The organism is Vibrio ostreae, from assembly GCF_019226825.1.
Taxonomy (GTDB): Bacteria; Pseudomonadota; Gammaproteobacteria; order Enterobacterales; family Vibrionaceae; genus Vibrio; species Vibrio ostreae.
Window position 1 is genome coordinate 2420764 of the sequence record NZ_CP076643.1, and the last position, 57671, is coordinate 2478434.

51 protein-coding genes, 10 tRNA genes and 3 pseudogenes (2 of these 64 only partly in view) are annotated in these 57671 nt (G+C 50.3%); 13 read left to right on the top strand and 51 right to left on the bottom strand.

What is annotated here, in order from left to right:
* Positions 1-264, top strand: partial view of a chemotaxis protein CheX gene (locus KNV97_RS17180; protein ID WP_136487930.1) — the 3' portion only. It extends 198 nt beyond the left edge of the window; the window shows 264 of its 462 coding nt (coding positions 199-462); the start codon falls outside the window, past its left edge; the stop codon is at positions 262-264.
* A gap of 127 nt (positions 265-391) precedes the next feature.
* Here KNV97_RS17180 and pgi read toward each other — a convergent pair whose 3' ends face one another.
* Positions 392-2044 (bottom strand): glucose-6-phosphate isomerase, encoded by a 1653-nt coding sequence (gene pgi, locus KNV97_RS17185; protein ID WP_218562427.1) that lies wholly within the window; start codon positions 2042-2044, stop codon positions 392-394.
* 319 nt (positions 2045-2363) lie between these two features.
* Between pgi and KNV97_RS17190 the strand changes: the two genes are divergently transcribed.
* On the top strand, positions 2364-2783 hold the full coding sequence (locus KNV97_RS17190; RefSeq protein WP_218562428.1) for a secondary thiamine-phosphate synthase enzyme YjbQ: 420 nt from the start codon (positions 2364-2366) through the stop codon (positions 2781-2783).
* Between the two features lie 71 nt (positions 2784-2854).
* Here the strand turns inward: KNV97_RS17190 and alr are convergent, their stop codons facing one another.
* Positions 2855-3949, bottom strand: coding sequence for an alanine racemase (gene alr / locus KNV97_RS17195; protein WP_218562429.1), 1095 nt, complete (start codon positions 3947-3949; stop codon positions 2855-2857).
* 4 nt (positions 3950-3953) lie between these two features.
* Entirely contained in the window at positions 3954-5363 is a 1410-nt protein-coding gene (locus KNV97_RS17200; protein WP_136487926.1) for a replicative DNA helicase, read from the bottom strand.
* A gap of 162 nt (positions 5364-5525) precedes the next feature.
* Here KNV97_RS17200 and KNV97_RS17205 point away from each other — a divergent pair, with 162 nt between their 5' ends.
* Positions 5526-6290 carry a DUF481 domain-containing protein gene (locus KNV97_RS17205; protein ID WP_136487925.1) on the top strand — a complete coding sequence of 255 codons (765 nt, stop codon included), beginning with the start codon at positions 5526-5528 and terminating at the stop codon, positions 6288-6290.
* 83 nt (positions 6291-6373) lie between these two features.
* Here the strand turns inward: KNV97_RS17205 and rplI are convergent, their stop codons facing one another.
* The 15 genes from rplI to fkpA form a co-directional block, all read right to left on the bottom strand.
* Complete coding sequence (gene rplI / locus KNV97_RS17210) at positions 6374-6823, bottom strand: 50S ribosomal protein L9 (RefSeq protein ID WP_136487924.1); 450 nt, start codon at positions 6821-6823, stop codon at positions 6374-6376.
* 33 nt (positions 6824-6856) lie between these two features.
* A complete protein-coding gene (rpsR, locus tag KNV97_RS17215) occupies positions 6857-7084 on the bottom strand; it encodes a 30S ribosomal protein S18 (protein WP_000090471.1) in 228 nt (75 codons plus the stop codon).
* 15 nt (positions 7085-7099) lie between these two features.
* On the bottom strand, positions 7100-7402 hold the full coding sequence (gene priB / locus KNV97_RS17220) for a primosomal replication protein N (RefSeq protein ID WP_136487923.1): 303 nt from the start codon (positions 7400-7402) through the stop codon (positions 7100-7102).
* Positions 7403-7410: 8 nt separating this feature from the next.
* Positions 7411-7788 carry a 30S ribosomal protein S6 gene (gene rpsF, locus KNV97_RS17225; protein ID WP_136487922.1) on the bottom strand — a complete coding sequence of 126 codons (378 nt, stop codon included), beginning with the start codon at positions 7786-7788 and terminating at the stop codon, positions 7411-7413.
* 214 nt (positions 7789-8002) lie between these two features.
* Positions 8003-8479, bottom strand: coding sequence for a bacterioferritin (gene bfr, locus KNV97_RS17230; protein WP_218562430.1), 477 nt, complete (start codon positions 8477-8479; stop codon positions 8003-8005).
* Between the two features lie 86 nt (positions 8480-8565).
* Positions 8566-8754, bottom strand: a complete 189-nt coding sequence (locus tag KNV97_RS17235; RefSeq protein ID WP_136487920.1) for a (2Fe-2S)-binding protein — start codon at positions 8752-8754, stop codon at positions 8566-8568.
* Positions 8755-9070: 316 nt separating this feature from the next.
* Positions 9071-10255: an elongation factor Tu gene (tuf, locus tag KNV97_RS17240; RefSeq protein WP_218562431.1), complete on the bottom strand. Its 1185-nt coding sequence runs from the start codon at positions 10253-10255 to the stop codon at positions 9071-9073.
* A gap of 122 nt (positions 10256-10377) precedes the next feature.
* Positions 10378-12474, bottom strand: a complete 2097-nt coding sequence (fusA, locus tag KNV97_RS17245) for an elongation factor G (RefSeq protein ID WP_136487918.1) — start codon at positions 12472-12474, stop codon at positions 10378-10380.
* Between the two features lie 75 nt (positions 12475-12549).
* On the bottom strand, positions 12550-13020 hold the full coding sequence (rpsG, locus tag KNV97_RS17250) for a 30S ribosomal protein S7 (protein WP_136487917.1): 471 nt from the start codon (positions 13018-13020) through the stop codon (positions 12550-12552).
* A 118-nt stretch (positions 13021-13138) separates the two neighbouring features.
* Complete coding sequence (gene rpsL, locus KNV97_RS17255; RefSeq protein WP_136487916.1) at positions 13139-13513, bottom strand: 30S ribosomal protein S12; 375 nt, start codon at positions 13511-13513, stop codon at positions 13139-13141.
* Positions 13514-13696: 183 nt separating this feature from the next.
* Positions 13697-13972, bottom strand: a complete 276-nt coding sequence (gene tusB, locus KNV97_RS17260; RefSeq protein WP_218562432.1) for a sulfurtransferase complex subunit TusB — start codon at positions 13970-13972, stop codon at positions 13697-13699.
* 8 nt (positions 13973-13980) lie between these two features.
* Complete coding sequence (gene tusC / locus KNV97_RS17265; RefSeq protein WP_136487914.1) at positions 13981-14337, bottom strand: sulfurtransferase complex subunit TusC; 357 nt, start codon at positions 14335-14337, stop codon at positions 13981-13983.
* The gene (gene tusD, locus KNV97_RS17270) at positions 14334-14741 is read right to left on the bottom strand and encodes a sulfurtransferase complex subunit TusD (protein ID WP_240798232.1); all 408 of its coding nucleotides are present in this window, start codon (positions 14739-14741) and stop codon (positions 14334-14336) included. The genes tusC and tusD overlap by 4 nt, the downstream gene beginning before the upstream one ends.
* Entirely contained in the window at positions 14738-15460 is a 723-nt protein-coding gene (locus tag KNV97_RS17275) for a helix-turn-helix transcriptional regulator (RefSeq protein WP_136487913.1), read from the bottom strand. Before KNV97_RS17275 ends, tusD begins: the two co-directional genes overlap by 4 nt.
* Positions 15461-15631: 171 nt before the next feature.
* Positions 15632-16429 (bottom strand): FKBP-type peptidyl-prolyl cis-trans isomerase, encoded by a 798-nt coding sequence (gene fkpA, locus KNV97_RS17280; protein ID WP_136487912.1) that lies wholly within the window; start codon positions 16427-16429, stop codon positions 15632-15634.
* Between the two features lie 139 nt (positions 16430-16568).
* Here fkpA and KNV97_RS17285 point away from each other — a divergent pair, with 139 nt between their 5' ends.
* Together KNV97_RS17285 and KNV97_RS17290 are read left to right on the top strand one after the other, a co-directional pair.
* Positions 16569-17546 (top strand): WD40 repeat domain-containing protein, encoded by a 978-nt coding sequence (locus tag KNV97_RS17285; RefSeq protein WP_218562433.1) that lies wholly within the window; start codon positions 16569-16571, stop codon positions 17544-17546.
* A 2-nt stretch (positions 17547-17548) separates the two neighbouring features.
* Positions 17549-17776 (top strand): SlyX family protein, encoded by a 228-nt coding sequence (locus KNV97_RS17290; RefSeq protein ID WP_136487910.1) that lies wholly within the window; start codon positions 17549-17551, stop codon positions 17774-17776.
* A gap of 145 nt (positions 17777-17921) precedes the next feature.
* Here the strand turns inward: KNV97_RS17290 and KNV97_RS17295 are convergent, their stop codons facing one another.
* The 9 genes and pseudogenes from KNV97_RS17295 to tsaE form a co-directional block, all read right to left on the bottom strand.
* The gene (locus KNV97_RS17295) at positions 17922-18110 is read right to left on the bottom strand and encodes a DUF2065 domain-containing protein (RefSeq protein ID WP_218562434.1); all 189 of its coding nucleotides are present in this window, start codon (positions 18108-18110) and stop codon (positions 17922-17924) included.
* Between the two features lie 119 nt (positions 18111-18229).
* Complete coding sequence (gene hflC, locus KNV97_RS17300; RefSeq protein ID WP_136487908.1) at positions 18230-19213, bottom strand: protease modulator HflC; 984 nt, start codon at positions 19211-19213, stop codon at positions 18230-18232.
* Between the two features lie 2 nt (positions 19214-19215).
* On the bottom strand, positions 19216-20406 hold the full coding sequence (gene hflK / locus KNV97_RS17305) for an FtsH protease activity modulator HflK (RefSeq protein WP_136487907.1): 1191 nt from the start codon (positions 20404-20406) through the stop codon (positions 19216-19218).
* Between the two features lie 45 nt (positions 20407-20451).
* The gene (gene hflX / locus KNV97_RS17310; RefSeq protein WP_136487906.1) at positions 20452-21741 is read right to left on the bottom strand and encodes a ribosome rescue GTPase HflX; all 1290 of its coding nucleotides are present in this window, start codon (positions 21739-21741) and stop codon (positions 20452-20454) included.
* Between the two features lie 42 nt (positions 21742-21783).
* The gene (hfq, locus tag KNV97_RS17315) at positions 21784-22047 is read right to left on the bottom strand and encodes an RNA chaperone Hfq (RefSeq protein ID WP_136487905.1); all 264 of its coding nucleotides are present in this window, start codon (positions 22045-22047) and stop codon (positions 21784-21786) included.
* Between the two features lie 197 nt (positions 22048-22244).
* Entirely contained in the window at positions 22245-23177 is a 933-nt protein-coding gene (gene miaA / locus KNV97_RS17320) for a tRNA (adenosine(37)-N6)-dimethylallyltransferase MiaA (protein ID WP_136487904.1), read from the bottom strand.
* Positions 23174-25249 (bottom strand): DNA mismatch repair endonuclease MutL, encoded by a 2076-nt coding sequence (gene mutL / locus KNV97_RS17325; RefSeq protein ID WP_218562435.1) that lies wholly within the window; start codon positions 25247-25249, stop codon positions 23174-23176. The genes miaA and mutL overlap by 4 nt, the downstream gene beginning before the upstream one ends.
* 12 nt (positions 25250-25261) lie before the next feature.
* Positions 25262-26973, bottom strand: a pseudogene (locus KNV97_RS17330) (N-acetylmuramoyl-L-alanine amidase).
* Positions 26973-27437, bottom strand: coding sequence for a tRNA (adenosine(37)-N6)-threonylcarbamoyltransferase complex ATPase subunit type 1 TsaE (gene tsaE / locus KNV97_RS17335; RefSeq protein ID WP_218562436.1), 465 nt, complete (start codon positions 27435-27437; stop codon positions 26973-26975). Before tsaE ends, KNV97_RS17330 begins: the two are co-directional and overlap by 1 nt.
* 206 nt (positions 27438-27643) lie before the next feature.
* Between tsaE and queG the strand changes: the two genes are divergently transcribed.
* Entirely contained in the window at positions 27644-28756 is a 1113-nt protein-coding gene (gene queG, locus KNV97_RS17340) for a tRNA epoxyqueuosine(34) reductase QueG (protein WP_136487900.1), read from the top strand.
* Between the two features lie 774 nt (positions 28757-29530).
* On the opposite strand, the gene KNV97_RS17345 is transcribed toward queG, so the two are convergent.
* The 11 genes from KNV97_RS17345 to orn form a co-directional block, all read right to left on the bottom strand.
* Positions 29531-29607: transfer RNA gene (locus KNV97_RS17345), tRNA-Met, on the bottom strand.
* A gap of 60 nt (positions 29608-29667) precedes the next feature.
* Positions 29668-29743, bottom strand: a tRNA-Gly gene (locus tag KNV97_RS17350).
* A gap of 34 nt (positions 29744-29777) precedes the next feature.
* A tRNA-Met gene (locus KNV97_RS17355) sits at positions 29778-29854 on the bottom strand.
* 199 nt (positions 29855-30053) lie between these two features.
* Positions 30054-30129: transfer RNA gene (locus KNV97_RS17360), tRNA-Gly, on the bottom strand.
* A gap of 122 nt (positions 30130-30251) precedes the next feature.
* Positions 30252-30328 (bottom strand) — tRNA-Met (locus KNV97_RS17365).
* 59 nt (positions 30329-30387) lie between these two features.
* A tRNA-Gly gene (locus KNV97_RS17370) sits at positions 30388-30463 on the bottom strand.
* Between the two features lie 34 nt (positions 30464-30497).
* A tRNA-Met gene (locus KNV97_RS17375) sits at positions 30498-30574 on the bottom strand.
* 183 nt (positions 30575-30757) lie between these two features.
* Positions 30758-30833 (bottom strand) — tRNA-Gly (locus KNV97_RS17380).
* Between the two features lie 50 nt (positions 30834-30883).
* Positions 30884-30959 (bottom strand) — tRNA-Gly (locus tag KNV97_RS17385).
* Between the two features lie 51 nt (positions 30960-31010).
* Positions 31011-31086 (bottom strand) — tRNA-Gly (locus KNV97_RS17390).
* Positions 31087-31299: 213 nt separating this feature from the next.
* Positions 31300-31845: an oligoribonuclease gene (orn, locus tag KNV97_RS17395; RefSeq protein WP_218562437.1), complete on the bottom strand. Its 546-nt coding sequence runs from the start codon at positions 31843-31845 to the stop codon at positions 31300-31302.
* 100 nt (positions 31846-31945) lie between these two features.
* Here orn and rsgA point away from each other — a divergent pair, with 100 nt between their 5' ends.
* The 6 genes and pseudogenes from rsgA (at position 31946) to KNV97_RS17425 (ending at position 39827) form a co-directional block, all read left to right on the top strand.
* Positions 31946-33076: a small ribosomal subunit biogenesis GTPase RsgA gene (gene rsgA, locus KNV97_RS17400; RefSeq protein WP_218562438.1), complete on the top strand. Its 1131-nt coding sequence runs from the start codon at positions 31946-31948 to the stop codon at positions 33074-33076.
* A 147-nt stretch (positions 33077-33223) separates the two neighbouring features.
* Positions 33224-34081, top strand: coding sequence for an archaetidylserine decarboxylase (asd, locus tag KNV97_RS17405; protein ID WP_136487883.1), 858 nt, complete (start codon positions 33224-33226; stop codon positions 34079-34081).
* A gap of 165 nt (positions 34082-34246) precedes the next feature.
* Complete coding sequence (locus tag KNV97_RS17410; RefSeq protein ID WP_218562439.1) at positions 34247-35662, top strand: SLC13 family permease; 1416 nt, start codon at positions 34247-34249, stop codon at positions 35660-35662.
* Positions 35663-35905: 243 nt separating this feature from the next.
* A pseudogene (locus tag KNV97_RS17415) lies at positions 35906-36789 on the top strand (DMT family transporter).
* Positions 36790-37008: 219 nt separating this feature from the next.
* Positions 37009-38541: a 2,3-bisphosphoglycerate-independent phosphoglycerate mutase gene (gpmM, locus tag KNV97_RS17420; protein ID WP_136487886.1), complete on the top strand. Its 1533-nt coding sequence runs from the start codon at positions 37009-37011 to the stop codon at positions 38539-38541.
* A 150-nt stretch (positions 38542-38691) separates the two neighbouring features.
* Positions 38692-39827 (top strand): annotated as a pseudogene (locus KNV97_RS17425) (murein hydrolase activator EnvC family protein).
* 104 nt (positions 39828-39931) lie between these two features.
* Here KNV97_RS17425 and KNV97_RS17430 read toward each other — a convergent pair.
* From KNV97_RS17430 to nudC, 4 genes are all read right to left on the bottom strand, one after another.
* Positions 39932-40888 carry a DHH family phosphoesterase gene (locus KNV97_RS17430; RefSeq protein ID WP_218562440.1) on the bottom strand — a complete coding sequence of 319 codons (957 nt, stop codon included), beginning with the start codon at positions 40886-40888 and terminating at the stop codon, positions 39932-39934.
* Between the two features lie 93 nt (positions 40889-40981).
* On the bottom strand, positions 40982-41617 hold the full coding sequence (locus tag KNV97_RS17435) for a TetR/AcrR family transcriptional regulator (protein WP_136487889.1): 636 nt from the start codon (positions 41615-41617) through the stop codon (positions 40982-40984).
* A 138-nt stretch (positions 41618-41755) separates the two neighbouring features.
* Complete coding sequence (gene hemE / locus KNV97_RS17440; protein ID WP_136487890.1) at positions 41756-42823, bottom strand: uroporphyrinogen decarboxylase; 1068 nt, start codon at positions 42821-42823, stop codon at positions 41756-41758.
* Between the two features lie 294 nt (positions 42824-43117).
* Positions 43118-43903, bottom strand: coding sequence for an NAD(+) diphosphatase (gene nudC / locus KNV97_RS17445; RefSeq protein WP_218562441.1), 786 nt, complete (start codon positions 43901-43903; stop codon positions 43118-43120).
* A 175-nt stretch (positions 43904-44078) separates the two neighbouring features.
* Here nudC and rsd point away from each other — a divergent pair, with 175 nt between their 5' ends.
* Positions 44079-44573 carry a sigma D regulator gene (gene rsd, locus KNV97_RS17450; RefSeq protein WP_136487892.1) on the top strand — a complete coding sequence of 165 codons (495 nt, stop codon included), beginning with the start codon at positions 44079-44081 and terminating at the stop codon, positions 44571-44573.
* 124 nt (positions 44574-44697) lie between these two features.
* Here the strand turns inward: rsd and rpoC are convergent, their stop codons facing one another.
* The 9 genes from rpoC to tuf (KNV97_RS17495) all read right to left on the bottom strand — a co-directional run.
* Complete coding sequence (gene rpoC / locus KNV97_RS17455) at positions 44698-48900, bottom strand: DNA-directed RNA polymerase subunit beta' (protein WP_218562442.1); 4203 nt, start codon at positions 48898-48900, stop codon at positions 44698-44700.
* 101 nt (positions 48901-49001) lie between these two features.
* The gene (rpoB, locus tag KNV97_RS17460; protein WP_218562443.1) at positions 49002-53030 is read right to left on the bottom strand and encodes a DNA-directed RNA polymerase subunit beta; all 4029 of its coding nucleotides are present in this window, start codon (positions 53028-53030) and stop codon (positions 49002-49004) included.
* A gap of 230 nt (positions 53031-53260) precedes the next feature.
* Positions 53261-53629, bottom strand: a complete 369-nt coding sequence (gene rplL / locus KNV97_RS17465) for a 50S ribosomal protein L7/L12 (protein ID WP_136487895.1) — start codon at positions 53627-53629, stop codon at positions 53261-53263.
* 59 nt (positions 53630-53688) lie between these two features.
* Positions 53689-54183 carry a 50S ribosomal protein L10 gene (gene rplJ, locus KNV97_RS17470; RefSeq protein WP_136487896.1) on the bottom strand — a complete coding sequence of 165 codons (495 nt, stop codon included), beginning with the start codon at positions 54181-54183 and terminating at the stop codon, positions 53689-53691.
* Between the two features lie 290 nt (positions 54184-54473).
* Positions 54474-55175: a 50S ribosomal protein L1 gene (rplA, locus tag KNV97_RS17475; protein WP_136487897.1), complete on the bottom strand. Its 702-nt coding sequence runs from the start codon at positions 55173-55175 to the stop codon at positions 54474-54476.
* Between the two features lie 4 nt (positions 55176-55179).
* Complete coding sequence (gene rplK / locus KNV97_RS17480) at positions 55180-55608, bottom strand: 50S ribosomal protein L11 (protein ID WP_136487898.1); 429 nt, start codon at positions 55606-55608, stop codon at positions 55180-55182.
* A 157-nt stretch (positions 55609-55765) separates the two neighbouring features.
* Entirely contained in the window at positions 55766-56314 is a 549-nt protein-coding gene (nusG, locus tag KNV97_RS17485; protein ID WP_004728254.1) for a transcription termination/antitermination protein NusG, read from the bottom strand.
* Positions 56315-56326: 12 nt separating this feature from the next.
* Positions 56327-56707, bottom strand: coding sequence for a preprotein translocase subunit SecE (secE, locus tag KNV97_RS17490; RefSeq protein WP_136487899.1), 381 nt, complete (start codon positions 56705-56707; stop codon positions 56327-56329).
* Between the two features lie 243 nt (positions 56708-56950).
* On the bottom strand, positions 56951-57671 hold the 3' portion of the coding sequence (gene tuf, locus KNV97_RS17495; protein ID WP_218562431.1) for an elongation factor Tu. It continues 464 nt past the right edge of the window; only the last 721 of its 1185 coding nucleotides appear in the window; its start codon lies beyond the right edge, outside the window — the gene reads right to left on this strand; it ends in the stop codon at positions 56951-56953.

Consider the following 57671-nt stretch of genomic DNA (forward strand, 5'->3'; position numbering starts at 1 on the left):
CTGGAGATCATGCAGAACATGCTGGGCGAAAGGCCAAACGGGTTGAACGAAGAAGTGACCGATATGGTGGGTGAAATCACCAACATGGTTACCGGTGGTGCAAAACGCATTCTGGCAGAAAGCGGCTTTGATTTTGATATGGCCACGCCTGTGGTGGTATCCGGCCGTGGTCACACCATTCGCCACAAGTGCGAAGGCTCCATCATCATCATGCCGTTTGCTTCCCAGTGGGGTAACGCTTTTATCGAGATCTGTTTCGAATAATCCCTGGCGGTATTCATACATAGAAAAAGCGGATGCACCGGCATCCGCTTTTTTGTGTCTGTGACTTCAGAACCTGAGTCGTTTCTGAATCGGCATGCTTCGGGCACTTGGCCCGAAGCATTAATGGTTAAGCGCGAAACGCTTTAAACGCATTGATCAGACCGTTGGTTGAACTGTCGTGTGAGCTGATTGCCGCATCGTCTGCCAGTTCCGGCAGGATTTGGTTAGCCAGTTGTTTACCCAGTTCTACCCCCCATTGGTCAAAGGTGAAGATATTCCAGATCACGCCTTGTACGAAGATTTTGTGCTCGTACATCGCAATCAGGTTACCCAGCGTACGCGGGTTGATCTGTTTGACCAGAATCGAGTTGGTCGGACGGTTACCTTCAAACACTTTGAATGGAACCAGCTCTGCCGCTTCCTGCTCTGTTTTGCCCGCTTTTAGCAGCTCAGCTTTCACTGTCTCAGCTGACTTACCAAATGCCAATGCTTCAGTCTGAGCGAAGAAATTCGACATCAGTTTTTGATGATGGTCGCTAACGGCATTGTGAGTCTGCGCTGGCGCGATAAAGTCACAAGGAATCAGTTTGGTACCCTGGTGAATCAACTGGTAGAACGCGTGCTGGCCGTTAGTACCTGGTTCACCCCAGATAATAGGCCCCGTCTGGTAAGTCACCGGGTTGCCGTTACGGTCAACGTACTTACCGTTTGATTCCATGTTACCTTGCTGGAAGTAAGCCGCGAAACGGTGCATGTACTGATCGTATGGCAGAATTGCTTCTGATTCCGCGCCGTGGAAATTGTTGTACCACAGGCCAATCAGCGCCAGGATAACCGGAATATTGCTTTCAAACGGAGTCTCAACAAAGTGTTGGTCCATTTCATGCGCACCGCTCAGCAGCTCAACAAAGTTGTCGTAGCCGATAGACAGGATGATCGACAGACCAATCGCTGACCATAGTGAGTAACGACCGCCCACCCAGTCCCAGAATTCAAACATGTTGTCAGTATCGATACCAAACTCTGCCACAGCCTGAGCGTTGGTTGACAGTGCCGCAAAGTGTTTTGCAACATGCGCTTCATCACCGGCAGACGCCAGGAACCAGTCACGGGCTGAATGCGCGTTAGTCATGGTTTCCTGAGTGGTGAAGGTTTTCGATGCCACCAGGAACAGCGTAGTTTCCGGGTTCACTTTCTTCAGTGTTTCTGCGATGTGAGTACCATCAACGTTCGACACAAAATGCATAGTCAGATGATTTTTGTATGGCGTCAGCGCTTCTGTCACCATATAAGGCCCCAGATCCGAACCACCGATACCGATGTTCACGACGTCAGTGATGGCTTTGCCAGTGAAGCCTTTCCACTCACCACCGATGATGCGCTCAGAGAAACCTTTCATTTTCTCCAGCACAGCGTTGACTGCAGGCATGACATCCTGACCGCCAGACATCACCGGGTTATTGCTGCGGTTACGCAGTGCCGTGTGCAGCACTGAACGACCTTCAGTCTGGTTGAGCGCTTCACCGCTGAACATGGCTTCAATCGCGCCTTTAACGTCTGTCTCTTCTGCCAGAGCCAGCAAGTGCTTCATAGTCTCTTGGTTGACCAGGTTCTTAGAGTAGTCAACCAGAATGTCAGCGCCAAAACGTGTAGAGTAGTTGGCGAAACGCTCACTGTCCTGTGCGAACAATGATTTGAGGTCCATATCCTGTGCAGATTCAAAGTGTGCAGTCAGTGCTTTCCAAGCTTGTGTTTGCGTTGGATTGATATTTTTCAACATGGTATCTATCCCGATGTTACTTTGGTTTTATTCCACTAATCTTAGCCACTGGCGCCAAGAATGCAGAATCCCCGATTGAGCAAAAAGAAAATGATAAAATTGGGTGCGGATTGCCGCTTAAAAATGTAATAAATTTTCAATGCACAATTATGACTCAGCTGTGCGCTACCCGCATTGAGTTAAGTCACGTAAACACCTAGTGTTTAACTATTACCTAGTGTTTAACTATTGCCTGATATTTAAATATTGTATTGCAATCAAGTGGCGCCACCATAGCGTTTCTAGCACCGTTTGCCAAATAGATTATGGAGAGACCCTTATGTGGGCACAACAGAAAATTCAACTACGCGCATACCCGCGCGGCTTTCATCTGATCACTGATGAAATTGAACAACAATTGCCGCAGTTGCGTGAGTTATCTGTCGGTTTACTACATCTGTTTATCCAGCATACCTCAGCCAGCCTGACCATCAATGAAAACGCCGATCCGACCGTACGCTCCGATATGGAACAGCACTTTAACCACTTTGTTCCGGAGCAGGCTGCCTACTACGTGCATACCTATGAAGGGGATGACGACATGCCGGCTCACATCAAAGCATCCCTGCTCGGATCCAGTATCACGCTGCCAATCAGCAACGGCCGGTTAGCTTTAGGAACATGGCAAGGCATTTACCTCGGGGAGCACAGGGATCATGGTGGGCCGCGCCGTCTGATTGCGACGCTGCAGGGCGAATAAGGGAGAGCCAGGGTGTGCAGAGAAAAATGTCATCGCGCCTTCAGCTATTGAGCGCCAATAAAAAAACAGGCCTAAAGGCCTGCTTCGCTATAAGACATCACCACCCGGGCGGTCAGCTTAGTGACCAGCTCATAGCCGAGAGTTCCGACATGGCGCGCGACATGCTCGACCGGCAGGCCGTCGCCCCATAAAATGGCTTCATCGCCGACTTTCTCGCTGCCATGCGGGCCTAAGTCAACACACAGCATATCCATGGACACCCGCCCCGCCAACGGCACGATACGGCCATTGACCAGCACCGGCGTACCGTTTGGTGCCATGCGCGGATAACCATCGCCATACCCCATAGCGATCACACCAATCCGGGTATCGCGCAGCGCGGTCCAGTGTCCGCCATAACCGACACTTTCACCCTCTTTGACGTCACGCACCGCGATCAGCCGCGATTTCATCGTCATCACCGGCTGGTAACCCAGCTCTGATCCGGTCTGGTCGGCAAACGGCGACACACCATACATAATGATACCCGGACGAACCCAGTCCATCTGGCTGCGTGGCCAGGCGAGTAATCCGGCCGAAGCCGCCATCGAGCGCTCACCCGGCAGACCGAGAGTGACGGCCTGAAACTGTTTGATTTGTTCGTGAGTAACCGGGCTGTCCAGTTCATCGGCACAGCCAAAATGGCTCATAAAGCGCACCGGTTGCGCCACATTGGCACAGCGTTGCAGACGCTCAATAAATCCCGCGCACTGTTCAGGGCGCACGCCAAGGCGGTGCATGCCGCTGTCGATTTTGAGCCACACCACGACCGGTTTATCCAGAGTGGCAGTTTCCAGCGCTTGTAACTGCTCTTCGCAGTGCAGCGCAGTCTGAATATTGTGTGCGGCCAGTAATGGCAAATCGGCGGGCAGATAAAACCCTTCCAGCAGCAAAATAGGTTTGGTGGCACCACTGGCGCGCAGCTGCAGCGCTTCTTCCATCCGGGCGACGCCAAACGCATCGGCTCCTTGTGCATGCTCAGCAACCGGGCATAAACCATGACCGTAGCCATTGGCTTTCACCACTGCAATTAAGCGGCTGTGCGGCGCCTGCTGCTGGATACGCTGCAAGTTATGGCGCAGCGCAGCCAGATTAATATGGGCGGTGGCCGCCTGGGTATAGCTCATACCCTTACTCATCATCGTCAAAGGCCGGCCCCGCGTAGTTGTCAAAGCGCGAATACTGGCCCTGGAAGGTGAGACGTACCGAACCGATAGGGCCGTTACGCTGCTTACCGATGATGATTTCAGCGGTGCCTTTCAGCGCGCTGTCCGGGTGATACACTTCATCGCGATAGATGAACATGATCAAGTCGGCATCCTGCTCGATTGAGCCGGATTCACGCAAGTCCGAGTTAACCGGACGTTTATCGGCCCGTTGCTCGAGCGAGCGGTTCAGCTGTGACAGTGCGACCACAGGTACATTAAGCTCTTTGGCCAGCGCTTTCAGCGAGCGTGAAATCTCAGCAATTTCCAGTGTCCGGTTATCAGACAGCGCCGGTACACGCATCAGCTGCAGGTAGTCGACCATGATAAGCGACAAGCCGCCGTGTTCACGTGCAATACGGCGTGCACGGGAACGCACTTCGGTTGGTGTCAGACCCGAGCTGTCATCGATGTACATGTTTTTCTTCTCCATTAGGATCCCCATGGTAGAAGAAATACGTGCCCAATCCTCATCATCAAGCTGACCGGTACGAATCTTGGTTTGATCAACCCTTGATAATGAAGCCAGCATACGCATCATGATCTGTTCGGCTGGCATCTCCAGCGAGAAGATCAATACTGGCTTTTCCTGCTCCATGGCCGCGTTTTCACACAAGTTCATCGCGAAGGTGGTTTTACCCATCGACGGACGTGCCGCCACAATGATGAGATCCGAGCCCTGCAGACCGGCGGTTTTCTTGTTGAGGTCGGTAAAACCGGTATCGACCCCGGTCACACCATCCTGTGGCGTTTTGTACAACAGCTCAATCCGCTCCAGGGTCTTTTCCAGAATGTTGTCAACATTCTGTGGCCCTTCGTTCTCACTGGTACGCGCTTCAGCGATAGCAAACACTTTACTCTCTGCCAGGTCGAGCAGATCTTCCGAGCTGCGCCCCTGCGGATCATAACCGGCATCAGCAATTTCATTCGCCACACCAATAAGGTTGCGAACCAGCGCGCGTTCAGCGACAATTTCGGCGTAAGCATTAATGTTGGCCGCACTCGGCGTATTCTTGGCCAGGTCAGCCAAATAGGCAAAGCCACCGACATCTTCCAGCTGCTCACGCTGTTCAAGAAATTCGGACAGCGTGATCAGATCGAGAGGTTTGCTCGCTTCCAGAATAGATTTCACGCCATCGAAAATCAGGCGATGGGGCCGGCTGTAAAAGTCGTGAGTAACAACCCGCTCTGAGACCGTGTCCCAACGTTCGTTATCCAGCAATAAGCCGCCGATCACGGACTGCTCGGCTTCTAAGGAATGCGGCGGTGCTTTGATCGCTTCCACCTGGGCATCGGAAGATTTGCGGTTTCGATTATCTGTTCGGGGATCAGCCATGACTTCACTCGGTAACTCTTTAATGACCGACCATTATACACAATTTATAATCACCCAAGAGAAAGTTTATGGGCTGCGAAAACAGAATTAACGGTCACATGACCCACGCCCGACGAGACAAACTTATTATGCAATTTATCCACCCGTTTTTTGAGGTACTGCGTGTCCAGAATTTGGCTTCTTAGTCTTGGCCTGATGACCAGTTACTGTGTATTCGCACAGGAAGAACCTGAGAGTGAAAGCGAGATTCAGGTGCCTTCCCACTGGACCAGCCAGGTAGAATTTGGCTACCAGTCCCATACCGGCAATACCGATTCGGAGTCGCTCAATACCCGCATCAAAGGTGAATATATCGAAGGGCGTCACCGGACCAACGGTGAGTGGCGTTTTTACCGGCTGAATAAAAATGGTAAAGAGGACAAACGCCAGTCCAACTATGCGCTGCAGACCGACTACAAGTTAGGCCCGAAATCCTATCTGTACGGCAGCTTTAAAGGGATTGATTCACGCTACAGTGCCTACTTTACCGATTACACCTGGTCGGCCGGTATGGGTTATCAGCTGACCAATACCGAAGATCTGCTGATTGAGCTCGAAGCCGGCCCCGGTTACCGCTATCAAAAACCGAACCTGGATGAAATCGACAGTGACGATGTGGTGTTCCCGAATAAAGTGAAGGAGCCTATCTTCCGCAGCAACATCAAGGCGGAATGGCAGGTATTCAAATCACTTAAGCTGGCGGCAGACCTGAACCTTATCAACGGTGAAAGCAATACTCGGCTCGATTCCGAGCTGAGTGTCATTAATAACATCACCGAAGATATCGCTCTCAAGATCAACCAGTCGCGCCAGTATCACACCAAGGTGCCGGAAGGACTGAGCAAGGCCGACAGCGTGTTGTCGGTCAACCTGATCTTCCTGTTCTGAGGTTCTGAGGCCCGGAGCACGGATTACAGACATAAAAAAACACCAGCCGAGGCTGGTGTTTTTAATTCGTCTGTCAGCTGAAATTACTCAGCAACAACCTGCAGATTCACAGTTGCGAAAACTTCAGAGTGAAGTTGAACGCTAACTTCGAATTCACCAGTGTTGCGCAGAGCGCCTTCAGGTAGGCGAACTTCGCTCTTAGAAACTGCAACGCCTGCTGCAGTGATTGCATCAGCGATGTCACGAGTACCGATAGAACCGAACAGTTTACCTTCGTCACCAGCTTTAGATGCGATAACTACCGCTTCCAGAGCTTCAACTTGGTCAGCACGAGCTTGTGCAGCAGCCAGTTGCTCAGCAACTTTCGCTTCAAGTTCAGCACGACGGCCTTCAAACATTTCAACGTTAGCTTTAGTTGCCATTACAGCCTTACCTTGTGGGATAAGGAAGTTACGAGCGTAACCAGATTTAACGCTAACTGTATCGCCAAGACCACCTAGGTTACCGATTTTATCAAGTAGAATAACTTGCATTGCTTAATCCTCTTTCTTAATAAACGGTGCCAATTACTGATGTTTGTCAGTGTATGGCAGTAGAGCTAGGTAGCGAGCACGTTTGATTGCACGAGCTAGCTGACGCTGGTACTTAGCACTGGTACCAGTGATACGGCTAGGTACGATTTTACCAGCTTCAGTGATGTAGTTCTTAAGAGTTGCTACGTCTTTGTAATCAATCTCTTGTACGCCTTCTGCAGTAAAACGGCAGAATTTACGACGACGGAAGAAACGAGCCATGGGCTATCTCCTGATCTAAATTTGGATAATGTTGTCGGCATGAAGCACCACTTTACCGACGCCATTCCGGCCGGTCTGGTAAGCGACAAACCCGCTCACCTGAATGGTGCTGCCTTGTACTAAATGTTGAGTTAACGCTTTTGACCTTTGCCCGCTGACCACCACTGGCATGCGGCAATACACTTGCCTCGGCAGGTCGGCTTCAAGCACTGTAGAGCGATGTTCAAGCCAGAAACGGCAATGTTCAACACCCGACGGGCTCTTGCTTCGAATCGGAGGTTTCGCGACTGAGCCACTCAACTCCATTCGATTGGTCATAAAGGAAATTACTCAGCTGCTTCTGATTTAGCTTCTTCACGATCTTCGCGACGAGGAGCACGCTCTTCTTTCGCTTTCAGCATGATAGACGCTTCAGTTACAGGCGCTTTAGTACGCATGATCATGTTACGCAGAACTGCGTCGTTGAAACGGAAAGCAGTTTCCAGTTCATCGATAACAGCTTGGTCAGCTTCAACGTTCATCAGAACGTAGTGAGCTTTGTGAAGCTTGTTGATTGGGTAAGCCAGTTGACGGCGGCCCCAGTCTTCCAGACGGTGTACAGTACCGTTCGCTTCAGTGATAAGACCAGTGTAACGCTCGATCATGCCAGCAACTTGCTCGCTTTGATCAGGGTGCACCATGAATACGATTTCGTAATGACGCATCGAATTGCTCCTTACGGATTATTCAGCTTCCAGAGTTGGCCCGGTCGTCCAGAGGAAGCAAGGAACTAATGAAAATTGACCGAGAATTTAGGAGCGGAGATAGTACAGAAAGACAGCAGCTTTAGCAAGGGAAATGTGTGGGTCTCACAGTGTGGGTCTCACAGTGTGGAATTCAGGGTCCGGGACAGCGCCCAAACCCTGTAAAGATAAACCGTTAGTCTTCATCGACAAACTGGGCTTGCAGATAGTTTTCAACGCCAGTCATTTCAATCAGACCAAGCTGGGTTTCCAGCCAGTCGACATGTTCTTCTTCGTCTTCCAGAATATCCTGGAACAGATCACGGGAGACGTAATCACGAATATCTTCTGCATAAGCAATCGCATCACGTAAGTCCGGTATCGCGGCCATTTCCAGTTTCAGGTCGCATTCGAGCATCTCTTTGGTGTCCTCGCCGATCATGAGTTTACCCAGATCCTGCAAGTTGGGGATGCCTTCCAGAAATAAGATACGTTCAATCAGATGATCCGCGTGTTTCATCTCGTCGATAGACTCGTGATACTCCTTATCAGCGAGGTGTTTCAGGCCCCAGTCTTTATACATACGGGCGTGGAGAAAGTATTGATTGATGGCAACCAGTTCATTGCCGAGAATTTTATTCAGGTGTTGGATGATGATTGGATCACCTTTCATGACAAAGCCCTCCTCTTTGGCTCTTTTAACTGTAGAACCAAATGAGAGAGTGTCAAAAAAGTCAGCAAGTTAAGTATTAACTAATACTAACTGGCCTGTTGGTATTGAACCGGAATAATTTCGCCGAGAATCTCTTTTGCCTGCCTCACACATTTTCCGCATTGAGAGCCGAGAGCGGTACAGCGTTTGATTCCACGAATATCCGTGACGCCCTGTTCAAGGGCTAACTTCTTAATCTTTTTGTCAGAGACACCATGGCACAAACAAACGTACATACTTCACCTCTCATTCATCATTAATCGCAATATAAAAGAGAATCATTCTTATTACTAGCCATTTTCAGGCACGAGCTAAGATCGATTAGTTATAAAAAACCGGTGAAATTTGAGGGCAAAAATAGTTAGCTGCCGCAATAATGACAGTTATCTTAGTAACACTTTGTTTTAGAAAAGAAGTTATCTCGAACGAAAAACTAAGGCAGGAATTTTCTTATAACCGAATGGCTATAAGGCTCAAACTCGATCGATAAAAAGCAAAAAGGGAAGCCGAAGCTTCCCTTTTCTAATGCGATATGCGCACTAAGTTTCGCGATTAAGCGAAGATCTTAGCTACAACACCAGCACCTACTGTACGGCCGCCTTCACGAATCGCGAAACGTAGACCTTCGTCCATCGCGATTGGAGCGATCAGGTCAACAATCATCTTGATGTTGTCGCCTGGCATTACCATTTCTACGCCTTCTGGCAGCTCGATGTTACCAGTTACGTCAGTTGTACGGAAGTAGAACTGTGGACGGTAGCCTTTGAAGAATGGAGTGTGACGACCACCTTCATCTTTAGACAGTACGTATACTTCTGATTCGAACTTAGTGTGTGGAGTGATTGAACCTGGTTTAGCAAGTACTTGACCACGTTCTACTTCATCACGCTTAGTACCACGTAGAAGTGCACCAACGTTCTCACCTGCACGACCTTCGTCTAGCAGTTTACGGAACATTTCAACACCTGTACAAGTAGTAGTTGTTGTGTCGTGGATACCAACGATCGCAACTTCATCACCTACTTTCAGGATACCGCGCTCGATACGGCCAGTTACTACTGTACCACGACCTTGGATTGAGAATACGTCTTCGATTGGCATCAGGAACGGCATGTCTACTGCACGCTCTGGCTCTGGGATGTAGTTGTCCAGTGCTTCTGCCAGTTCAACGATTTTCGCTTCCCACTGCTCTTCGCCGTTTAGTGCGCCTAGTGCAGAACCTTGGATAACTGGTAGGTCATCACCTGGGAAATCGTATTCAGAAAGAAGTTCACGAACTTCCATTTCTACTAGTTCTAGCAGCTCTTCATCATCAACCATGTCACATTTGTTCATGAATACGATGATGTATGGGATACCAACCTGACGGCCTAGCAGGATGTGCTCACGAGTTTGTGGCATTGGACCATCTGTCGCAGCAACAACTAGGATACCACCGTCCATCTGTGCAGCACCGGTGATCATGTTTTTAACATAGTCAGCGTGTCCTGGGCAGTCTACGTGTGCGTAGTGACGAGTTGGAGTGTCGTACTCTACGTGTGAAGTAGAGATCGTGATACCACGCTCACGCTCTTCTGGAGCGTTGTCGATTGACGCGAAGTCACGAGCTGAACCACCGTACACTTTTGACAGTGTAGTACAGATAGCTGCTGTTAGAGTTGTTTTACCGTGGTCAACGTGGCCGATAGTACCAACGTTTACGTGCGGTTTCGTACGTTCAAATTTTTCTTTAGACACGATCGTGTTCCTTCCTAGTTATGATTCACCTTGAGTAACGTACACTCAGGGCGCGCCAGAAATTGCTATTTTATGCGCCAACGTCCGTCAGCGCAATAGATACGTCATTAATCAAATAACAACTAACCGCGTTCTGCCACAATTGCATCAGCAATGTTTTTTGGCACCTCGGCGTACTCTTTAAACTCCATGGAGTAAGAAGCACGACCTTGGGTTGCAGAACGCAAATCAGTCGCGTAACCAAACATCGCAGACAGTGGGACGCGGGCACGGATAATTTTCAGACCCGCCGGGCCATCATCCATACCTTCGATGATGCCGCGGCGACGGTTAAGGTCACCGACTACATCACCCATCCAGTCTTCCGGAGTGGTTACTTCGACTTTCATCATCGGCTCAAGAATAACCGGATTCGCTGCAAGCGCACCTTTCTTGAATGCCATGGAGCCGGCGATCTTAAACGCCATCTCACTCGAGTCGACATCGTGGAATGAACCATCGTAAAGTGTTGCCTTAACATCCAGTACTGGATAGCCGGCCAACACACCGTTGTTCATTTGTTCCTCGATACCTTTCGCTACCGGGCCGATGAATTCCTTAGGAATCGCACCACCCACGATTTCGTCGACGAAGACAAAGCCTTCGCCAGGTTCGGAAGGTTCGACTTTCAGCCAGACATGACCATATTGACCACGACCACCTGACTGACGAACAAACTTACCTTCCACTTCCGCTTTACCAAGAATGGTTTCGCGGTATGCAACCTGAGGTTTACCCACGTTACAGTCTACGTTGAATTCACGCTTCATGCGGTCAACGATGATGTCGAGGTGAAGTTCACCCATACCCGAGATCAGAGTCTGACCGGTTTCATCATCGGTTTCCACGCGGAATGACGGGTCTTCTGCAGCCAGTTTACCCAGCGCAATACCCATTTTTTCCTGATCGGCTTTAGAACGAGGTTCTACCGCGATCTGAATAACCGGAGTCGGGAATTCCATGCGCTCCAGAATCACTTTATGATTCGGATCACACAGGGTATCACCTGTGGTTACGTCTTTCAGACCGATTGCCGCAGCAATATCACCAGCGCGAACTTCTTTGATTTCTTCACGTTTGTTGGAGTGCATCTGAACGATACGACCGAAACGCTCTTTCTTCTGTTTCACTGAGTTGTAAACAGCATCACCTGAGTTCACAACACCAGAATAAACACGAATAAAGGTCAGCGTGCCCACGAATGGGTCGGTTGCGATCTTAAACGCCAGAGCCGAGAAAGGTTCGCTGTCGTCAGCGTGACGCTCAACTTCTTTCTCGTCATCATCAATACCTTTGATTGAAGGAACTTCAGTCGGTGATGGCAGATACTCAACCACAGCATCCAATACGGCTTGTACACCTTTGTTCTTAAATGCACTACCACAAGTGGCCAGTACAATTTCGTTATTTAGTGTACGCAGGCGCAGGCCTTGCTTGATTTCAGCTTCGCTCAGCTCACCTTCTTCAAGGTATTTATCCATCAACTCATCGTTCGCTTCTGCCGCAGCCTCAACCAGGTGAGTACGCCACTCTTCAGCAAGCTCTAACATGTCGGCTGGAATGTCTTCGTAAGTGAAGGTCATGCCTTGATCGGCTTCATTCCAGTTGATGGATTTCATCTTGATAAGGTCGATGACACCTTTGAACTCGTCTTCCGCACCAATGTTCAGTTGGATAGGAACCGGGTTCGCACCAAGACGGTTTTTAATTTGGTCTACAACGCGTAAGAAATCTGCACCCGCACGGTCCATCTTGTTAACAAACACCATGCGTGGAACATGATATTTATCTGCTTGACGCCATACAGTTTCAGACTGAGGTTCAACACCTGAGGAGCCACAGAACACAACGACAGCACCGTCAAGTACACGAAGAGAACGCTCTACTTCGATTGTGAAGTCAACGTGTCCCGGGGTGTCAATGATGTTGATGCGATGATCGTCGAATTGAGCTTCCATACCACGCCAGAAGGTGGTAGTCGCAGCGGAGGTGATTGTGATACCACGCTCTTGCTCTTGCTCCATCCAGTCCATGGTGGCAGCACCATCGTGAACTTCGCCGATTTTGTGAGAAAGGCCAGTGTAGAACAGAATACGCTCAGTAGTGGTAGTTTTTCCTGCATCTACGTGAGCACAGATACCGATGTTGCGGTAGCGCTCAATAGGAGTTTTACGAGCCACGATTGTATCCTCTTACTAAGGTTAACCTTAGAATTTAGAAATGTGCTGCGAGAGAACCTCGCAGCACAGAAGGTATTACCAGCGGTAATGAGCAAACGCTTTGTTCGCTTCTGCCATACGGTGAACGTCTTCACGTTTCTTAACAGCAGTACCTTTGTTTTCTGACGCGTCTAGCATTTCAGCAGCTAGGCGTGCAGCCATAGATTTTTCACCACGCTTACGCGCAGCTTCAACCAACCAACGCATAGCAAGTGCGTTACGGCGAACCGGACGTACTTCTACAGGAACCTGGTAAGTTGAACCACCAACACGGCGAGATTTAACCTCTACCGCTGGGCGAACGTTTTCAAGAGCTTCTTCAAATACAGCTAAGTGATCTTTACCAGATTTCTCAGCCATAGAGTCTAGTGCAGTGTAAACAATTTTCTCTGCAGTAGATTTTTTACCGTCAACCATAAGGATGTTAACGAATTTTGCCAGCAGTTCAGATTTGAACTTTGGATCTGGAAGGATCTTACGCTGACCAATAACGCGACGACGTGGCATGGAATATTCTCCGTTGTCTTCTTCAGGTTTTATCCAAAACTTTTCAGTTTTTTCAAAAAATTAAAATTGAAAATAAGTGTTTGGCCTTACTTAACGCTTTCTTTATAAAAAAGACGCATTAAGACTTAGGACGTTTCACACCGTACTTAGAACGAGCTTGTTTACGATCGTTAACGCCTGAACAGTCAAGCGCACCACGTACAGTGTGGTAACGAACACCCGGAAGGTCTTTAACACGACCGCCACGGATCAGAACAACGCTGTGCTCTTGCAGGTTGTGGCCTTCACCACCGATGTATGAAGTCACTTCAAAACCGTTAGTCAGGCGAACACGACATACTTTACGTAGTGCTGAGTTAGGTTTTTTAGGTGTAGTAGTATATACACGAGTACATACACCACGTTTTTGTGGGCACGCTTCTAGTGCAGGCACGTTGTTTTTCGCAACTTGCTTTACACGTGGCTTGCGTACCAACTGGTTAATAGTTGCCATTAGCTAGCTCCTGAAATTTACTAAAAAGTAAGCTTTGTGAAAAATCTATCCCTATTGCACTTAGCGCAATTAGGGACGCAAAATTCTATGCAGCAGTGGGAAGTGTGTCAAGAAATATACAGATCTTTTTTGCCGGTTGGCGCAAGTGGGGTGGACACCCGAACGTACACCCCGCAGCGCTTATTACCAAGTAATTGATTTACCGTATTTTACTGTGGCATCCACCCAACCATCCATATCGATAACCTCAACCAGTGGGGGGCAGTGTGCGAGCCATCCGCGCGCTTGCAGATCCTCTCGCAGTGCATACACAGGAACAGCCGTCGGAAGATGGGCATAAAACGGGCTGACCTGACTCGCCGCATACACGGCATTCTCAACCAGCAACAGAGCATCCTGGCTAAGCAGGTAGCGGCTGACCAGCGCCAGTTGCTGAGGGGTTTTTACAATATGCAGCATACGATGTCCTAAAACGTCACAATCTGATCAAAGCGTTGCCACAGCGTCGCAATCGCCTGCGGCTCCAGCGGCTTGGTCCCGACCACCAGATCCTCACTGCGCAGGCCCCATTCAGTGAGGCTGTGCGCGCAGGTATAACGCTGTTCGATGTCATACAAATCGAGCAGTTTAAATGCACTGATGTAGTCGCGGCTCAATACTGCACCCGGCTCCTGACCCGCGACCAGTTGCAACACCCCTTCACCAATAAAAAATACCGCCAGATCTTCGCTATAAGCCGAGGCCGCCAGCAAAGCATCCAACCCTTCCCGACCGGCACTGACGGCATGCGGCGCGGAATGAAATACAAACGCGACTTTATTCAAAACTGTACCACCCTGTCTTGTGCCAATAATGCTTCTGCCAGACTACCAAGTCCGGTCTGTTCGAACGGTGCGGCCAGATTCGAGGCAGGCAACTGGTGCTGCTCGGCTTCAGCTGGGCTGAGCACACCGCGGCGCAGCGCAGCAGCCACGCAAGTCTCGAGGCGTACATTATGTTCTGCCGCCAGGCGCTGCCATGCGGCAACCAGATCAAATTCATCGTTAGCCGGTGCGGTCAATGCCGAGCCATTCTGCACTCCGTCCTGATAAAAGAATACGCTGCGCAGAGTATGGCCCTTGGCAATCACCCGGCTGGCAAACAGGTAAGCGTTGCGCGCCGACTGGGTACCGTACACCGAGCCATTAACCAGCAAGGTAAAAGTCAGAGTCTGGTTTTCAGTGCTCACTTCTCGTCGTCCTCAGTCTTGCGCTGACGGATATACAGATAGACGGTGTGCTTAGAGATGTTGAGGCGATCCGCAACGCGGTTAATCGCATCTTTAATATCAAAAATACCTTTATCAAACAGCGCCATCACAATCTGACGGTTCTTGGTGTTGTTCGACACCGATTTGTCAGCATTGATCTCTTCAATGGTGCGCTCTACGGTCTGATCCACCAGCTCCTCAACGTCACTGGCGAAGTTGACCGATGAGGCGGCCGCTTCCGCTTCCTGGGTCGGCATAAACGAGTGCAACACCTGCGAAAACGGAGCGTCGAGGTTGACGTTGATACACAGCAGACCAATGACGCGGTTTTCGTCATTGCGGATCGCAATCGTGATCGACTTCATCAGCACGCCGCCTTTGGCGCGGGTAAAGTAAGAACGCGAAAAATTGCGCTCCGAGCCCTCGATGTCGCGCAGCATTTTCAGCGCCAGATCGGTGATCGGCGAGCCGACCTGACGCCCGGTATTTTCACCATTGGCAATTTTGACCGCCGAGGTGTTCAGATCTTCCAGCGAATGCAGAACGATTTCACAAAATGGCCCAATCAGGCTGGCTATCCCATCCACGACCGCTTCATATGAGCGCAGAATGACTTTGTCATGGTCCGTAAATGGTTTGACATGCACGGATTCCATTTCAAGTAACATATCGGCATTAAGGTTTTCTGTCGTTGTCACTGTACTTTGACCCTAGAACGAAAAATCAACAAATTGATGTAAGTTTATCAGAAAATTTTAACCGAATACTCAGCTATCTTGCCAACAAGTGATTTAGAACAACTTATGTACCCGGCGTACAAAAAAAGGGCCTGAACAAGTCAGGCCCTCCGATTACTTACTCAGTGCGGCTTACTGCGCGCTTTTCGCTTTTGCGTCGGCATCGCCGTTATCGATCTTCAGCAGCTCAACTTCAAACACCAAAGTTGAGTTAGCCGGAATCGTTGGCGTGTCCTGCTCGCCGTACGCCAGTTCTGGCGGGATAACGAACTTGTACTTGGCACCCACTTTCATCAGTTGCACGCCTTCAGTCCAGCCCGGGATCACACGGTTGAGCGGGAATGTTGCCGGTTCACCGCGATCGTAAGAGCTGTCGAACTGAGTACCGTCGATCAGTGTGCCTTTGTAGTGCACTTGTACGGTGTCCGTTTCTTTTGGCGTTTCGCCTTCACCCGGAGTCATCACCTGGTACAGCAGACCCGAGTCAGTCTTCTTCACACCATCCTGTTTTTCAAAATCAGCACGGAAGTCATCACCAGCCTTCTTGTTGGTGGCGGCTTTCTCTTCAGCCTGAGCTTTCATTTTCTCTGCAACACGTTTGTCCAGGCTTTCCAGCGCGGCACGCGTCTCTTCTTCAGTCATTTCTGCTTTACCGGCAAATACGTGCTGAATACCTTCCAGAACCAGATCCTTGTTGAGGTTGATTCCGATTTCAGCCGGCTTTTCAATACTGTTGCTCAGGTAGTTAGCAAACGAAACACCGATGGCGTACGCTGCTTTATCGTCTTCTGACTGCAGGTTCACCGTTTTCGCGGCGGCTGACTGTTCAGCGGCAGGTGCCGCACCTTCCGTTTTCGGTGCATCTTCCTGACAACCTACGGCCAGCATAACGGTTGCGGCAAGTAGCGACACTTTCAAAAGTGATTTCATTGAATTCTCCAATTTCGAGGCAAACCTTTTGTTATTGTGCACAAAACTTGGTTTCAAGCTGGTGCGCAACACAGAGTTGTACCAATATAGCTTTATGTATTCAGATTGTCTTTACACACTAGACGGATAATTAGATTTGATGCGAATAATTTCTCATTCCATCCTGCTGCTTGTTGTCATAGCGATGTTAAATGGCTGCTTTTTCTCTAACCAGGAAGCCGAACGCTGGGAACTGGAGCCGGAAGGGTCCACCAGTTTCGGGCTCAGCAGAGACGGTCGCTTCGCCCTCGTCTATTCCAAACAACACCAATTGGTGTTCTGGGATCTCACCGAGCGCAAGCAACTGGCAGAACTCGGGGCTCAGGACCCGCAGGCCAGCACAGTATCGCTGATCCGCATCTCAGATAACGGCCGCTTTGCGATCACCGCGACCCAGGACAATTTCGCCGTCTGGGACCTTGGCTGGACGCAAGCCGAAGGTCTCTGGTCTATCTCTGATGGTCAAATCCGCGCAGTGGACATCGCCAGTAACGGCGAACAGGTACTGCTCGGATTATCCAATGGCAAAGCCATTTACGTCGATTTAGTCAGCGGGCGGCGCCTGGAGTTCCTTGCCCACCAAGAAAAAGTTAATTCTGTCGCGCTGGCCCCTAACGGACGCTACGCGCTGACCGGCGGCAATGATTACGCTGCTTACCTGTGGGATACCCAAAGCGGACAAATTCTGCGTAAGTTTGAACACGAACAAAGGGTCAATCGGGTCGCACTACAGCGCGATGGGAAACTGGCCTTTACCTCAGACGGCGGTAACCAGTCTTTCATCTGGGATCTGGAAAGTGGTCAAAAGCGCTCAGCGCTGCGCAGCTTCTCGCGTCAGCTGATTTTTTCTAGCGCACGCTTTTCCGATGACGGAACCAAGCTGGTCACTGGCACGCCATCCAGCCGCATCGAAGTGTGGGATACCAAGAGTGGCAAAAAGTCCGCCACCTTCGAAGCAGAACCTCGAAAAGATGCCCGCCCGCCACGCGCAGTAGTGTATGATGCGGCTTTTGATGCACAGCAGCGGGTCATATCGGCCACGTCTGCTGGGATAGCCCAAGCCTGGAAACTCGATTAATCATGCAAGACAACACCACGCAACAGCTGCTACAGCGTATTGATGACCTGGAATGTAAATTAGCGTTTCAGGAGCAGACCATTGACGAACTGAACGAGGCCCTAAGCCAGCAACAACTGCTGATCACTAAGATGCAGGATCAGATGAAATACGTGGTGGGTAAAGTTAAGAATATGGATACCTCCAACCTGGCCGACCCGGCGCAGGAAACGCCGCCGCCTCATTATTGAGTCAGGCGCTGCATCCGTTTTTATCTCGTCGCTCTGAGCCTTGACACCAGCAGCTCAGGGCGGCCTGAATCTGAGCCGACGCCTGCGATGCTGTTGCTGGCTGCGGGCTCATATCGGCCAGTACCTTCGCTCAATTCGCCGCAGCTCAGCGAATAAACCAGTAGGCAATCACCGCACCGGTGACCACCAGGCAACCGCCTATCCGGCGCAGTTGAGTATCCGGTTGCTGACTCAGCTGAGCGACCATTTGCCGCCATCCATTAGGCGCGATTAACGGCCCCAACCCTTCGGCAATCAAGACCAGGCCAAAGGCAATCCAGAGTGAATCCGGCATTTTCTTTCTCTCCCGAGCGTATTCGCTCAACATTCTGTCTATGCCAACAATCCGATAAGCCCGGTCAGTACAGACGAAAAAAAGGCTCCGTGACGGAGCCTTGGTATACTATCAAGCGATTACTGAGCAGAGCCCGTTCCCTTCGCATTGTTCATGTATTTGAAGAAGTCGCTCTTCGGATCCAGAACCAGAATATCGCTCTTATTACTGAATGATTTCTCATACGCCTGCAGTGAACGCAGGAAACCGAAGAACTCCGGATCTTTGTTGTAAGTATCCGCATAGATTTTGGCTGCATTCGCATCCGCGTCACCACGGGTCACGCGCGCGGTTTTATCCGCTTCGGCCAGAATTGTTGCCACTTCCAGCTCTGCCTGAGCGCGAATCACTTCTGCTTTTTCACGACCTTGCGAACGGTGCTTACGAGCAACCGACTCACGTTCAGCACGCATACGACGGTAAATCGATTCACTGATTTCATCCGGCAGGTTGATTTTCTTCATCCGGAAGTCAACCACACGCACACCCAAATCTTTCATCGCGCTGGTCCGTGTATCCGCCAGCACGTTTTCCATGATTTGGTCACGCTGACCATCGATTTCCAGAGCCTGCTTGGCCGCTTCAGTGGTTACCACCTCGGAATCCGGACTGTCTGGCAGCACGTCGCTGTTACGCGGACCGGAAACGATTTGTTTGATTTCACGCGCACCGATTTCTGAACGCAATACGTCGGTGACTTTACGTTCCAGCAACGCTTCTGCCGTCAGAGCGTTACCGCCACCGGTTGCCAGGTAGTACTGACCAAAGTCATCAATACGCCATTTCACGTACGAATCAATGATGACGTCTTTTTTCTCCGAGGTCACGAAACGGTCAGAACGGCCGTCCATGGTCTGGATACGTGCATCAAGAGTCTTCACACGGTCAAATAGTGGCATCTTGAAATGCAGACCCGGCTCGTAAATACGGGCGATTTCGTTGTTGTCTTTCAGGACACGACCAAAGCGGATTACGATACCGCGTTCCCCTTCAGGGATCACGAACATCGCCATCAGCAGCAGTGCCAGAACAACAACAACGACAGGGATCATCAACTTACGCATTCTTAGTATCTCCCTTGACGTGTGCTGGTTGAACGAGATTGGTCTTCACTTGGCGTTTCAGTACGCTGTGATTCCAGTTCGATCTTGTCGTAAGCCGACGAAGATTTGGTCTGACGTTTGGTCTGCTCACCTTCCTGACCTGCCAGCTTATCAATTGGCAGGTACAGCAGGTTGCCGCTTGAGTCTGAATCCACCAGCACTTTAGATGTATTACTGTACACTTCCTGCATCGCATCCAGGTAGAGACGATCACGGGTAACTTGTGGCGCCGCCTGGTATTCCGGTAACAGTTTCTCGAACTGCGCTACCTGACCCAGAGCTTCGTTGACGATGCGCTCATTGTAACCTTGTGCTTCTTTCTTCAGACGCTCAGCACGACCGGTTGCTTTAGGCAAAATTTCGTTTTTGTACGCTTCTGCTTCACGGATGAAACGCTCTTCATCTTCTCGCGCGGCAATCGCGTCATCAAACGCGTCTTTTACCTGCTCCGGCGGACGGGCAGACTGGAAGTTGACATCGACCAGAATCAGGCCCATGTCGTAGTTATCAATGATTTGATTCAGTGTTTCCTGAGTGTACTGACGAATCTGTTGACGACCACTGGTCAGGATGCTGTCCATCAGCGAGTCACCGATTACCGCACGCAGTGCAGAGTCGGTGGCCTGACGCAGGCTGTCATCCGCATTAGTCACCTTGTACAGGTACTTGTACGGGTCAGCGATACGGTACTGCACGTCCATCGAAACCGTCACCACGTTTTCATCTTTGGTCAGCATGAGACCTGATGCACGCAGTGAACGGATCGCCTGCACGTTAACCGGAGTCACTTCATCGATAAAACGCGGACGCCAGTTCAGGCCCGGATCAACGATACGATCGTATTTACCCAGACGTAACACCACGCCACGCTCAGCTTCACCAATTGTGTAGAAGCCAGCAAAGAACCAGATAGCGATCGCTATAACAGCAATGACACCAAAGCCAATTGCGCTACCACCAGAGAAAGACGGTCCTTTCCCTCCGCCTCGCTTACCAAACTTGCCCCCCAGTTTCTGACTCAGCTTGTTAAAGACTTCGTCTAAATCTGGCGGACCTTGTTCACGGCCACCTTTACCGCCGCGATTATTGTTACCCCAAGGGTCATTATCGCGGCCGTTGTTGCCGTTGTTATTACCGGGCTCATTCCACGCCATTAGAAAGCTCCATCATTTGATATGACGTTATACTTTAGCAGTCCTTTAAGTAACTATAAAGTCACGTAAAACTGCCTCTTCTCTTTTCTCTAGTCTAGACCAATCCACCTGCTGCATACGAACTGTGATCAGTAAATTGCCTTCCTGATCATACTCTTCGTCCTGTATACACTTCATTTGGAAGAATGTACTACGGATTCTGCCCTGATGTTGCGGCGGAATGCACAGGCGGTGCTCGACTATCTGACTGGCCAAACGCTCGGTCAGTGCTGCAAATAGCAGATCCAGCCCCTGACCTTCCATAGCCGAGAGCCATACCGTTCTCGGTACGCCTTCGTCATCTCTCTCTATACGAGGTTGCTGTCCATCCAGATTATCTATTTTGTTCATCACCAGCAGAGTCGGGATTTCATTCGCCTCAATCTCTGTCAGTACAATATCAACAGCTTGGATATTCTCACGAAAACGGTCATCACTGGCATCGACAACATGTAACAAAATGTCAGCTTCCTGAGTTTCTTGTAACGTTGCTTTAAATGCCGCCACTAAATCGTGGGGTAAGTGACGAATAAAACCTACCGTGTCAGCCAGAATCGCCGGTCCGACATCCGCCAGGTCAATTTTACGCAGGGTAGGATCCAGCGTCGCAAATAACTGGTCTGCGGCGTAGACATCTGCCGCGGTAATGCGGTTAAACAGTGTCGATTTGCCTGCGTTTGTATAGCCGACCAGAGAAACAGTCGGAATTTCTGCCCGGTTACGAGCCCGTCGACCTTGTTCACGCTGTTTAGCCACTCGGTCTAAACGGCGCAGAATCGCTTTGATACGTTCACGCAATAAACGACGGTCGGTTTCCAGCTGAGTTTCCCCCGGCCCACGTAAACCGATACCCCCTTTCTGCCGCTCCAGGTGCGTCCAACCACGAATCAGGCGCGTTGAGATATGACGCAGCTGCGCCAGTTCAACTTGTAGTTTACCTTCATGGGTACGGGCACGCTGTGCAAAGATATCCAGGATCAGACCGGTACGGTCAATCACCCGACACTGGCAGAGATGTTCGAGGTTACGTTCTTGGGCAGGAGAAAGGGCATGGTTGAAAATCACCACATCCGCGCCGGTCATCTGAACGGCTTGTGCGATTTCCTGGGCTTTGCCCTCACCGACATAATATTTAGGGTGAGGAGATTGTCGGCTGCCGGTCACAACCTGCAGCGTCGATACTCCAGCAGAAGAGACCAGCATCTGGCATTCGCTGAGATCTTCCCACTCACCCTCTTGCGTGAAGTTGATATGAACAAGTACGGCTCGCTCACCGGCTTCATAACGGTCAAACAAGCTACCAACTCCTTAATCGATAGTAATATACACGCAGAAGAATTAGTCTTCTGACTTATCAGCACCACGCTCATTAGCAGGACGTTCACCGCTGTGATGGCTCACAGGACGAGCAGGTACTACTGTTGAAATCGCGTGCTTGTAAACCATTTGGTTTACTGTGTTTTTCAATAGGATCACAAACTGATCAAATGATTCAATCTGGCCTTGCAGTTTAATGCCGTTTACCAAGTAAATTGATACTGGGATACGCTCGCGACGTAGTGCATTCAAGAATGGGTCTTGTAGAGATTGCCCCTTAGCCATTTTATTTTCCTTATTTTGTATTTTGTTGTAGTTATTTAGCTAGCGGTGCACGGACTTCTGTGCGGCCTTCGCATCTGAGCTAAACGAATAAAATCACCCCGTTGTTACCTATGATTGGGGCAGATGCGCCAAAAACAAGTAACGGATCCTTTACAGGGTACATCTACGCAAAAGCGATCACATTATACACAGCTAATTCAATCAGATGCTATGGCATTTGAGAGAGTTTCCAATGCTTGTTCAACGTTTTCGCTATCTAACCAAGTTAAATCATTCCAGCTGCGTAACCAGGTGATCTGACGCTTGGCCAATTGACGAGTGGCGCAGATTCCGCGAAAAATCGCTTCATCCAGAGTACCGTTCCCGTCTAAGTAATCCCACATCTGTCGATAACCGACACAACGAATGGATGGCAGATCCGGGTGAAGATCATCACGCTGATACAGCGCTCTGACTTCTTGTTCAAACCCGGCTTCGACCATCTTTTCAAATCGGAGTTCAATTCGACGATGGAGTTCAGCCCTTTCCTTGGGAGCTATAGCGAACTGCTTAACCCGGAAAGGCAATGCCTCACCTTTAGTTTGAGTCAGTTCAGTAAGAGTTTTACCTGAAATCCGGTAAACTTCCAATGCCCGAGACAATCTTTGTGGATCATTTGGATGAATTCGCTGCGCAGAAACGGGATCAATGTCTTGCAACTGCTGATGCAGATGAGCCCAGCCAAACTGTTTGGCCTCGTCATCGATCTGCTGACGAATATCAGGATTCGCCGCCGGCAGAGGCGATAAACCTTCCAGCAGCGCTTTGTAATACAGCATAGTACCGCCCACCAGTAGCGGGATTTTGCCCTGATCGGCAATCGCCTGCATTTCACGCAGGGCATCGCGACGAAAATCAGCTGCTGAGTAAGCCTCGCTCGGATCGAGAATATCGATCAGACGATGCGGCGCCAGTGCCAGTTCAGACGGCTCCGGCTTGGCGGTGCCGATATCCATGCCTTTATAAATCAAAGCGGAATCGACACTGATGATCTCGACCGGGAATTTCTGGCGCAGGCGAATCGCCAGATCGGTTTTACCGGAGGCGGTCGGCCCCATTAAAAACAGGGCTAAAGGTAATTGTTCACTCATGACTTCAATGCTGCAATGGTCGCGGAAAAATCCACAGGCCGGACAAACTGCCTGTCGTGTAAGGGAAGGGTTCCCTGCCACAACTGCTCAATCTCTGCTATCAATTGGATGGCCTGCGACAAAGTGTAGTCCGCTTTGCGGTCTGCCACATAATCAGCCAGCCAATCCGCCAGAGCGCCGAGGGTTAACTCATCCGCTGCCTGCTCGTAAATTTGGGTGACGTAAGATAACAGATCTGGCAGTAAGTTTTGCAGATTTTGCTGCCTTAATGGTTGCGGCACCCCCATCACCATCAAAGAAGTGCCATTGCGCGCTTTGAGCTCAATACCAAACCGGCTGAGCAAAGGCTGATAATGCGGCAGCGCGGCAGCTTCCTGCGGGGAAATTTTCAGTGCCAGCGGTACCAACAGCGGCTGACTCTTGAGTGACTCTTGCTGCGGTTCAAGCTGACCACGGCTGCGCAGCCAGGCCGCTTTGGCCAGTGACAACAATACACACCCCTGCAAAGACGTCATCAGCAGATACTCGCCTTCCACCACGGCAACCGCTTTACCGAGCTGTTCGAGGCTGAGCGGCAACTCCTCTGGATGGGGAACCTGTGTCTGGTGCTGAGCTGGTTGCTCGCCCTCTGATGTGGCGGATGGTAAGTCCGGGGTTTGCATTAAACGCTGGTAGGCTCTGACCTCTGCCGCACTGGGAGACGGTTTGGGACCGCGCTCGGATGCCGACCGGCCCGATGAAGACGCGGCCTCACGCCACTCAGAACGCGGCGCCGACTCACGCACCTGACTGCGCTCGCCGCCTGATGAAGAGCGGTCGGAGGCGTAGTCAGAACGCCCCGGATAGGACGGGGTATTTTCCACCGCACGATAAACATGCTGAGGCACCGGCGATGAGCCGGCTTCAGCCACCGCTGGTTGCGCCAGCCGGTTGTCCTCTTCTGCCGTCTGTTCTGACATCATGGCCTGCTCTGACATCACGGCCTGGTCACTTGGCTGCACTGGCGGGGATGGCTGAGACGACGAATGGGGCTGATGGAATGCCGCTTCACTGTGGGCCGGAGCATCAATATGCTGGCTTTGTGCTAACGCGCTGCTCAGCGCCTGATAAATAAAATCATGCACCAGTCGGGCCTGATGGAAACGCACCTCATGCTTGGCGGGGTGGACATTAACATCCACTTGATGCGGATCGATTTCGATAAACAGGACATAAGTTGCGAACTGGTCGGGACGCAGGCTGGTTTCATAACTCTGGCGGATGGCATGATTGATGAGTTTGTCGCGCATCATGCGTCCGTTGACATAGCAGTACTGCAAGTCACTTTGGCTACGGGCGCCCTCTGGGGTGGTTATCCAGCCATGCAGTCTGAGCCCCTGATGTTCGAGCTCAATTTTCAGCATATGACGCACAAAAGAGGCACCGCAAACCGCAGCAATACGCTTTTCCAGCTGAATTTCCGTTTTGGCAGCCCGGTACTGGCGAATCATTTTACCGTTATGGCGCAGATTAAAGGTGACATCAAAACGGCTCAGAGCAATACGCTTGAGCAACTCGTCGATATGGGTAAATTCGGTCTTTTCGGTGCGCAGGAATTTGCGCCGCGCCGGAGTATTGAAAAACAGATCCAGCACTTCCACACTGGTTCCGATCGGATGTGCTGCCGGTTGCAGCTTCACTTCCATATCGCGGCCTTCACTGTAGGCGGACCAGGCTTCTTCCTGTGTCGCCGGGCGAGAAGTCATAGTCAGACGTGACACCGAACTGATACTGGCCAACGCTTCACCACGAAAGCCGAGGCTGATGATGGCTTCGAGATCATCCAGAGTATGGATTTTAGAGGTCGCGTGACGACTCAATGCCAGCCCTAATTCATCTTTATCTATCCCGCAGCCGTTATCCCGGATACGGATCAGCTTGGCACCGCCTTTTTCGATATCGATATCGATGCGGGTAGCTCCGGAATCAAGGCTGTTCTCAACCAGTTCTTTGACCACAGAAGCCGGTCTTTCCACCACTTCCCCGGCGGCAATCTGGTTTGCCAGACGTGCCGGCAAAATACGAATCGTCATACACGCCCCGTGTTATTTATTGGGAATAATCAGCACCTGTCCCACCGCCAGCTGATCAGAACGCAGCTTGTTGGCATCGCGAATACTCTGAACGCTGACACTGTATTGTGAGGCAATTTTACCGAGGAATTCACCACGCGCCACCTTATGTTTACGCAATGGCTTATCTTTCAGACTGACGGTAATTTTCAGCTTCTGTCCCAGGCGCAGAGTATCGGACTTCAGGTTATTCTCACGCTTAATCGCCTCAACCGATACTTTATAGGTCGCGGCAAGCTTACCGAGGTAATCACCGGATTTCACCTCATGGGTAATCGTCTCGGTCTCAACCGGATTATTCAGCACCGGAACCTGGACCGGAGAACGCTGCCCTCCCGGAATAGTCAGTACCTGCCCCACCGCAATACTGCTGCTTTTCAGCTTGTTGACCTGCATCAGGGTATCCACGCTGGTACCGTACTTACTGGCAATCACCGACAACGATTCGCCGCGCGCCACTTTATGCTGCTGCTTTTTACCCCGGTTGGCAAACAGTGTTCCTTCCGGCGGATTATCCTCAAAATACTGCACCACCGCTTTGGTCATTGCCCGGGCCAGCTTGTCCTGATGGCTGCGCTGGAAGAGTAGCTTCTCCTCCGTGGGGTTAGAGATAAAACCGGTCTCTACCAACACCGAAGGAATATCCGGTGATTTCAACACTGCCAGGCTAGCGTTGACCGGGTCTTTTTATGTAAGTGTGCCACTTTACCCATTTCCCGCAAAATGTTGGAGGCGACTTTGTAGCCCTCTTTCTGCGAATGGCTGAACTGCAGATCAAGCAAGGTCTGACTGACGTTGCGGTCGGCATTGTTCTTAGACAATACTTCACCGGCACCACCCAGTAATTCTGATTGCTGCTCGTGATTTTCAACCCAACGGGCAATCTCGGTATTGGCACGACGGGTGTTAAGCACAAACACCGATGCGCCACGCGGCTGCGGCGAACGGAACGCGTCTGCGTGTACCGACACCAATAAGTGCGCTTTGTTCTTACGGGCGATTTCTGAACGTTTGTTGAGATTGACGAAATAGTCGCCACGACGAGTCAGTACCGCCTTCATACCCGGAACCGCATTGATCTGTGCGGCCAGCTTCTTGGCCACAATCAGCGTGATGTCCTTTTCATAGCGACGGGACGGACCAATTGAGCCCGGATCTTCGCCACCATGTCCGGCGTCGATAGCCACCACAATATCTTCGGTACCATACAGCTGAGAGGCATCTCGGCTGACTTTATTCTCACTGCTGCCAGCAGATGACGCGGTCGATGACGTATCGCCATGGGGCAGATCGATGACCAAACGATGACCGTACTGCCCTCCCGGTGTCGGAGCCAGTTTGAACAATTGCGGCGCGGTGCTTTTTTTCAATTCCAGCACCAGACGGTAGGTCGATTTATCAGGAGGAGAGCTGGCGCGGATTTTGGTAAGAATTGCGCTATCGCTGACCGATACCGGCAATTTAGTGTCTGATGAGGTTTGCTGCAGGTCAACCACCAAGCGATCAGGACCACTTAAGGTGAAGTAACTGAAGGTGACCTCAGACTTAACGTCAATCACGACACGAGTTTCATCGGGTGAGGGCCAGACCCGCACCCCTTCGAGAACATTGGCATTCGCAAGCGCAGAAACAAATGCCAGCGCCATGACAATCAGGGCGCTGCAAAAACGGGAAGGTTTAACAATCAACATAACTCCAACTGACTCAGTAAAGTTCGCCCATAGTCATTATTGGCCGTCAACACCGCCTGACGTTGCTGCCCATCGTAACGCATTTCAATATCCAGGTCGGATGTTGGCAGCATGCCGTAGCCCTTCTCAGGCCATTCCACCAGACAAATAGCATCATCGGTAAAGTAGTCGCGGATGCCCATGAATTCTAACTCTTCCGGATCCGCCAGACGGTAAAGATCAAAATGATAAACCTTCCAATCGGCTAACTGATACGGTTCCACCAAGGTGTAAGTCGGGCTTTTCACATTACCCGGATGACCGAGAGCGCGAATGAAACCGCGGCTGAACGTGGTTTTACCGGCGCCTAGATCACCGTGCAGATAGAGGGTGGTTTGTTGCGAGCACAGATTTGCCAGCGCCGTGCCGAGTTTTACCGTCTCTTGCTCATCTTTAAGAGTGAAAGTCTTGGTGCTCATGAATAATATCTCTAATACGTCGAACATCGACTATATAAAAATCAAAAGAAACAGAATAGTAAACTGGGTTGGATTTAAGAGACAAGCTCTGTTCTGTAAGCATACCGAAAATTCTTCAAAGGATAAGAGGCAAAAGCGCCGGATCCGGCTGGATCCACAGACTGAGATCCGCTAAGATCCCGCCCCCTTGCAGCGAGCATTAGACTATGGATTACCATCAACTTGCCGATCAAATCAAACTGTGGGCCAAACAACTCGGTTTTGACAAGGTTGGGATCTGCGATGTCGATCTAAGTGAACACGAAGCGGAGCTGCAGCGCTGGCTGGATGCCGGCTACCATGGTGATATGGACTGGATGGCAAGACATGGCATGCTAAGAGCCCGGCCAGACGAGCTGCTGCCAGGCACGATTCGGGTTATCAGCGCACGAATGAACTATCTGCCACCACAAGCCCAGTTTGCCAGTAACCTTGATGATCCGAGCCAGGCCTATATCAGCCGCTATGCGCTGGGGCGTGACTATCACAAGCTGGTACGCAACCAGTTAAAAAAGCTGGGTGAAAAAATTGAGCAGGCCGTGGGACAGTTAGGTTATCGCCCGTTTGTGGACTCGGCGCCTATTCTGGAGCGCCCGCTGGCGCAAAAAGCCGGACTGGGCTGGAGCGGCAAGCACTCACTGATACTGGATAAAGACGCAGGTTCATGGTTCTTTCTCGGTGAGTTGCTGGTTGATATCCCGTTGCCGGTTGATACACCAGCCAGTAATGAGTGCGGAAAATGCCAGGCCTGCATGACATCCTGCCCGACCGGTGCGATTACAGAAGAAGGGGTCGTTGATGCCAGACGCTGCATTTCGTATCTGACAATTGAGTTTGCCGGTGTGATACCGCTCGAGTTTCGCCAAGCGATGGGTAACCGAATTTATGGCTGTGATGATTGTCAGTTGGTGTGTCCGTGGAACCGCTTTTCCGATGTGACCGAACAGACCGATTTTCATCGACGGGATATTTTTAACGACCCGGATCTGGTCACGCTATTTGAATGGGATGAAGAAACCTTCCTACGCAATATGCAAGGCTCGGCAATTAGACGTATCGGCCATGAGCAATGGCAGCGTAATTTAATTGTTGCCATGGGGAATGCCCCTTACTCTGGCAGAATCATTGCCACGCTGGAGAGTCACCAAGGCCGCTCAGAATTGCTGGATACACATATTGAGTGGGCGCTGGCGCAACAGTACCAACAGTTACCACAGACGAATAACAAGCATCAACGCTTAATACGGATAATCCAAAAAGGGCTGCCAAGGGATGCATGAGTAGTATCTGGTGACACAACCGCTACGCACATACTTTGATATGGTTCTCAAATATACGTAATGTGGAAAAAATTTTAACTCCACATCATTTTCTAAATTTCAGAAAAGTTAGTCACACCAGCAGGAAATGATTAGGATCAACGAAAATACAGTTAATGATCGTTTTTTATCCAGAAGAAAACCGAGAAAAATCAAAAGATATTCATTTAAATCAACAAGTTACATATAAACCTGTTGTCGGACATAACTGGGGACACGAGAAAAGATCCTGCCGCAAGTGTCCATTCCAGCTACTGAAAAACACTTTATACACCAAGTTATCCACAATTCTATTCTGTGGATAAGTCTGTTAATGAACGGTACAAAATCCGTGTACTCCTGACAAAAGAGCAACGAAAACTTGCTGGATAATGTTTTTTTGAGGTAAAAAAACCACCCTGCCAGACAGCAGCGTGTTCTTTTTAAATGGGGGTTTATGCTTCACAGCATTAGAGAAAGAGCGTTGGCGACTAAGCCAGATTTGCTGTTTTCAAAGCAAAAAAATCTGCGAACCAGTCGCAGTATTCTTTAACTTCTATTCACTTTGTTGAATTTGGTTGCTTTGCCGGGCTGTATTTGAACCTAGCGGCGCATCCGTCGATGACCTGAGGGTTATGATTATCACAACGAGCAGACTATCTTGAATTTGGTTGCGGGGCCGGGTTTGTACCGGGCGGCGCATCCGTCGACGGCCTGAGGGTTATGATTATCACAACGAGCAGACTATCTTGAATTTGGTTGCGGGGGCCGGATTTGAACCGACGACCTTCGGGTTATGAGCCCGACGAGCTACCAAGCTGCTCCACCCCGCGTCCGTATTGTGTTCACCGTTGAGCACGATGAGGGCTTTTACTTTCTGTTAAGAAAGAATTTGGAGCGACACACGAGGTTCGAACTCGTGACCTCAACCTTGGCAAGGTTGCGCTCTACCAACTGAGCTAGTGTCGCATAACAATTCGTTATTAAACCAATTGTCTGAATTTGGTTGCGGGGGCCGGATTTGAACCGACGACCTTCGGGTTATGAGCCCGACGAGCTACCAAGCTGCTCCACCCCGCGTCCGTATTGTGTCACCGTTAAGCACGATGAAGGCTTTTACTTTCTGTTAAGAAAGAATTTGGAGCGACACACGAGGTTCCCTTACCTTTAACAAAAAGGCGTGACCTCAACCTTAGCAAGGTTGCGCTCTATTTACTGAGCGAGTGTCGCAAGGATTAATCGCATTAACGATTAATCTAGCTTTCTTTATCAAAGAAAATGGAGCGACACACGAGGTTCGAACTCGTGACCTCAACCTTGGCAAGGTTGCGCTCTACCAACTGAGCTAGTGTCGCATAACAATTCGTTATTAAACCAATTGTTTGAATTTGGTTGCGGGGCCGGGTTTGTACCGGGCGGCGCATCCGTCGACGGCCTGAGGGTTATGATTCTCATAACGTTCAGACTATCTGAAATTTGGTTGCGGGGGCCGGATTTGAACCGACGACCTTCGGGTTATGAGCCCGACGAGCTACCAAGCTGCTCCACCCCGCGTCCGTATTGTGTCACCGTTAAGCACGATGAAGGCTTTTACTTTCGGTTAAGAAAGAATTTGGAGCGACACACGAGGTTCGAACTCGTGACCTCAACCTTGGCAAGGTTGCGCTCTACCAACTGAGCTAGTGTCGCATAACAATTCGTTATTAAACCAATTGTCTGAATTTGGTTGCGGGGGCCGGATTTGAACCGACGACCTTCGGGTTATGAGCCCGACGAGCTACCAAGCTGCTCCACCCCGCGTCCGTATTGTGTCACCGTTAAGCACGATGAAGGCTTTTACTTTCCGTTAAGAAAGAATTTGGAGCGACACACGAGGTTCCCTTTCCTTTAACAAAAAGGCGTGACCTCAACCTTAGCAAGGTTGCGCTCTATTTACTGAGCGAGTGTCGCAAGAATTAATCGCATTAACGATTAATCTCAATTTGGAGCGACACACGAGGTTCGAACTCGTGACCTCAACCTTGGCAAGGTTGCGCTCTACCAACTGAGCTAGTGTCGCATGTCATCGTTAAGCACGATAAAGGCTGTACTTTCTGTTAAGAAAGATTTTGGAGCGACACACGAGGTTCGAACTCGTGACCTCAACCTTGGCAAGGTTGCGCTCTACCAACTGAGCTAGTGTCGCATTGTCATCGTTAAGCACGATACAGGCTGTACTTTCTGTTAAGAAAGATTTTGGAGCGACACACGAGGTTCGAACTCGTGACCTCAACCTTGGCAAGGTTGCGCTCTACCAACTGAGCTAGTGTCGCATCAACAACGATTTCCGTCGTTTAGGGCTGCGAATTATAAGAGCATTTTTTTGCGATGCAAGAGATTCTCGCTAAAAAAACAGAAGTTTTTTTTGTTTGCCGAAAAAACATGCAGAAAGCACCATATTTGAGAGGCTTACTGGCGACTATAGCAGCAGCAAGCGTCTCAAGCGGACATTGAACACAGCCCAAATGCGTTATTCGCACCACAAATCAGATGGAGAATATGGTCGCACGATAATATTTGAGTTCAGCAATCGACTCACGAATATCATCCAGAGCAAGGTGGCTGCCCTGTTTAGAAAAACCATCCAGAATTTCCGGTTTCCAGCGCCGAGTCAGTTCTTTCAGGGTACTGACATCAAGATAGCGATAATGAAAATAGGCTTCCAGGCGTGGCATATGCTGGTAAAGGAAGCGACGATCCTGGCCGATGCTGTTACCACAGATGGGTGACTTACCCTCAGGAACCCACTGGCGCAAAAACGCGATAGTCTGTTCAACGGCTTCATCTTCGCTGATGGTACTATTGCGCACACGCTCCACCAGCCCGCTTGAGGTATGCGTATTGGTACACCAGTCATCCATTTTCTGCAATTCTGATTCTGGCTGATGAATTGCTAACACCGGACCTTCAGCCAGAATATTGAGCTGAGAGTCGGTCACAATAGTCGCAATTTCAATGATTTTATGAGATTCCGGCTCTAAGCCAGTCATCTCCAGATCGACCCAAATCAGGTTTTGATCGCTAAAAGACATAGACGGGTACCTATAGGTTTATCGATAAAGCAGGTACTATATACCCAAGTGTACATAATTCAAATTGTCAGCCGCGGCTGATAACGAAAATTTCAACCCGATGATTTGCGGCAATCTGCGGAGTTTTTCCGGGCTTCCCAAACCATCCAGCAACACGAAAGTAGAGCAGAGTGGCAAAGAAAAAAAGCTGACTAAGGGTCAGGTACGACGCGTTCGGAATAACCAACACCGTAAACTGAAACAGGAAAAAACCATCGAATGGGATGAGTCGATGCTGCACAGCGCCAAAACGGGTCTGGTGATTACCCGTTTTGGTCAACATGCTGATGTGGAAGATCCGGAAAGCGGTGAAGTTCACCGTTGTAACCTGCGCAGAGGGATTGAAACGCTGGTCTCAGGTGACAAAGTTATCTGGCGCCCGGGAGTGGAAAAGCTGGCCGGCATCTCCGGAGTGGTCGAAGCCGTTGAGCCACGCCAATCCGTACTGACCCGCCCGGATTATTACGATGGTTTAAAACCGGTGGCTGCCAACGTCGATCAGATGGTGATCGTCTCTTCTGTTCTGCCCGACTTATCGCTCAATATTATTGACCGTTATCTGATAGCGGCCGAAACCCTGGCGATTTCTCCATTGCTGGTCCTTAATAAAGTCGATCTGCTGGACGATGCTCAGCGTGAACACTATCAGACCTTGCTGGGTGAATATCAACGCATCGGTTACGAAGTGCTCTACGTCAGTAAAAAGAGTGGTGAAGGCATTGCGGCGCTGGAAGCTAAATTGGGTGAACACACCAATATTTTTGTCGGTCAGTCCGGTGTGGGTAAATCCAGTCTGGTGAATGCCCTGATGCCTGATTTGGAAGACTGGGTGGAAGAGGGTGAAATTTCCGAAACCTCAGGCCTTGGTCAACATACGACGACAGCCGCCCGTTTGTACCACATCCCTTCCGGTGGCGACCTTATCGACTCGCCGGGGGTGCGTGAATTCGGCCTGTGGCACTTGAGCGCAGAAGAAGTGACCAAAGCGTTTGTCGAGTTCCGCCCGTTTCTGGGTGGCTGTAAATTCCGTGACTGTAAGCATGGTGACGATCCGGGCTGCATGCTGCGTGAAGCGGTCGACAAAGGCGACATCAGTGCCGCGCGTTTTGAAAACTACCATCGCATTATCGAAAGCATGGGTGAAAATAAAGCCAACCGTCAGTATTCACGCAGTAAAAAAGCCGACTTGTAAGCGGTTAAGTCGCGATTTTGCGCAAAAACGTCGATACAGATAAAAAAGCAGAGATGTAATGACGTATGCTGGGATAACTGCTGACATGCGTCATTATTTTCAGTAACATTCTGCGCCCAAAAGTTAAACACATTGGAATTGTAAACAATGGATAAGATTAAAGTCAGACTGCAATACTGGATTCCCCAACATGGCCTGACCCGCCTGATGGGTAAACTGGCTTCAGCCAAGGCTGGCGGTCTGACCACAGCCGTCATTCGCTGGTTTATCAAACAGTACAACGTCAATATGGACGAAGCACTGCATTCAGATCCAAAGCACTTTAAAACCTTCAACGAGTTTTTCGTGCGTGAACTGAAAGCTGGCGCGCGCCCAATTGCCGCTGGTGACGAGGTAATTACCCACCCGGCCGATGCCTGTGTGAGCCAATTCGGCCCTATTACCGATGGCAAACTTATTCAGGCCAAAGGTCACGACTTCTCAGCCCAGGAACTGCTGGGCGGCGATGCCAAACTGGCAGAAGAATTCCGTGACGGTGACTTTGCCACACTGTATCTGTCGCCAAGCGATTATCACCGTGTTCATATGCCGTGTGATGGCACACTGCGTCAGATGATTTACGTACCTGGTGACCTGTTTTCGGTTAACCCGCTGACCGCTGAAAATGTGCCAAACCTGTTTGCACGTAACGAGCGTGTCGTGTGTATCTTTGATACTGAATTTGGCCCGATGGCCCAGGTGCTGGTTGGCGCAACGATCGTCGGCAGTATCGAGCTTATCTGGGCGGGTACCGTCACCCCGCCGCGCGGCAACACCGTATACCGCTGGGACTATCCGGCGGACGGTGATAAAGCGGTCGTACTGAAAAAAGGTCAGGAGATGGGCCGTTTCAAACTGGGCTCAACTGTGATTAACCTGTTTGCTAAAGATGCGATTCGTTTTGATGTGACCATGCAGAACAATACGCCGACTATGTTAGGTGCTGCGTACGCACATAAAGCCTAAGCGCTCAACGTCGCCTTCGCTTTCTGCGGGGGTGACGTTTGACTCTCCGCACACTTCCTGATCTGCATGACGCTGAATATGTAAAACTTTGCCACTCCTCTAAGACCTGTCACGGTTAAAACCTTACTCTGTCTGTAGTTATTTCGATTGGATAAGGAAGACGCGATGCAGACACTCAACACCAGCCTTATATTGCGGCTGATGATTTGTTTCGGATTGCCGGCATTGGTGCTGATGTTACCGATCGATGCCATTCCTATCGCCGACCTGACTCTGGTGCAACACCGCTTACTGGCGATTTTTCTGCTCGCGGCTTTGCTGTGGGTACTCGAACCGGTACCGGTATTCGCCACCTCAATTCTGATCATCGCCCTCGAGCTGGTCATGATTTCCAACAAAGGTCTGCACGCTTTCCGGGCACCGGTTGAAGGTCACGAGCTGGGGCAAATGCTGGCCTACACTGATATTTTTTCCGCCTTTTCCTCACCGATCATCATCTTGTTTATGGGTGGCTTTGCCCTGGCCATTGCCGCATCAAAATATGAACTGGACAACAACCTAGCGCGGGTCCTGCTCAAACCGTTTGGCAGTCAGCCTAAATTCATTATGCTCGGGCTGATGCTGATCACGTCCGTGTTCTCGATGTTCATGTCCAATACCGCAACCACAGTGATGATGCTGGCTCTGCTGGGCCCCATCGTTGCCTCAGCGCCAAAAGGCGACCTGGGGATTAAAGCCTTGGTACTGTGTATTCCAATCGCCGCCAATACCGGCGGCATCGCCACGCCAATAGGGACACCACCGAATGCCATCGCCTTGCAGTATCTGACCGGCGATAACAGCATCAGCTTCTTGTCCTGGATGATGATGGGGCTGCCGTTTGTGCTGATCCAGCTCACTCTGGCCTGGTTTTTACTACAAAAACTGTTTCCGTCTTCCCAGGCCAGTATGAGCCTCAAACTGGATGGTCGTTTCCAGCGCAGCTGGCAGGCGATTGTGGTGTATGTCACCTTTGCGCTTACCATAGTGCTGTGGATGACTACGGCGCTGCACGGCATGAACACTTACGTGGTCGCCATCCTTCCGCTGGCAGTGTTTACTCTGACCGGAATTATGGGCAAAGAAGAGCTGAAACAGATCAACTGGGATGTGTTGTGGCTGGTTGCCGGCGGGATTGCGATTGGTATCGGTCTGGAACAGACCGGACTTGCCCACGCACTGGCGCATGCGATTCATTATGAAACCCTGTCACCAATGGCCGTCGTCATCGCCTTATCTCTGGTGTGCTGGCTGATGGCCAACTTCATGTCCAATACCGCCACCGCTAACCTGTTAATGCCAATCGCAGCGGCCATTGGTACCAGTATGCCGAGCCTGGCCGAAGCCGGAGGCCTGCAGGGGCTGTTAGTCGTGGTGGCATTCTCCGCTTCGCTTGGGATGATATTACCGGTCTCAACACCGCCGAACTCGCTGGCCTACTCGACCGGCCTGATTGAAAGCAAAGATATGGCTAAGACCGGCCTGGCACTGGGCATTATCGGTCTGCTGGTTGTCTACCTCGCTGTGGCTATCCTGATCTGAATAGATAGTACTGCTATGAACAGGATAACCCTGCATAGGGCCAGCGCCACGGCGTGTGGCCCCCGTCTTTTATACTGCGCTTAACCGTCCATCGCACTGTACGACTGACGGTCAGTGCCCCATAAGCCACTGTTTTAACCATTGCGCTGCCAATCCACCCTGCGGTCAATTCACTTTGTTTTCCATGTGGTTAATGGCATATTGAGTGCTCTTTTCTTTCCCCTTTCTGATAAGGACAACCATATGGGATTTGAGTGGCTGGCGCTGGCTGCGGCGTTTTTGTGGGCCGTGGCCAGCCTGTTATCAGTAGCGCCAGCCCGACATCTGGGCACATTTGCCTACAGTCGCTGGCGCATGGGCTGCACCTCGGTCATTCTGGCCAGTATCGCCCTGCTGACCGGTGGCTGGTCCAGTGTTGCTATGGCTGACGTAACACCGATGATGTTGTCCGGTCTGATTGGTATTTTTATCGGCGATACCGCACTGTTTGCCTGCCTGAACCGGATGGGCCCCCGCCAGTCCGGCTTGCTGTTCTCCTGCCATGCGGTGTTTTCCGCCATCATGGGCTATTTCCTGTTTCAGGAGAGTATGAGCAACCTGGAATTACTCGGCTCGGCGTTAGTTTTCAGTGGCGTACTGACTGCGATCTTTTTGGCCGGCGCGGACAAAACCACAGTCTGGAAACGTTGAATGGCAGCGTCTGGGCCGGGGTCGCTCTTGGCCTGACGGCCGCACTGTGCCAGGCGCTGGGCGGTATTATTGCCAAGCCGGTGATGCAAACCAGCATCGACCCTGTCGCAGCATCGGCCATCCGGATGATGACCGCCTTCTGTGCCCACTGTGTGCTGCGCGCAACCGGCGCTAAGGTCAGCCGGGCACTGCACCCAATCACCGGTCGTATTTTTGTGATTACCGCGGTGAACGGTTTTCTCGCCATGGCGGTTGGCATGACCCTGATTCTGTATGCGCTGCGCGAGGGCAATGTCGGTATGGTTGCCCTGCTCTCTTCCACCACACCTATCATGCTTTTGCCTATACTTTGGGTCTATACCCGGCAACGTCCGAACCGCTTTGCCTGGCTGGGAGCCGCCGTGGCGGTGATAGGTACCAGTATCTTGGTGTACTGAGATATGTGACGACTGATATCTCAGACAACGAACACCTCAGACAACTGGGGCAAACAGCCCTAAAGCCACTGAGGTTAAGGGGCTGCTGAATTTGATCAATAGGCAACGTTTTATTGCATTGATAGGGAAATTCATTGATCTTACCCTACTGCAAACACAGCAAAGTGTAGTAAAATTACGCTAATTTCTAGTTACTATGAATTTGACGAGGTCATTACTATGTCAGCTAAGAAGCCTATGGCTCTGGTGATCCTGGATGGATGGGGTTACCGTGAAGACAACTCAAGCAACGCGATCAACAATGCAAACACGCCTGTTCTTGATGGTCTGATGGCAAACAATCCGAATACCCTAATTTCTGCTTCAGGCATGGACGTTGGCCTGCCAGACGGTCAAATGGGTAACTCTGAGGTGGGCCACACGAACATCGGTGCAGGCCGCATCGTGTATCAGGATCTGACTCGCATCACCAAATCGATTGCCGACGGTGAATTCCAGCAGAATGAAGTACTGGTCGCTGCAATCGACAAAGCGGTTGCCGCAGGTAAAGCCGTTCATCTGATGGGTCTGATGTCTCCGGGTGGCGTTCACTCACACGAAGATCACATCTATGCCGCCGTTGAAATGGCAGCAGCACGTGGCGCAGAGAAAATCTACCTGCACTGCTTCCTGGACGGACGTGATACGCCGCCACGCAGCGCAGAAGCGTCACTAAAACGCTTTGATGAGCTGTTCGCTAAACTGGGCAAAGGCCGCATCGCATCGGTAGTTGGTCGTTACTACGCGATGGACCGTGATAACAACTGGGATCGCGTTGAAAAAGCTTACGATGTTCTGACGGCAGCACAAGGCGAATTCACCTTTGATTCTGCGCTGCAAGCGCTGCAAGCGGCTTACGCACGTGAAGAAAACGACGAATTTGTTAAAGCGTCTGAAATCCGTGCGGAAGGTCAGGAATCTGCAGCCATGCAAGACGGCGATGCAGTGATCTTTATGAACTACCGTGCTGACCGTGCACGTCAGATCACCCGCACTTTCGTGACTGACTTTGCAGGTTTTGAGCGTAAAGTCTTCCCGGCGATCGACTTCGTGATGCTGACTCAATACGCAGCAGACATTCCGCTGCTATGTGCATTCCCACCAGCATCACTGGAAAACACTTACGGTGAATGGCTGGCGAAAAGCGGCAAAACCCAGCTGCGTATCTCAGAAACTGAGAAATACGCACACGTGACTTTCTTCTTCAACGGCGGCGTAGAAAACGAGTTTGACGGTGAAGAGCGTCAGCTGGTTGCGTCACCAAAAGTGGCAACCTACGATCTACAGCCTGAAATGAGCTCCAAAGAGCTGACGGACAAACTGGTTGCGGCGATCAAGTCTGGTCAATACGACGCGATCATCTGTAACTACCCGAACGGCGACATGGTCGGCCATACCGGCGTATACGATGCCGCAGTTAAAGCATGTGAAGCGGTTGATGAATGTATCGGCCGTGTCGTGGAAGCGATCAAAGAAGCAGACGGTCAACTGCTGATCACTGCCGACCACGGTAACGCTGAGATGATGATCAACCCGGAAACCGGCGGCGTGCACACTGCGCACACCAACCTGCCAGTACCACTGATCTATGTGGGTAACAAAGACATTACCCTGAAACAGGGCGGTAAACTGTCTGATCTGGCGCCAACCATGCTGGCACTGACTGATCAGGAAATCCCAGCTGAAATGTCTGGCGCAGTTCTGTTCTCGTAAGCCTGGCTTACCGGTTATCAAACCCCGATTTATCGGGGTTTTTTTTCGCCTTTTTGTGCCCGCCACCGAACAATGACAAACTTTTTACCTGCCATACGCACCATTAGGTATACTGGCAGCTTCAAGGCCCATTACGATTATTGTAAAAACATGACGTTATTCACTTGCAAAATGGCTTCCCGCGCCCGATTCGGTCTGTGGCTGCTGGTCATCGGTGCCGGCAGTCTGCCGCTTACGACGCAAGCCGCATCGCAGCAGGAGCTGAAAGGGGTAAAGAACGAGATTTCCCGCCAGCAACAATCACTGTCGGCGCGGCAGAAAGAGCTCGATCAGCTGCAAAAGTCATTGAAACAGCAGGAACTGGATATTTCCACGCTGGAGAATCAGATCAAGTCCAGTAAAAACCAGCTTGCGCAAGCCAATGCCAACATTGCCCGGCTGCAGGAAAAAATTGCCCGGCTGGAAACCCAGCGTAAGCAGCAGGCCGACCAGCTGGCCGAACTGATTGAAACCTACTATATCACTCAGCGTGCCAGTTCAGCGGGTGATATCTTTAACAACAGCGCGCAGCAAGATCGCATCAGCCAGTATTATCAGCACCTGGCCAAAGCGCGCAGTGAAACGATTGAAGCATTGCAGCAGACTCGCAAGGCACTGGATGACAGTGACCACCAGCTGAAACTGGAACGGGATCAAATAGGATCACTGCTGGAAGAGCAGACACATAAACGTGACCAGCTGGCCAGCACCCAGACTAACCGCCGTAAAACCCTGGGCAAAATTCAACAAAGTATCTCCGGTGATAAAGTCTACCTGGCTGAGCTACAGCGTAATGAAACCCGTCTGAAAGCCGAAATCGCCAAAGCCGCCAAACGCAATGCCGTACCTATGAATGGTATCAGCCAGCAGCGCGGCAAGCTGCCGTGGCCGCTGAAAGGACAAGTACTGCATAATTTTGGTGAGCGCCAGACCGGACAAATTGACTGGAAAGGCATGGTGATCGATGCCAATTATGGTCAGGCGGTCAAAGCGGTTTATCCGGGCACTGTGGTGTTTGCCGAATACCTGCGCGGTTACGGCCTGGTGGTCCTGCTGGATCACGGCAAAGGCGATATGACCTTGTATGGATTCAACCAGTCACTGATGAAAAAGAGGGCGACAAAGTCACGGCCGGCGAAACTCTGGCTCTGGCGGGAGATACCGGTGGGCAAAGCCGTCCAGCACTCTATTTTGAGATCCGCCGCAACAGTAAAGCCGAGAACCCACGTAACTGGCTGAGTCGTTAACGTCTGTCCTATTATCCGCTCTAGTTCAAAGGCCACTTCATGAGTGGCCTTTGTTGTTTCATCGCGCTGTGATAGTGCTCAGCTATAACTTAACCATCCATAGCTTAACCATAATAAGCTTCAACGGCTTCAATCAGACAGGTCAGGTCCTGCTTGGGCAGCAGGTTAATCCCGGCCGCAGCTTCACGCCCGCCACCGGTCTCAAACTGTGCACACAATGTCCCGGCACCCTGCTTGTTGCTGAGCGGCGCGCGCAGCGAGACCGTGAAATGCTGCTCATCGGCTTCGGTCAGCACCAGATGGGCCTGATCCGGCTGCTGATTGGCCAGCAGATTACCGTACACCCCGCTGACACGATGGGAGGCCGACTCATCCGGCAGTTCAAACACACGCAGCAGCGGACTTTGATGCACCGCCTCCAGCGCCAGAGCATGGGCAATATCGCGCTCATAAGCGGCTTTAAGAACATGATAGGCCGAGTCCGGATCGGCAATCACCTCAAACGGTGAGGTGTAGCCACTCAGGGCACGCAACAAATCGGCCGGATGGTAGTGCAGATCGGCGGTGGTTTTACCATATCCGTTATAGTTAATCAGGGTGCCGAGCTCTTTAAGCTGCTCAGCCTGAGAGGTCCTCAAACCGGCTTTAGCCGCCAGCCCGTCAGCCACCTTAAGCAGGTTATCGCCGTAAGCCGCGGTAATCGCCCAGTCATGGTACTGGCCCTGCAGCAGCTCATCGACTATCAAAGCCGTGCACATGTTCGCATCCAGATTGATATGCGCTTGCAGATTATCATGCTGAGGGATATCACCGGCCTGATGGTGATCGGCGTAAAACACGCGTGCACCGGCAGCGAGTGCCTGTTGTAACGCGGCGCTGTTTTTTGCCATCGAGACATCAAGCACCGTCAGACTGTCACCGGTCTGAAAAGGCACTTTAGCGAGCAGTTGAATATCGCGTTTGACCCCAGTCACCAACTGGCTGTCGAGCGGCGTCGCGAGGCGCAACTGAAGCAGAGCGATGATACCGTCGGCATCACCATTGAACACGTCATAATGCATAATGAAGGCTACTTTTAATTCCTTGTATTAACATGGGAAATTATCAGTATCCGCGCCACCAGCCTAAGAATGAAAGGTTATATATCATCCCTTTTAGGCATGCATTGCCCGTACGCCATCGGCCAGTAATTGCAACTGCTCCACTCCCTGCTCGGTCGCGTTCGGTTTCATCACAGAAATAATCTGCAGCATGCCCTGATGGATAATCTGCTCGGTGATGTCGGTTTTAGGTGACATGGCCGCCTGATAGGCCAGCCAGCTGCAGGCAATCAGATGCAGAGTCGTGACCAGCTGTTTCATCTCTTCCTTATTGAGGTCGAGTAACTGCATGTCAACAAAGGCCTGCATGATGTTCACCAGGTTAGCCTGCAACTTTTCCTGCACGCGGATGTAATCCTGATGCAACTCTTCGTCACGCTGCAGAATCTCTGGCAAATTGGCGTAGAAAAAACGGTATTTCCACATCAGGGTAAAAATCGAATCAAGATAATGCTTAAGCAGAGTCAGGGTTTCGTACTGCCCCTGCAAAGGTTTAAAGCGCTCTAATAGCTCGCTCGAGTAGAGGGCAAAAATCTCACGCACGATTTCCTGCTTATTGCGAAAATGGTAGTAGAGATTGCCCGGGCTTATCTCTATGTGCGCAGCAATATGATTAGTGGTCATCGGGCGTTCGCCATGCTCATTGAACAGCTCCAGTGCGGCATGGACAATTCTGTCTCTTGTTTTCATCTGGCGGTCACACTCCTTCCTGATTAAGTGAAGTATATACCCAAGTTGTGGTCAGCGGCATGATCACACACGCTCAGAACCGGAACAGAGTAAAAAAAAGCGCCCTGATTCGAGCGCTTATATTTACAAACTGCAAAGTTACTTATGGTACGGCTTGGATAACTCATGCACCGCATCAACAAATACGCCGGCGTTTTCCGGCGGCACATCAAGGTGAATGCCATGACCAAGGTTGAAGACGTGGCCGGTGCCACCCTCCCCAAAGCCTTGCAGAATTGACGCGACCTCTTCGCGAATCCGCTCCGGCTGAGCGTACAGCATCGACGGATCCATGTTGCCCTGCAGCGCCACTTTATCACCAATGCGCGCTTTGGCGTCCGCAATATTGATGGTCCAGTCGAGACCCACCGCATCACAACCGGTGGCAGCAATCTGCTCCAGCCACATACCACCGTTTTTAGTGAACAGCGTCACCGGCACGCGGCGGCCGTCGTTTTCACGGATCAGACCATCGACAATCTTGTGCATGTACTGCAGTGAGAACAGGTTGTAATCACGCGGAGTCAGTACGCCGCCCCAGGTATCAAATACCATGACCGACTGCGCACCGGCTTTGATTTGCGCATTCAGGTACTCGATCACGCTATCCGCCAGTTTATCCAGCAACAGGTGCAGGGTGGCTGGCTCGGCATACATCATTTTCTTAATCTTGGTGAAAGCTTTTGAGCTGCCGCCTTCAACCATATAAGTCGCCAGAGTCCACGGGCTGCCGGAGAAGCCGATCAGCGGAACTTCCCCCTGCAGGTCTTTACGGATCTGACGCACCGCATTCATCACGTACTGCAGCTCGCCCTCCGGATCCGGCAGACCAATTTTATCGACATCAGCTTTACAGGTAATCGGGCGATCAAACACCGGACCTTCTCCGGCCGCAAAACGCAGGCCAAGGCCCATTGCATCCGGAATAGTCAGAATATCTGAAAACAGAATGGCGGCATCGAGCGGGAAACGACGCAATGGCTGCAGAGTCACTTCTGAAGCCAGCTCGGCATTACGGCACAGCGCCATAAAGTCGCCCGCTTGCGCACGTGTTGCGCGGTATTCTGGCAGATAGCGTCCAGCCTGGCGCATCATCCATACCGGGGTGCAATCAACTGGCTGCTTGAGCAGTGCGCGCAGATAGCGGTCGTTTTTTAATTCTGTCATTCCGTATTCCACTTCTATTTAGGCTTATGGTTTGATGGTTACATCATCGCAATGGGACGTATTCTAACATTGATTGCCACTACGTAACGAGGAGCTTTGCAACCTGGATCATGTTATTAAGTATTAAATCATTGCTTAATTTGCGTACGATGTCATTCAATGTTACAAATTTGTTCGCTAGCGAAAACTACAACTATAACTGGGTATTTGATACTCAGCATCTCATAACGACATCTTACTTACCCCCTCCCGAAACGGAGGGTTTTTTTTAGCGGTCCGTTCACAGCACCCGCTTTAAGCATCCGGGTAATCACGCTTGATTTCACCCAAGGTGTGCTCAATCAGCTCACGGGCGATCGTGCCCTTCGGCGCAACCGGCGGCATTGTCCGGGGAGTAAACCATTTAGCATCACACAGCTCGGTGTAGTCCGGTTTGACCTCTCCGGCTTTATAGTCGGCCACAAAGCCCATCATCATACTGGATGGGAAAGCCCATGGCTGGCTGCCGAAATAACGGATATTGTGCACATCAATTCCGGTTTCTTCTTTGATTTCCCGCGCCACGCACTGCTCCAGTGTCTCACCCACTTCGAGAAAGCCGGCAATCACTGTGTACATGCCTGAGCGGTGACGGGCATGCTGAGCCAGCAGGATGTGCTGCTGACGCCGCACCGCAACAATAATACACGGGAAAATACGCGGATAGTGCAACGTACGACAGTCATGACACTGCATTGCCATATCACGATGATTGAGATAATTACGCCCGCCGCACTGCGGACAAAAGCGCATGCTCTGGCTCATATGGCCATACTGAATCGCTTTGCTGGCCAACAGGAAAATTGCCTCCGGCAGTTGCAGCATGTCACGCAGTGATACCAACTCAAGATCCCGGTCCAGATCCGCGGCATTGAGCCAATAAACCGGTAAACCCTGATAGCGATCGATCTCGATCGCCGACTCCGTCGGCAGATCCCACTGATCTGCGGTTCCGAAAGGCAGGGTTCCATCTACAGTCCAGATCTCACTTCCTGAAACAACGCACCAATAAGCGTTTTTCGCGTCACTGTTTTTTAACATGCTCACTCCTGTTTGCTTGCAGTCTGTACATTTTACTGGCAATCTAACTTCATACCAGAGTTTGTACGGATTTGATTTCAAATCTATTCAATCTCTTAGGGACGATAAGTTGTACTGTACCGCAATAACAAATAGGCAAAGGATAGATCATTATTAATGATCCGATCATGAGGACATGGTCATGCTAAAAAAATTCAAAACAACGCAAGAACAGTGGGGCGGCTCAAGTGACGTCATCGATCACTGGCTCAATAAGAGGCAGCAACTGATCGTTGAATACTGCAAACTGGCAGCGCTGCAACCCTGTGCAACAAAAGCTGCTGTCACTGAACTCCCCTCTCCCGACGAACTGAAGTTTTTCTGCGAAGAGCTCGTCGATTACATTTCTGAAGGCCATTTCAAAATCTACGACATGGTGATGAACAAGTGGCAGGCCACTGGCTTTCACGCCACCGACGAAATCAATCAGACTTATGCTGAAATCGTCGAAACCACCGATCCACTGCTCAACTTCAATGACCGCTACGCTGACGTCAGTGAAGATGATGATATGGAAACCCTGGATGATGATTTGTCTGAAGTGGGAGAACTTTTAGAATCACGCTTTGAAACCGAAGACCAATTGATCCAATTGATTGCCGACAGTCTGTCGATCCCGCCCGGTGCATAACTAGCCAGCGTATCATGCCACCAGCGTAGCAGCGGTCAGCAGAAGCGGATAGCTGACATCGATTTCGCAATCGCAAGCAATAAAAAAGGCACCCGAAGGTGCCTTTTTTCATACTGAGATACGATTACTCGTCAGCAGAGAAGCCTGCGTTCAGCAGCGCTGCCAGATTGTCAGTCGCTTGTTCCGCTGAAGGACCTTCTTTTTGTGCATCACGTTGAGACTGACGCTCTTGGTGATACGCAAAACCAGTACCCGCAGGGATCAGACGACCCACGATCACGTTCTCTTTCAGGCCGCGCAGATCATCACGCTTACCAGAAACCGCAGCTTCAGTCAGTACGCGCGTCGTTTCCTGGAACGATGCGGCTGAGATGAACGATTCTGTTGCCAGAGACGCTTTGGTAATACCCAGCAGTTCGCGTTCGATACGTGCAGGTTCTTTACCTTCTGCTTCAAGATTACGGTTAGCAATCTTAACTTGTGCGTATTCTACTTGCTCACCAGGCAGGAACTCAGAGTCACCTGCGTGAGTAATAGTACACTTACGCAGCATCTGACGAACGATAGTCTCAATGTGCTTATCGTTAATCTTAACGCCTTGCAGACGGTATACTTCCTGAACTTCGTTGGCAATGTAAGTTGTTACTGCGTGGATACCACGTAGGCGCAGAATGTCATGTGGAGACTCTGGACCATCCGCGATAACGTCACCACGTTCAACACGCTCACCTTCGAACACGTTCAGCTGACGATGCTTAGGAATCATCTCTTCGTAAGTCTCACCGCTGTCGCGAGTGATGATCAGACGACGCTTACCTTTGGTCTCTTTACCGTACGATACCGTACCTGTATGTTCAGCCAGGATCGCAGGCTCTTTCGGCTTACGGGCTTCAAACAGGTCAGCTACGCGAGGCAGACCACCGGTGATGTCTCGGTTACCGCCAGATTTCTGCGGGATACGAGCCAGCGTGTCACCCACGCTTACTTCTGCACCATCGTCAATGTTAACGATCGCTTTACCCGGCAGGAAGTACTGCGCTGGCATATCGGTACCTGGGATCATAACGTCATTGCCGTTAGTATCAACCAGTTTGATAGCCGGACGCATATCTTTACCTGCTGACGGACGAGCGGCTGGATCAGTAACTTCGCTTGAAGACAGACCCGTCAGATCATCAGTCTGACGAGAAACAGTTACACCATCGATCATGTCAACGAACTGGATACGACCTGCCACTTCAGTAATGATTGGCAGTGTGTGCGCTTCCCAGTTAGCAACGGTTTCGCCGGTATCTACCGCATCGCCGTCTGCTTTGCTCAGCAGCGAGCCGTATGGCAGTTTGTGTTTCTCTTTGGTACGGCCAAATTCGTCAATGATAGTCAGCTCAGATGCACGAGAAGTGATCACCAGCTTGCTGTCTTTGTTGATAACGAATTTCGCGTTATGCAGTTTAACCGAACCTTTGTTCTTCGCCTGGATGCTGTTCTCAGCTGCTGCTGTCGATGCCGCACCACCGATGTGGAACGTACGCATCGTCAGCTGTGTACCAGGTTCACCGATTGACTGAGCCGCGATAACACCAACCGCTTCGCCTTGGTTAACCAGGTGACCACGCGCCAGGTCACGACCGTAACATAGTGAACAACAACCGAAGTCTGAATCACAAGTTACTACTGAACGTACTTTAATGTTGTCCACGGAATTCTCTTCCATGATTTGACACCATTTTTCGTCGATCAGCGTGTTACGCGGGATCAGTACTTCTTCAGTACCTGGTTTCAGAATGTCTTCTGCAACCACACGACCCAGAGCCAGCTCAGTCAGGGCAACTTTAACGTCACCACCTTCGATGTGAGGCATCATTTCAACGCCTTCAACGGTGCCACAGTCGTGTTCAGTAACCACAACGTCTTGTGCAACGTCTACCAGACGACGAGTCAGGTAACCCGAGTTCGCTGTTTTCAGTGCCGTATCCGCCAGACCCTTACGAGCACCGTGCGTTGAGATAAAGTACTGAAGTACGTTCAGACCTTCTTTAAAGTTCGCAGTGATTGGCGTTTCGATGATCGAGCCATCCGGACGAGCCATCAGACCACGCATACCAGCCAACTGACGAATCTGCGCTGCAGAACCACGAGCACCTGAGTCGGCCATCATGTAGATGCTGTTGAACGACTCTTGTTTCTCTTCTTCGCCATCACGGTTCAGAACCAGTTCAGAAGACAGGTTTTCCATCATCGCTTTCGCAACGCGATCGTTGGTCGATGCCCAGATATCGATCACTTTGTTGTAGCGTTCGCCGGCTGTTACCAGACCAGACTGGAACTGTTCCTGAATCTCACGTACTTCTTCTTCTGCTTCTGCGATCTCAGTGTATTTCGCAGGTGGTACAACCATATCGTCGATACCTACAGAAACACCTGACAGTGCCGCGTATGCGAAACCGGTGTACATGATTTGGTCAGCGAAGATTACCGTGTCTTTCAGACCCAGTTTACGGTACGCCTCGTTCAGCAGGCTAGAAATCTGCTTCTTGCCCAGCTTTTGGTTAACGATGCTGAATGGCAGACCTTTCGGTACGATTTGCCACAACATTGCACGACCAACAGTGGTATCCACCATCTTGGTTTCTGTCGTGCTGTTACCGTCTTCGTCAACCACTGTTTCAGTAATACGTACTTTTACGCGTGCGTGCAGTGCAGCAGTCTTAGTGCGGTATGCCTTCTCAGCCTCTTTCGGGCCAGCCAGGTACATGCCTTCACCCAGTGCGTTCACTTTTTCACGGGTCATGTAGTACAGACCCAATACAACGTCCTGAGAAGGTACGATGATCGGATCACCTGATGCTGGCGACAGAATGTTGTTGGTCGACATCATCAGAGTACGAGCTTCCAGCTGAGCTTCCAGAGTCAGAGGTACGTGTACCGCCATCTGGTCACCATCGAAGTCCGCGTTATAGGCCGCACACACCAGTGGGTGCAGCTGAATCGCTTTACCTTCGATCAGCACAGGTTCGAACGCCTGGATACCCAGACGGTGCAGTGTTGGTGCACGGTTCAGCAGTACCGGGTGTTCACGGATAACTTCATCCAGGATATCCCATACTACTGCTTCTTCACGCTCTACCATCTTCTTAGCTGCTTTGATAGTCGTCGCCAGGCCACGAGTTTCCAGCTTGCTGTAGATGAATGGTTTAAATAGCTCGAGTGCCATCTTCTTAGGAAGACCACACTGGTGCAGACGCAGGTAAGGACCTACTGTGATTACAGAACGGCCTGAGTAGTCTACACGTTTACCTAGCAGGTTCTGACGGAAACGACCCTGTTTACCCTTGATCATATCAGCAAGAGATTTCAGAGGACGTTTGTTCGAACCTGTGATCGCACGACCGCGACGACCGTTATCCAGCAGCGCATCAACAGACTCTTGCAGCATACGTTTTTCGTTACGTACGATGATGTCCGGAGCAGCAAGCTCTAGCAGACGCTTCAAACGGTTGTTACGGTTGATCACACGACGGTATAGATCGTTCAGATCTGAAGTCGCAAAGCGACCACCATCCAGCGGTACCAGCGGACGCAGATCCGGCGGAAGTACCGGAAGCACAGTCAGGATCATCCACTCAGGTTTGTTACCTGATGAGACGAACGCTTCAACCAGCTTCAGACGCTTGGTAACTTTCTTGCGTTTAGTTTCAGAGTTAGTGGTATCCAGCTCTTCGCGCATCTGCTCAGCTTCCGCTTGCAGATCCATAGAGGTCAGCAGATCTTTGATCGCTTCCGCACCCATTTTCGCAGAGAACTCGTCGCCCCACTCTTCCAGGCGATCCAGGTACTCTTCTTCTGTCAGCATCTGACCACGTTCCAGGTCAGTCATACCTGGTTCTGTCACTACGTACATTTCAAAGTACAGTACGCGCTCGATATCACGTAGTGGCATGTCCATCAGCAAACCGATGCGAGACGGCAGTGATTTCAGGAACCAGATGTGAGCTACTGGTGACGCCAGTTCAATGTGGCCCATACGGTCACGACGAACTTTAGTCTGAGTAACTTCAACGCCACACTTCTCACAGATAACTCCGCGGTGTTTCAGGCGCTTATATTTACCACAAAGACATTCGTAGTCTTTTACCGGACCAAAGATACGCGCACAGAACAGACCATCGCGCTCAGGTTTGAACGTACGATAGTTGATGGTCTCAGGTTTCTTTACTTCACCAAAAGACCATGAACGAATCATGTCCGGTGAAGACAGACCGATTTTGATTGCATCAAATTCTTCGGTCTTATGCTGTGCTTTCAGAAAGTTTAATAAGTCTTTCACAATCAGCTCCTGTAAGGAGTTAAAAGGAGCTCGCCGCGTGAACTGCGAGCACCTTCCTACCAGAAAACCGGTTAGGTTCCCCATGCGGGGAACCTTAAGGTTTACTCTTCGTCTTCTAGCTCGATGTTGATACCCAGCGAGCGAATCTCTTTCAACAGTACGTTGAACGATTCTGGCATACCAGGTTCCATCGAGTGGTTTCCGTCGACGATGTTCTTATACATCTTCGTACGGCCGTTAACGTCATCCGACTTAACGGTTAGCATTTCTTGCAGGGTGTAAGCCGCACCGTATGCTTCCAGTGCCCATACTTCCATCTCACCGAAACGCTGACCACCGAACTGAGCTTTACCACCCAGCGGTTGCTGAGTAACCAGGCTGTAAGAACCGGTTGAACGAGCGTGCATCTTGTCATCAACAAGGTGGTTCAGTTTCAGCATGTACATGTAACCAACCGTTACAGGACGCTCAAACGCATCACCAGTACGACCATCAAACAGAGTCAGCTGGCCAGATTCTGGCAGATCACCCAGTTTCAGCAGTTCTTTGATCGATGCTTCGTTCGCACCGTCGAAGACTGGAGTCGCAATTGGCAGACCACTACGCAGGTTATTAACCAGCGTACGCACTTCGTCATCAGACAGCGCAGCAATATCGACAACCTGACGGGTATTACCCAGATCGTAAACCTTCTGCAGGAACTCACGCTGTTTAGCCAGCTCTTGTTGTTCCTTCAGCATCTGGTTGATCTTGTCACCGATACCTTTCGCAGCCAGACCTAAGTGAACTTCCAGGATCTGACCGATGTTCATACGCGATGGTACACCCAGCGGGTTCAGTACGATGTCAACAGGCTGACCTTTTTCATCGTATGGCATGTCTTCAACAGGGTTAATCTTAGAGATTACACCTTTGTTACCGTGACGACCCGCCATCTTATCACCCGGTTGGATGCGACGTTTCACTGCCAGGTACACTTTAACGATCTTCAGAACGCCAGGTGCAAGGTCATCACCTTGGGTGATCTTGCGACGCTTGGTTTCGAATTTCTTGTCGAAGTCAGCTTTCAGCTCATCGTACTGTTCAGCCAGCTGTTCCAGCTGAGTTTGCAGTTCGTCGTTTTCCAGTGTCTGTTCCAGCCACTGTTTGCGCTCGATAGAATCCAGCTTCGCTTCGCTGTAACCACCGACCAGCAGCAGTGAACGAACACGAGCCAGCAGACCACCTTCCAGGATCTGGAATTCTTCGGTCAGGTCTTTCTTCGCTTCTTTCAGCTGCATCTGTTCGATTTCAAGCGCACGCTTGTCTTTCTCTACACCATCGCGAGTGAAGACTTGTACGTCGATAACCGTACCTGCAACCGAGTTAGGTACACGCAGAGAAGTATCTTTAACGTCAGACGCTTTTTCACCGAAGATTGCACGCAGCAGTTTCTCTTCAGGGGTCAGCTGAGTTTCACCTTTTGGTGTTACTTTACCAACCAGGATGTCGCCACCCTTCACTTCAGCACCGATGTAAACGATACCTGACTCATCCAGCTTAGACAGCGCTGCTTCACCTACGTTTGGAATATCCGCAGTGATCTCTTCCGCACCCAGCTTGGTATCACGCGCCACACAAGACAGCTCTTGAATGTGGATTGTGGTAAAGCGGTCGTCTTGAACAACACGCTCAGATACCAGGATCGAGTCCTCAAAGTTGTAACCGTTCCAAGGCATGAATGCGATACGCATGTTCTGGCCTAGTGCCAGTTCGCCAAGGTCAGTCGAAGGACCGTCTGCCAGTACGTCACCGCGAGCCACAGGTTCACCCGGCATCACACATGGACGCTGGTTGATACACGTGTTCTGGTTCGAACGGGTGTACTTAGTCAGGTTGTAGATGTCGATACCCGCTTCGCCAGGGATCAACTCTTCTTCGTTCACTTTAACCACGATACGAGAAGCATCTACAGACTGGATCATACCGCCACGTTTAGCGACTGCAGTTACACCTGAGTCTACCGCTACGTTACGTTCAATACCGGTACCAACCAGAGGCTTTTCAGCTTTCAGAGTCGGTACTGCCTGACGTTGCATGTTCGCACCCATCAATGCACGGTTCGCATCATCGTGTTCCAGGAATGGAATCAGCGATGCCGCGATCGATACAACCTGGTTGGTCGCAACGTCCATGTAGTTGATGTGTTCACGTGGGTGAAGACCAGATTCACCTTTCTGACGAGCAGTGATCAGCTCATCAGCAAAGCTAGATTCGTCAGTCAGTTTCGCGTTCGCCTGAGCGATAACGAATTGACCTTCTTCGATAGCAGACAGGTAATCCACTTCATCCGTTACGATGCCGTCAACCACACGACGGTATGGGGTTTCCAGGAAACCGTACTCGTTGCAGCGTGCGAACGCAGACAGCGAGTTGATCAGACCGATGTTTGGACCTTCAGGCGTTTCGATAGGACACAGACGACCGTAGTGGGTCACGTGTACGTCTCGAACTTCAAAACCAGCACGCTCACGAGTCAGACCACCAGGACCCAGAGCAGAAATACGACGTTTGTGCGTAACTTCTGACAGCGGGTTGTTCTGATCCATAAACTGAGACAGCTGTGAAGAACCAAAGAATTCTTTAACAGCAGCAGAAATAGGTTTCGCGTTGATCAGATCTTGTGGCATCACGTTGTCCAGATCGCCCAGGCTCAGACGTTCTTTCACTGCGCGTTCTACACGTACAAGACCAACACGGAATTGGTTCTCTGCCATTTCGCCTACTGAACGGATACGACGGTTGCCAAGGTGGTCGATATCGTCCACTTCGCCTTTACCGTTACGGATCGAGATCAGTTTCTTCATCACTTCGATGATGTCTGTTTCATCAAGAGTGCCTTGCTCACCGGCGTCTGCACGCTCGATAGAGCTGTTGAACTTCATACGGCCTACAGTAGACAGGTCGTAGCGTTCTTCAGAGAAGAATAGGCTTTCAAACAGGGCTTCAGCCGCTTCTTTCGTTGGCGGCTCGCCAGGGCGCATCATGCGGTAGATTTCTACCAGCGCCGAAATACGGTCAGTCGTGCTGTCGATACGCAGCGTTTCAGACATGAACGGACCGTGGTCTAGATCGTTCGTAAACAGAACTTCTAGCTTTTTGTAACCGGCTTGTGACAGGTTCGCCAGCGACTCCAGGCTGATTTCCTGGTTCGCACTCACGATAACTTCGCCCGTGGCTTCGTTGATGTACTCTTTCGAAGACACTTTACCTACGATGTACTCAACCGGTACTTCGATAAAGGTCACGCCATCTTTTTCAAGTTGACGGATATGGCGAGCCGTTACGCGGCGGCCTTTTTCCACATACACTTTGCCATCAGCTTCGATGTCGAACGACGCAGTTTCACCGCGCAGACGCTCTGGAACCAGCTCCATTTTCAGAGTCTGATCCTGAACTTCGAAGTTAATTTTCTCAAAGAATAGGTCTAGGATTTCTTCTGACGTCTTACCCAGCGCACGCAGAATGATCGAGGCTGGTAGTTTACGACGACGGTCAATACGAACGTACAGGTTGTCCTTCGGATCGAACTCGAAATCCAACCATGAACCGCGGTAAGGAATAACACGCGCGTTGTATAGAACTTTACCAGAAGAGTGGGTCTTACCCTTATCGCTGTCGAAGAACACGCCTGGGCTTCGGTGCAGCTGGGATACGATAACCCTCTCGGTACCATTGATTACGAAGGTACCATTCTCTGTCATGAGTGGAATTTCACCCATGTAGACTTCTTGTTCTTTAATATCTTTGACAGTACCTGCTGGCGCGTCTTTATCAAAAATCACCAGGCGCAGTTTTACGCGCAGTGGTTTTGAATAAGTTACACCACGGATTTGACATTCTTTAACGTCAAAAACTGGCTCACCAAGACGGTAGCTAACGTATTGCAGCTCTGAATTGCCGTTATAGCTCTGGATAGGAAATACAGAACGAAAAGCGGCTTCAAGTCCGTATTGTCCTTCAGGATCCTGTTCGATAAATTTTTCGAACGAATCGAGCTGGATCGATAGCAGGTATGGAATGTCCAAAACTTGTGGACGAGTACCAAAGTCCTTACGGATGCGCTTTTTCTCGGTATAAGAGTAAACCATGGGGTTCCTCAGCTCGCTGATAAGTGACCCAAACTGTCTGCATCAAAGAAGACAGTGACTAAATAGCTGTTTACTGTAGTGACGTCTCATTACGAAAGAATGAGGCGTTTTTTGCATGGATATGAAACGCTTAAACAGCGGGAAAATTCGCTCATACCCTACAGCGCAAAAAGGCCGGTGGTCAATAAACCACCAGCCATTAGCCTTACGGCTAAGAAATTAAGTAATTATTACTTAACTTCAACAGTTGCACCAGCTTCTTCAAGCTCTTTCTTCAGTGCTTCAGCTTCGTCTTTAGAAACTGCTTCTTTCAGAGGTGCTGGAGCACCGTCAACTAGAGCTTTAGCTTCTTTCAGACCTAGGCCAGTTGCGCCACGTACTGCTTTGATAACAGCAACTTTGTTTGCGCCAGCAGCAGTCAGAACAACGTCGAATTCAGTTTGCTCAGCAGCAGCTTCGCCTGCAGCAGCACCGCCAGCTACAACAGCAGCAGCAGCAGTAACACCGAATTTTTCTTCCATTGCAGTGATCAGTTCAACAACTTGCATTACAGACATTTCTGCAACTGCGTCTAGGATTTGCTCGTTAGTAATAGACATAACAATTCTCTTTTAAGTCAACAATAAGTTTATTTAGCAACCAGTAAAAAGCAAGGCTATTAAGCCGCTTCTGCTTCTTTTTGGTCGCGGACAGCAGCGATAGTGCGAACCAGCTTGCCAGCAGAAGCTTCTTTCATGCACATCATCAGACGTGCAATTGCTTCGTCGTAAGTTGGTAGCGTCGCTAGTACTTCAACGTCAGTAACTGCGCCTTCATATGCAGCCGCTTTGATCTCGAATTCTTTGTTCTCTTTAGCGAAGTCTTTGAAAAGACGCGCTGCAGCACCTGGGTGCTCGTTAGAGAAACCGATCAAAGTAGGACCTACGAATACGTCTTGAAGACATTCGTAAGCTGTGCCTTCTACTGCACGACGTGCAAGTGTGTTACGAACAACTTTCAGGTAAACACCAGCTTCACGAGCTTGTTTACGCAGAGTTGTCATCGCAGCAACTTGTACACCACGAGAGTCAGCTACAACTGCAGAAAGTGCACCACTGGCCGCTTCGTTGACTTCAGCGACAATTGCTTTTTTGTCTTGAAGATTTAAAGCCATCTTGGATTACTCCTGGTTGTTGTTACACCACTCACTATTATCACAACAGTGAGAGCTTAATAGGTGCATTCCCAGAAGAAAGGTAACTAATAAAATTAGAGCTTTCTGTCAGTTCGGGCACCATCTACGTAGGTTGCATTAAGTTATCTTTCGATAACGCCTACGGTCTTGGACGGAGACTGGGTCTTAATTCACACTGAATTCCGAAGAATTCAAAGAACCAAAGTTCAGCCCCAACCACAAATATTAGGCGCGAAATTATACACTAATTTCGCACCTAAGCAAATGCATTATGCTTGAGTGTTCAGGCTAGCCTGATCAACTGCAACACCAGCACCCATAGTAGTAGAGATGCTTACTTTCTTCAGGAAAGCGCCTTTCGCTGAAGAAGGTTTTGCTTTCTTAAGCGCAACTAGCAGAGCTTCTAGGTTCTCTTGCAGTTGGTTGCCTTCGAAAGACACCTTACCGATAGTGGTGTGGATGATGCCGTTCTTGTCGTTACGGTAACGAACCTGACCAGCTTTTGCGTTCTTAACCGCTTCAGCAACGTTAGGAGTTACAGTACCAACTTTAGGGTTTGGCATCAGGCCGCGTGGACCAAGGATAGTACCCAGTTGACCTACAACGCGCATTGCATCTGGAGATGCGATAACTACGTCGAAGTTCATCTCGCCTTTCTTAACTTGGTCAGCAAGCTCTTCCATACCTACCAGGTCAGCGCCAGCTTCTTTAGCAGCTTCAGCGTTTGCACCTTGAGTAAATACAGCAACACGTACTTCACGACCAGTACCGTGTGGCAGTACAGTTGCACCGCGAACGTTTTGGTCAGATTTACGAGCGTCGATGCCCAGGTTAACAGCAACGTCAACAGATTCTACGAATTTTGCAGTCGCCAGTTCTTTCAGAAGAGCAACCGCTTCGTTGATTTCGTACTCTTTAGTTACATCCACTTTTTCGCGGATAGTACGCATGCGCTTAGTTAGTTTTGCCATTATATTAACCCTCTACCACTAGGCCCATTGAACGAGCAGTACCCGCGATAGAACGCTTCATTGCTTCAACATCAGCACCAGTCATGTCAGCAGCTTTAGTTTCTGCGATTTCTTGGATTTGAGCGTCAGTAATGGTACCCACTTTTTCAGTGTTTGGACGACCAGAACCAGACTTGATGCCTGCTGCTTTCTTCAGAAGAACTGCTGCAGGTGGAGTCTTAGTTTCGAACGTGAAAGAACGGTCGCTGTATACAGTGATAACAACTGGGATTGGTAGACCTTTCTCAACAGATTCTGTTTTTGCGTTGAACGCTTTACAGAATTCCATGATGTTCACACCACGTTGACCTAGAGCAGGACCAACTGGTGGACTTGGGTTAGCCATACCCGCTGCAACTTGCAGCTTGATATAAGCTTCAACTTTCTTAGCCATGATATTTCCTAAATTATGGGTTCAAACGCTAACCAATCGATCAGCTCCCCGTTTACTGTCTTAATTTTACCGGCCTTTAAAACAGTTAAAGACCAATAAAAAGGCGCGAAATTATAGTCAGATTTCGCGCCTTAAACAAGCCTGTAAAGGTGTTTTTTTAATCAAGTTTCTCAACTTGACCAAATTCAAGCTCAACGGGTGTTGCACGACCAAAGATCGATACAGACACTTTCAGGCGGCTCTTCTCGTAATCCACTTCTTCAACGGTACCGTTGAAGTCAGCAAATGGACCTTCGTTAACACGTACCACTTCACCGGCTTCGAACATGGTCTTAGGACGCGGCGCTTCGCTCGCTTTCTCCAGACGGTTCAGAATCGCATCCGCTTCTTTATCAGTGATAGGTGCTGGACGATCAGAGGTACCACCAATGAAGCCCATCACACGAGGAACACTACGAACCAGGTGCCATGATTCATCATTCATGATCATTTGCACCAGCACATAGCCAGGGAAGAATTTACGCTCGCTCTTGCGGCGTTGACCCGCGCGCATCTCAACAACTTCTTCAGTTGGAACCAGAACTTCGCCGAACAGCTCTTCCATGCTATGCATTTTGATATGTTCGCGTAGCGACTGAGCGACACGACCTTCAAACCCTGAGAAGGCTTGAACTACATACCAGCGTTTTTTTGGAGCTTCACTCATGTATTAAACCCTCTATACTCCGGTTGCAAAGGCAACAAGACGAACCATAATGCCGTCAATGCCCCAAAGCACCAGAGCCATTACTATACTTACAGCTAACACGATCAACGTGGTTTGCATCGATTCCTGACGCGTTGGCCAGACAACCTTGCGAACTTCCATACGCGACTCGCGTGCAAAAATAATCGCAGCTTTACCTTTTGCGGTGGTCGCTGCTACGCCAAGCGCAGCTGCAATCAGCACAATCACACCTGCAGCGCGAATCACTACAGACAATTCACCATACAGGTAATTACCCACAACAGCAGCGGCCAGCAGAACAAAAGTGACTAGCCACTTAAACGTATCTGCAGCACTTGAGCTATCAGGAGTCTCAGCATTGTTTGCTTTCATAAACCAACCTGTCACAAGTCTTACTATAGACGACAACCGCCCCGCTGTTGCAGGGCAAATCCATTCAAAAAACACATCACGTGTTGATTGAGCGCTCAGACCAAGCACTTAGTCTTAGTCCCAGAATTCCTTGCTCGTGATCGACTAATAAATCGACACAAAAAGATACAGCGCAGAAAAAGGGCATCAAATGATGCCCTCTTTACTACTGTGTAGTCAAATCATTCTTCACTAATCGAAAGATTAAGCAAAGATTTTCGCTACAACACCAGCACCTACTGTACGGCCGCCTTCACGAATCGCGAAACGTAGACCTTCGTCCATCGCGATTGGAGCGATCAGGTCAACAATCATCTTGATGTTGTCGCCTGGCATTACCATTTCTACGCCTTCTGGCAGCTCGATGTTACCAGTTACGTCAGTTGTACGGAAGTAGAACTGTGGACGGTAGCCTTTGAAGAATGGAGTGTGACGACCACCTTCATCTTTAGACAGTACGTAGACTTCTGATTCGAACTTAGTGTGTGGAGTGATTGAACCTGGTTTAGCAAGTACTTGACCACGTTCTACTTCATCACGCTTAGTACCACGTAGAAGTGCACCAACGTTCTCACCTGCACGACCTTCGTCTAGCAGTTTACGGAACATTTCAACACCTGTACAAGTAGTAGTTGTTGTGTCGTGGATACCAACGATCGCAACTTCATCACCTACTTTCAGGATACCGCGCTCGATACGGCCAGTTACTACTGTACCACGACCTTGGATTGAGAATACGTCTTCGATTGGCATCAGGAACGGCATGTCTACTGCACGCTCTGGCTCTGGGATGTAGTTGTCCAGTGCTTCTGCCAGTTCAACGATTTTCGCTTCCCACTGCTCTTCGCCGTTTAGTGCGCCTAGTGCAGAACCTTGGATAACTGGTAGGTCATCACCTGGGAAATCGTATTCAGAAAGAAGTTCA

Coding starts and splice junctions, on each gene's coding strand:
- pgi (WP_218562427.1), bottom strand. CDS start 2,044: ATGTTGAAAAATATCAATCCAACGCAAACACAAGCTTGGAAAGCACTG.
- KNV97_RS17190 (WP_218562428.1), top strand. CDS start 2,364: ATGTGGGCACAACAGAAAATTCAACTACGCGCATACCCGCGCGGCTTT.
- alr (WP_218562429.1), bottom strand. CDS start 3,949: ATGAGCTATACCCAGGCGGCCACCGCCCATATTAATCTGGCTGCGCTG.
- KNV97_RS17200 (WP_136487926.1), bottom strand. CDS start 5,363: ATGGCTGATCCCCGAACAGATAATCGAAACCGCAAATCTTCCGATGCC.
- rplI (WP_136487924.1), bottom strand. CDS start 6,823: ATGCAAGTTATTCTACTTGATAAAATCGGTAACCTAGGTGGTCTTGGC.
- rpsR (WP_000090471.1), bottom strand. CDS start 7,084: ATGGCTCGTTTCTTCCGTCGTCGTAAATTCTGCCGTTTTACTGCAGAA.
- priB (WP_136487923.1), bottom strand. CDS start 7,402: ATGACCAATCGAATGGAGTTGAGTGGCTCAGTCGCGAAACCTCCGATT.
- rpsF (WP_136487922.1), bottom strand. CDS start 7,788: ATGCGTCATTACGAAATCGTATTCATGGTGCACCCTGATCAAAGCGAG.
- bfr (WP_218562430.1), bottom strand. CDS start 8,479: ATGAAAGGTGATCCAATCATCATCCAACACCTGAATAAAATTCTCGGC.
- KNV97_RS17235 (WP_136487920.1), bottom strand. CDS start 8,754: ATGTACGTTTGTTTGTGCCATGGTGTCTCTGACAAAAAGATTAAGAAG.
- rpsG (WP_136487917.1), bottom strand. CDS start 13,020: ATGCCACGTCGTCGCGTTATTGGTCAGCGTAAGATCCTTCCAGATCCA.
- rpsL (WP_136487916.1), bottom strand. CDS start 13,513: ATGGCAACTATTAACCAGTTGGTACGCAAGCCACGTGTAAAGCAAGTT.
- tusB (WP_218562432.1), bottom strand. CDS start 13,972: ATGCTGCATATTGTAAAAACCCCTCAGCAACTGGCGCTGGTCAGCCGC.
- fkpA (WP_136487912.1), bottom strand. CDS start 16,429: ATGAAATCACTTTTGAAAGTGTCGCTACTTGCCGCAACCGTTATGCTG.
- KNV97_RS17285 (WP_218562433.1), top strand. CDS start 16,569: ATGCGAATAATTTCTCATTCCATCCTGCTGCTTGTTGTCATAGCGATG.
- KNV97_RS17290 (WP_136487910.1), top strand. CDS start 17,549: ATGCAAGACAACACCACGCAACAGCTGCTACAGCGTATTGATGACCTG.
- KNV97_RS17295 (WP_218562434.1), bottom strand. CDS start 18,110: ATGCCGGATTCACTCTGGATTGCCTTTGGCCTGGTCTTGATTGCCGAA.
- hflC (WP_136487908.1), bottom strand. CDS start 19,213: ATGCGTAAGTTGATGATCCCTGTCGTTGTTGTTGTTCTGGCACTGCTG.
- hflK (WP_136487907.1), bottom strand. CDS start 20,406: ATGGCGTGGAATGAGCCCGGTAATAACAACGGCAACAACGGCCGCGAT.
- hfq (WP_136487905.1), bottom strand. CDS start 22,047: ATGGCTAAGGGGCAATCTCTACAAGACCCATTCTTGAATGCACTACGT.
- miaA (WP_136487904.1), bottom strand. CDS start 23,177: ATGAGTGAACAATTACCTTTAGCCCTGTTTTTAATGGGGCCGACCGCC.
- mutL (WP_218562435.1), bottom strand. CDS start 25,249: ATGACGATTCGTATTTTGCCGGCACGTCTGGCAAACCAGATTGCCGCC.
- tsaE (WP_218562436.1), bottom strand. CDS start 27,437: ATGAGCACCAAGACTTTCACTCTTAAAGATGAGCAAGAGACGGTAAAA.
- queG (WP_136487900.1), top strand. CDS start 27,644: ATGGATTACCATCAACTTGCCGATCAAATCAAACTGTGGGCCAAACAA.
- orn (WP_218562437.1), bottom strand. CDS start 31,845: ATGTCTTTTAGCGATCAAAACCTGATTTGGGTCGATCTGGAGATGACT.
- rsgA (WP_218562438.1), top strand. CDS start 31,946: ATGATTTGCGGCAATCTGCGGAGTTTTTCCGGGCTTCCCAAACCATCC.
- asd (WP_136487883.1), top strand. CDS start 33,224: ATGGATAAGATTAAAGTCAGACTGCAATACTGGATTCCCCAACATGGC.
- KNV97_RS17410 (WP_218562439.1), top strand. CDS start 34,247: ATGCAGACACTCAACACCAGCCTTATATTGCGGCTGATGATTTGTTTC.
- gpmM (WP_136487886.1), top strand. CDS start 37,009: ATGTCAGCTAAGAAGCCTATGGCTCTGGTGATCCTGGATGGATGGGGT.
- KNV97_RS17430 (WP_218562440.1), bottom strand. CDS start 40,888: ATGCATTATGACGTGTTCAATGGTGATGCCGACGGTATCATCGCTCTG.
- KNV97_RS17435 (WP_136487889.1), bottom strand. CDS start 41,617: ATGAAAACAAGAGACAGAATTGTCCATGCCGCACTGGAGCTGTTCAAT.
- hemE (WP_136487890.1), bottom strand. CDS start 42,823: ATGACAGAATTAAAAAACGACCGCTATCTGCGCGCACTGCTCAAGCAG.
- nudC (WP_218562441.1), bottom strand. CDS start 43,903: ATGTTAAAAAACAGTGACGCGAAAAACGCTTATTGGTGCGTTGTTTCA.
- rsd (WP_136487892.1), top strand. CDS start 44,079: ATGGTCATGCTAAAAAAATTCAAAACAACGCAAGAACAGTGGGGCGGC.
- rpoB (WP_218562443.1), bottom strand. CDS start 53,030: ATGGTTTACTCTTATACCGAGAAAAAGCGCATCCGTAAGGACTTTGGT.
- rplL (WP_136487895.1), bottom strand. CDS start 53,629: ATGTCTATTACTAACGAGCAAATCCTAGACGCAGTTGCAGAAATGTCT.
- rplJ (WP_136487896.1), bottom strand. CDS start 54,183: ATGGCTTTAAATCTTCAAGACAAAAAAGCAATTGTCGCTGAAGTCAAC.
- rplA (WP_136487897.1), bottom strand. CDS start 55,175: ATGGCAAAACTAACTAAGCGCATGCGTACTATCCGCGAAAAAGTGGAT.
- rplK (WP_136487898.1), bottom strand. CDS start 55,608: ATGGCTAAGAAAGTTGAAGCTTATATCAAGCTGCAAGTTGCAGCGGGT.
- nusG (WP_004728254.1), bottom strand. CDS start 56,314: ATGAGTGAAGCTCCAAAAAAACGCTGGTATGTAGTTCAAGCCTTCTCA.
- secE (WP_136487899.1), bottom strand. CDS start 56,707: ATGAAAGCAAACAATGCTGAGACTCCTGATAGCTCAAGTGCTGCAGAT.